At 69.2% G+C, this 57049-nt stretch carries 54 protein-coding genes, 1 tRNA gene and 1 pseudogene (1 of these 56 cut by a window edge); 28 read left to right on the plus strand and 28 right to left on the minus strand.

Annotated elements, in window-relative coordinates:
* Positions 1 to 132: 132 nt before the first annotated feature.
* Both G6048_RS12990 and G6048_RS12995 read left to right on the plus strand, forming a co-directional pair.
* A complete protein-coding gene (locus G6048_RS12990) occupies positions 133 to 2211 on the plus strand; it encodes a lysozyme (RefSeq protein WP_165339667.1) in 2079 nt (692 codons plus the stop codon).
* Between the two features lie 22 nt (positions 2212 to 2233).
* A complete protein-coding gene (locus G6048_RS12995) occupies positions 2234 to 2803 on the plus strand; it encodes a hypothetical protein (protein WP_165339668.1) in 570 nt (189 codons plus the stop codon).
* 448 nt (positions 2804 to 3251) lie between these two features.
* On the opposite strand, the gene G6048_RS13000 is transcribed toward G6048_RS12995, so the two are convergent.
* A complete protein-coding gene (locus G6048_RS13000; protein ID WP_328825806.1) occupies positions 3252 to 3767 on the minus strand; it encodes a helicase associated domain-containing protein in 516 nt (171 codons plus the stop codon).
* A gap of 431 nt (positions 3768 to 4198) precedes the next feature.
* Between G6048_RS13000 and G6048_RS13005 the strand changes: the two genes are divergently transcribed.
* The gene (locus G6048_RS13005; protein ID WP_165339669.1) at positions 4199 to 5668 is read left to right on the plus strand and encodes an SAVED domain-containing protein; all 1470 of its coding nucleotides are present in this window, start codon (positions 4199 to 4201) and stop codon (positions 5666 to 5668) included.
* A gap of 15 nt (positions 5669 to 5683) precedes the next feature.
* Here G6048_RS13005 and G6048_RS13010 read toward each other — a convergent pair whose 3' ends face one another.
* Complete coding sequence (locus G6048_RS13010; protein ID WP_165339670.1) at positions 5684 to 6823, minus strand: hypothetical protein; 1140 nt, start codon at positions 6821 to 6823, stop codon at positions 5684 to 5686.
* A gap of 411 nt (positions 6824 to 7234) precedes the next feature.
* Between G6048_RS13010 and G6048_RS13015 the strand changes: the two genes are divergently transcribed.
* From G6048_RS13015 to G6048_RS13030, 4 genes are read left to right on the plus strand one after another with little or no spacing between them, the layout of a single operon-like run.
* Positions 7235 to 8212 (plus strand): SMODS domain-containing nucleotidyltransferase, encoded by a 978-nt coding sequence (locus G6048_RS13015; RefSeq protein WP_165339671.1) that lies wholly within the window; start codon positions 7235 to 7237, stop codon positions 8210 to 8212.
* Positions 8209 to 8784: a ubiquitin-conjugating enzyme family protein gene (locus G6048_RS49435; protein WP_235989652.1), complete on the plus strand. Its 576-nt coding sequence runs from the start codon at positions 8209 to 8211 to the stop codon at positions 8782 to 8784. The genes G6048_RS13015 and G6048_RS49435 overlap by 4 nt, the downstream gene beginning before the upstream one ends.
* Positions 8778 to 10058 (plus strand): HesA/MoeB/ThiF family protein, encoded by a 1281-nt coding sequence (locus tag G6048_RS13025; protein WP_328825810.1) that lies wholly within the window; start codon positions 8778 to 8780, stop codon positions 10056 to 10058. Before G6048_RS49435 ends, G6048_RS13025 begins: the two co-directional genes overlap by 7 nt.
* The gene (locus G6048_RS13030; protein ID WP_165339709.1) at positions 10055 to 10531 is read left to right on the plus strand and encodes a Mov34/MPN/PAD-1 family protein; all 477 of its coding nucleotides are present in this window, start codon (positions 10055 to 10057) and stop codon (positions 10529 to 10531) included. The genes G6048_RS13025 and G6048_RS13030 overlap by 4 nt, the downstream gene beginning before the upstream one ends.
* Positions 10532 to 10743: 212 nt before the next feature.
* On the opposite strand, the gene G6048_RS48660 is transcribed toward G6048_RS13030, so the two are convergent.
* From G6048_RS48660 to G6048_RS13060, 6 genes are all read right to left on the minus strand, one after another.
* A complete protein-coding gene (locus tag G6048_RS48660; protein WP_206341539.1) occupies positions 10744 to 10959 on the minus strand; it encodes a hypothetical protein in 216 nt (71 codons plus the stop codon).
* A gap of 80 nt (positions 10960 to 11039) precedes the next feature.
* Positions 11040 to 11357, minus strand: a complete 318-nt coding sequence (locus G6048_RS13040) for a hypothetical protein (protein WP_165339672.1) — start codon at positions 11355 to 11357, stop codon at positions 11040 to 11042.
* A 126-nt stretch (positions 11358 to 11483) separates the two neighbouring features.
* Positions 11484 to 12551, minus strand: a complete 1068-nt coding sequence (locus G6048_RS13045) for an ATP/GTP-binding protein (protein ID WP_165339673.1) — start codon at positions 12549 to 12551, stop codon at positions 11484 to 11486.
* Positions 12551 to 14944, minus strand: a complete 2394-nt coding sequence (locus G6048_RS13050) for a Mu transposase C-terminal domain-containing protein (RefSeq protein WP_235989660.1) — start codon at positions 14942 to 14944, stop codon at positions 12551 to 12553. The genes G6048_RS13045 and G6048_RS13050 overlap by 1 nt, the downstream gene beginning before the upstream one ends.
* Before the next feature lie 45 nt (positions 14945 to 14989).
* Positions 14990 to 15649: a hypothetical protein gene (locus G6048_RS13055; protein WP_235989662.1), complete on the minus strand. Its 660-nt coding sequence runs from the start codon at positions 15647 to 15649 to the stop codon at positions 14990 to 14992.
* Positions 15650 to 15859: 210 nt separating this feature from the next.
* Positions 15860 to 16882 (minus strand): TniQ family protein, encoded by a 1023-nt coding sequence (locus G6048_RS13060; protein WP_328825815.1) that lies wholly within the window; start codon positions 16880 to 16882, stop codon positions 15860 to 15862.
* A 260-nt stretch (positions 16883 to 17142) separates the two neighbouring features.
* Here G6048_RS13060 and G6048_RS13065 point away from each other — a divergent pair, with 260 nt between their 5' ends.
* Entirely contained in the window at positions 17143 to 19491 is a 2349-nt protein-coding gene (locus tag G6048_RS13065) for a DEAD/DEAH box helicase (protein ID WP_165339674.1), read from the plus strand.
* A gap of 32 nt (positions 19492 to 19523) precedes the next feature.
* Here the strand turns inward: G6048_RS13065 and G6048_RS13070 are convergent, their stop codons facing one another.
* Positions 19524 to 20141 (minus strand): hypothetical protein, encoded by a 618-nt coding sequence (locus G6048_RS13070; RefSeq protein WP_165339675.1) that lies wholly within the window; start codon positions 20139 to 20141, stop codon positions 19524 to 19526.
* A 339-nt stretch (positions 20142 to 20480) separates the two neighbouring features.
* Here G6048_RS13070 and G6048_RS13075 point away from each other — a divergent pair, with 339 nt between their 5' ends.
* Positions 20481 to 21089: a TetR/AcrR family transcriptional regulator gene (locus tag G6048_RS13075; RefSeq protein ID WP_165339676.1), complete on the plus strand. Its 609-nt coding sequence runs from the start codon at positions 20481 to 20483 to the stop codon at positions 21087 to 21089.
* 72 nt (positions 21090 to 21161) lie between these two features.
* Here the strand turns inward: G6048_RS13075 and G6048_RS13080 are convergent, their stop codons facing one another.
* Positions 21162 to 22193, minus strand: a complete 1032-nt coding sequence (locus G6048_RS13080) for a hypothetical protein (protein WP_165339677.1) — start codon at positions 22191 to 22193, stop codon at positions 21162 to 21164.
* Between the two features lie 183 nt (positions 22194 to 22376).
* On the opposite strand from G6048_RS13080, the gene G6048_RS13085 reads away from it, so the two are divergent.
* The 10 genes and pseudogenes from G6048_RS13085 to G6048_RS13130 all read left to right on the plus strand — a co-directional run bounded on the left by G6048_RS13085 (position 22377) and on the right by G6048_RS13130 (position 30041).
* Positions 22377 to 22640 carry a helix-turn-helix transcriptional regulator gene (locus G6048_RS13085; protein WP_165339678.1) on the plus strand — a complete coding sequence of 88 codons (264 nt, stop codon included), beginning with the start codon at positions 22377 to 22379 and terminating at the stop codon, positions 22638 to 22640.
* A gap of 171 nt (positions 22641 to 22811) precedes the next feature.
* On the plus strand, positions 22812 to 23663 hold the full coding sequence (locus tag G6048_RS13090; protein WP_165339679.1) for a DUF6083 domain-containing protein: 852 nt from the start codon (positions 22812 to 22814) through the stop codon (positions 23661 to 23663).
* 2 nt (positions 23664 to 23665) lie between these two features.
* Complete coding sequence (locus G6048_RS13095) at positions 23666 to 24142, plus strand: hypothetical protein (protein ID WP_206341540.1); 477 nt, start codon at positions 23666 to 23668, stop codon at positions 24140 to 24142.
* Positions 24139 to 25617 (plus strand): annotated as a pseudogene (locus G6048_RS13100) (UvrD-helicase domain-containing protein). The gene G6048_RS13095 and the pseudogene G6048_RS13100 overlap by 4 nt, the downstream one beginning before the upstream one ends.
* Before the next feature lie 197 nt (positions 25618 to 25814).
* Complete coding sequence (locus G6048_RS13105) at positions 25815 to 26216, plus strand: hypothetical protein (RefSeq protein ID WP_165339681.1); 402 nt, start codon at positions 25815 to 25817, stop codon at positions 26214 to 26216.
* Between the two features lie 116 nt (positions 26217 to 26332).
* Positions 26333 to 26620, plus strand: coding sequence for a helix-turn-helix domain-containing protein (locus G6048_RS13110; RefSeq protein ID WP_165339682.1), 288 nt, complete (start codon positions 26333 to 26335; stop codon positions 26618 to 26620).
* Positions 26617 to 28194, plus strand: coding sequence for a helix-turn-helix domain-containing protein (locus tag G6048_RS13115; protein WP_165339683.1), 1578 nt, complete (start codon positions 26617 to 26619; stop codon positions 28192 to 28194). The genes G6048_RS13110 and G6048_RS13115 overlap by 4 nt, the downstream gene beginning before the upstream one ends.
* Positions 28194 to 28766, plus strand: a complete 573-nt coding sequence (locus tag G6048_RS13120) for a transcriptional regulator (protein WP_165339684.1) — start codon at positions 28194 to 28196, stop codon at positions 28764 to 28766. The genes G6048_RS13115 and G6048_RS13120 overlap by 1 nt, the downstream gene beginning before the upstream one ends.
* Before the next feature lie 62 nt (positions 28767 to 28828).
* Positions 28829 to 28902, plus strand: a tRNA-Met gene (locus tag G6048_RS13125).
* A 518-nt stretch (positions 28903 to 29420) separates the two neighbouring features.
* Positions 29421 to 30041 carry a hypothetical protein gene (locus G6048_RS13130; RefSeq protein WP_165339685.1) on the plus strand — a complete coding sequence of 207 codons (621 nt, stop codon included), beginning with the start codon at positions 29421 to 29423 and terminating at the stop codon, positions 30039 to 30041.
* Here the strand turns inward: G6048_RS13130 and G6048_RS13135 are convergent, their stop codons facing one another.
* Together G6048_RS13135 and G6048_RS13140 are read right to left on the minus strand one after the other, a co-directional pair.
* Entirely contained in the window at positions 30042 to 30872 is an 831-nt protein-coding gene (locus tag G6048_RS13135; RefSeq protein WP_165339686.1) for a hypothetical protein, read from the minus strand. It abuts the gene before it with no gap.
* A 726-nt stretch (positions 30873 to 31598) separates the two neighbouring features.
* A complete protein-coding gene (locus tag G6048_RS13140; protein ID WP_165339687.1) occupies positions 31599 to 32546 on the minus strand; it encodes an NADP-dependent oxidoreductase in 948 nt (315 codons plus the stop codon).
* A 126-nt stretch (positions 32547 to 32672) separates the two neighbouring features.
* On the opposite strand from G6048_RS13140, the gene G6048_RS13145 reads away from it, so the two are divergent.
* Both G6048_RS13145 and G6048_RS49440 read left to right on the plus strand, forming a co-directional pair.
* On the plus strand, positions 32673 to 33299 hold the full coding sequence (locus G6048_RS13145) for a TetR/AcrR family transcriptional regulator (protein WP_165339688.1): 627 nt from the start codon (positions 32673 to 32675) through the stop codon (positions 33297 to 33299).
* Positions 33300 to 33560: 261 nt separating this feature from the next.
* A complete protein-coding gene (locus G6048_RS49440; protein WP_165339689.1) occupies positions 33561 to 33707 on the plus strand; it encodes a hypothetical protein in 147 nt (48 codons plus the stop codon).
* Here G6048_RS49440 and G6048_RS13155 read toward each other — a convergent pair.
* The 4 genes from G6048_RS13155 to G6048_RS13165 all read right to left on the minus strand — a co-directional run bounded on the left by G6048_RS13155 (position 33700) and on the right by G6048_RS13165 (position 35809).
* Positions 33700 to 33903 carry a hypothetical protein gene (locus G6048_RS13155; protein WP_165339690.1) on the minus strand — a complete coding sequence of 68 codons (204 nt, stop codon included), beginning with the start codon at positions 33901 to 33903 and terminating at the stop codon, positions 33700 to 33702. The genes G6048_RS49440 and G6048_RS13155 overlap by 8 nt on opposite strands.
* A gap of 303 nt (positions 33904 to 34206) precedes the next feature.
* Positions 34207 to 34818, minus strand: coding sequence for an SDR family oxidoreductase (locus tag G6048_RS50895; protein ID WP_328825821.1), 612 nt, complete (start codon positions 34816 to 34818; stop codon positions 34207 to 34209).
* A complete protein-coding gene (locus G6048_RS50900) occupies positions 34743 to 35186 on the minus strand; it encodes an SDR family NAD(P)-dependent oxidoreductase (protein WP_268978731.1) in 444 nt (147 codons plus the stop codon). Before G6048_RS50900 ends, G6048_RS50895 begins: the two co-directional genes overlap by 76 nt.
* A gap of 77 nt (positions 35187 to 35263) precedes the next feature.
* Positions 35264 to 35809, minus strand: a complete 546-nt coding sequence (locus tag G6048_RS13165) for a cytochrome P450 (protein ID WP_328825823.1) — start codon at positions 35807 to 35809, stop codon at positions 35264 to 35266.
* Here G6048_RS13165 and G6048_RS51795 point away from each other — a divergent pair.
* On the plus strand, positions 35696 to 36001 hold the full coding sequence (locus G6048_RS51795; protein ID WP_206341542.1) for a helix-turn-helix domain-containing protein: 306 nt from the start codon (positions 35696 to 35698) through the stop codon (positions 35999 to 36001). The genes G6048_RS13165 and G6048_RS51795 overlap by 114 nt on opposite strands.
* A 42-nt stretch (positions 36002 to 36043) precedes the next feature.
* The gene (locus G6048_RS13175; protein WP_165339691.1) at positions 36044 to 36667 is read left to right on the plus strand and encodes a TetR/AcrR family transcriptional regulator; all 624 of its coding nucleotides are present in this window, start codon (positions 36044 to 36046) and stop codon (positions 36665 to 36667) included.
* Between the two features lie 293 nt (positions 36668 to 36960).
* On the opposite strand, the gene G6048_RS13180 is transcribed toward G6048_RS13175, so the two are convergent.
* Both G6048_RS13180 and G6048_RS13185 read right to left on the minus strand, forming a co-directional pair.
* On the minus strand, positions 36961 to 38175 hold the full coding sequence (locus G6048_RS13180; protein ID WP_328825825.1) for an MFS transporter: 1215 nt from the start codon (positions 38173 to 38175) through the stop codon (positions 36961 to 36963).
* A 216-nt stretch (positions 38176 to 38391) separates the two neighbouring features.
* On the minus strand, positions 38392 to 41628 hold the full coding sequence (locus G6048_RS13185; RefSeq protein ID WP_165339692.1) for a bifunctional cytochrome P450/NADPH--P450 reductase: 3237 nt from the start codon (positions 41626 to 41628) through the stop codon (positions 38392 to 38394).
* Between the two features lie 278 nt (positions 41629 to 41906).
* Here G6048_RS13185 and G6048_RS13190 point away from each other — a divergent pair, with 278 nt between their 5' ends.
* Positions 41907 to 42977 (plus strand): zinc-binding dehydrogenase, encoded by a 1071-nt coding sequence (locus G6048_RS13190; RefSeq protein WP_165339693.1) that lies wholly within the window; start codon positions 41907 to 41909, stop codon positions 42975 to 42977.
* Between the two features lie 505 nt (positions 42978 to 43482).
* Here the strand turns inward: G6048_RS13190 and G6048_RS13195 are convergent.
* The 9 genes from G6048_RS13195 to G6048_RS13235 form a co-directional block, all read right to left on the minus strand.
* Complete coding sequence (locus tag G6048_RS13195; protein WP_165339694.1) at positions 43483 to 43824, minus strand: aldehyde dehydrogenase family protein; 342 nt, start codon at positions 43822 to 43824, stop codon at positions 43483 to 43485.
* Positions 43825 to 43835: 11 nt separating this feature from the next.
* Positions 43836 to 44159: a 2Fe-2S iron-sulfur cluster-binding protein gene (locus G6048_RS13200; RefSeq protein WP_165339695.1), complete on the minus strand. Its 324-nt coding sequence runs from the start codon at positions 44157 to 44159 to the stop codon at positions 43836 to 43838.
* A 1-nt stretch (position 44160) separates the two neighbouring features.
* Positions 44161 to 45402 carry an NAD(P)/FAD-dependent oxidoreductase gene (locus G6048_RS13205; RefSeq protein WP_165339696.1) on the minus strand — a complete coding sequence of 414 codons (1242 nt, stop codon included), beginning with the start codon at positions 45400 to 45402 and terminating at the stop codon, positions 44161 to 44163.
* Positions 45399 to 46454: a cytochrome P450 gene (locus tag G6048_RS13210; protein ID WP_165339697.1), complete on the minus strand. Its 1056-nt coding sequence runs from the start codon at positions 46452 to 46454 to the stop codon at positions 45399 to 45401. Before G6048_RS13210 ends, G6048_RS13205 begins: the two co-directional genes overlap by 4 nt.
* Positions 46455 to 46723: 269 nt before the next feature.
* Positions 46724 to 48061, minus strand: coding sequence for a D-arabinono-1,4-lactone oxidase (locus tag G6048_RS13215; RefSeq protein ID WP_165339698.1), 1338 nt, complete (start codon positions 48059 to 48061; stop codon positions 46724 to 46726).
* Between the two features lie 43 nt (positions 48062 to 48104).
* Complete coding sequence (locus G6048_RS13220; protein ID WP_165339699.1) at positions 48105 to 49376, minus strand: MFS transporter; 1272 nt, start codon at positions 49374 to 49376, stop codon at positions 48105 to 48107.
* 43 nt (positions 49377 to 49419) lie between these two features.
* Positions 49420 to 50622 (minus strand): amino acid deaminase/aldolase, encoded by a 1203-nt coding sequence (locus tag G6048_RS13225; RefSeq protein ID WP_165339714.1) that lies wholly within the window; start codon positions 50620 to 50622, stop codon positions 49420 to 49422.
* Positions 50623 to 50734: 112 nt separating this feature from the next.
* Positions 50735 to 51601, minus strand: a complete 867-nt coding sequence (locus G6048_RS13230) for an SDR family NAD(P)-dependent oxidoreductase (protein ID WP_165339700.1) — start codon at positions 51599 to 51601, stop codon at positions 50735 to 50737.
* A gap of 75 nt (positions 51602 to 51676) precedes the next feature.
* A complete protein-coding gene (locus G6048_RS13235) occupies positions 51677 to 52648 on the minus strand; it encodes an SMP-30/gluconolactonase/LRE family protein (protein ID WP_165339701.1) in 972 nt (323 codons plus the stop codon).
* Positions 52649 to 52791: 143 nt separating this feature from the next.
* On the opposite strand from G6048_RS13235, the gene G6048_RS13240 reads away from it, so the two are divergent.
* From G6048_RS13240 to G6048_RS13250, 3 genes are all read left to right on the plus strand, one after another.
* Positions 52792 to 54333: an aldehyde dehydrogenase family protein gene (locus G6048_RS13240; RefSeq protein ID WP_165339702.1), complete on the plus strand. Its 1542-nt coding sequence runs from the start codon at positions 52792 to 52794 to the stop codon at positions 54331 to 54333.
* 39 nt (positions 54334 to 54372) lie between these two features.
* Positions 54373 to 55179, plus strand: a complete 807-nt coding sequence (locus G6048_RS13245) for a class II aldolase/adducin family protein (protein ID WP_165339703.1) — start codon at positions 54373 to 54375, stop codon at positions 55177 to 55179.
* Positions 55180 to 55358: 179 nt separating this feature from the next.
* Positions 55359 to 56153, plus strand: coding sequence for an SDR family NAD(P)-dependent oxidoreductase (locus G6048_RS13250; protein ID WP_165339704.1), 795 nt, complete (start codon positions 55359 to 55361; stop codon positions 56151 to 56153).
* On the opposite strand, the gene G6048_RS49445 is transcribed toward G6048_RS13250, so the two are convergent.
* Entirely contained in the window at positions 56150 to 56332 is a 183-nt protein-coding gene (locus G6048_RS49445) for a hypothetical protein (RefSeq protein WP_235989667.1), read from the minus strand. The genes G6048_RS13250 and G6048_RS49445 overlap by 4 nt on opposite strands.
* Before the next feature lie 136 nt (positions 56333 to 56468).
* On the opposite strand from G6048_RS49445, the gene G6048_RS13260 reads away from it, so the two are divergent.
* Positions 56469 to 57049 carry the 5' portion of a class II aldolase/adducin family protein gene (locus G6048_RS13260; protein WP_165339705.1) on the plus strand. Its footprint extends 226 nt past the window's final position, so the window shows 581 of its 807 coding nt (coding positions 1-581); the start codon lies at positions 56469 to 56471; its stop codon lies beyond the right edge, outside the window.

The raw sequence follows: 57049 nt of genomic DNA on the forward strand, positions 1-57049 counted from the left end.
TCGCGGGGTTCCGGGTGGCCAAGTCCTTTGAGCCTTGCCAACGGCGCCGCCATGACAGCCATACCCAGAACCCCTGGGCCCTCTGATCTTACGAATGACCAGAGCAACCACCCTTGAAAGGTAGGACCAGCCATGACGAAGAACCGGTTCGCGCTGACGGAAAGCCGGTCACCGCTCGACTGGTCACGTCCGATGGCCGCCGCCGACCGGGCGCTCGTCGTACTGATCGAAAACGGCGGGATAGATCTCGGCATCCCGGAGGTGGTCGACCTGCTGTTGTCGGCGGTCCCGGGCAGCGGCCTGATCCCGGACGCCGCACGGCGCGAACTGGCCGAGTACCTGCGCGCCAAGATCAAGCAGACCACGGACGTCCTGCTCGAGTCCGCCGAGCTCGCCGCGAACCGGTACAGCGATGCCCAGCCCGGCCTCTACGGCGAAGTGACGGTGCTGCGCGACGGCACCGCGTCGTACCAGGAGCTGAAGTCCACGCTGATCTCGCTCACCCAACGGTCGAGAATCATCGACGTCTACATCCTCACCCACGGCGACATCAACTACATCTCGGTGCCGGGCGGGATCGACAGCGACAAGATCCGCGCGATCCGGGCCGAGGCCGGCCGGCCACTGTCGATCCGCACGGTCTACATGATGAACTGCGAGGCGCAGACGCTGAACCAGGCCTGGCTCGACGCTGGCGCGAAGGCGGCCAGCGGCTCTCTGGGTCTGAACGTGCTGCCGGAGCCGACGATGTACTTCTTCTGGCGCAGCTGGCGCGACGGGCAGCCGTTCGAGACGGCCGCGACGTCGGCGTACCGCCGCACAGTCAACCTGATCAACCAGACCGTACGGGCCTTCGTCGCCGCGCTGCCGATTCCGGGATCTGCCTCGCTGGCCGACCAGATCGACACCGAGTCGCTGGACGCGGTCCGCAGCAGCGCACCGGTGATCCAGGGCCAGCGGACTGTCACCATCACCTCGGATGACCTCAGCTTCACCCGGTCGATCTCCAGCGGCCTGGCCACCACCGTGCTCCCCATCTCATCGTTGCCACCGGCCACCAGCGGCACGACGGTGGGCGACCAGGGTCTGCTACGACATGTGTCGGCCGAAGGGCTGGACTTCATCCGCGGCTGGGAGGCGCCGGCCTTGGTGTCCGAAGGGTTCGACCAGGCTCTGCGCGACCGGGTGGAGCTTGCCCTGCAGGCCGTCGGCCGGGTCTCCGTCCCGCTCGACCAGAATCAGGTGGACGCCCTCGTCAGTTTCGTCTGCGGGATCGGCGCCGGCCCGTTCGAACGCTCGACCCTGCTGGTCCGGCTGAACGACGGCGATCACCAGGCGGTGGTGACCGAGATGTCCAAGTGGACGAAGACCAGGCGCGACGGGCAGATCATCGAGATGGAGGATCTGGTACGCCGCCGCCAGGCCGAGGCGGAGTTCTATCTCCGAGCAGCGGGGTCTACGCCCGCACCGGCGACCGCGGCAACGCAGCAGACCTACAAGTTCGTCAGCCCGAGCCGGATGGTGCATGGACAGAGCGTGTTCTCGTACCAGCAGAACCCGCTCGTGATCGCCGGAATCGGTGTCGCCGACGCCGCGCAGATCGGGCTTGACGCGGTTGCCGTCGGACAGGCCCAGCTCTCAGCTTCGGCCGGATCGTTCACGCTCACCTACCCACAGGTCCAGCGAATGCTGACGAACGAGGCTCGGCAGCAGATGCCCGGTGCGCAGACGGCCAGGTCGGTGTACACCCGCACAGTGCTGCAGCTCGACGTCGGGCGGATCGGCACCGCGAACGCCGACGTCGAGATCGAGTGGGGAGGCAACCCGCACGGCGAGATCGACACCCCGGTCATTCGCCGCAACCTGCACACATCCAGCGACTGGTCCCGATCGTCGGCCGTCATCAACATCGTCAAGCGGGACAAGATCCCACTGCCGAACACGGACCCGCGCGCGTGGCCGATCGTCTTCACTTACGACGGCACCTACGACCCGATGGGCAACGGGCACTGGGAGTTCAACGGCGAGTTCGAGATCAACGCCTTCGGGGCAATCAAGTTCAACCTGCACGACGTCGTCTCCCGTTCGCTGGCCGACTGGGCCATCGCGGGGACGCCGGCCGACTACGTAGCCATCGGCCCCACCGTCGAGGTGCCGACGCCGGTCATCCCGGACGAACAGTCCGCCTACCTGCGCTCGCGCCTGCCCTGACGCTCACAACGAGGTGATTTTCATGTCTGCCGAGATGTCACGCGTCCTGGTTACCGGTGGGCTCGCGCTACTGACCGCGTTCATCCTCGCCCTCATCAACAACTGGATAAGTGCTCGTGCGGGCGTCGACGAGAATCTGCGCAGCCAACGACTCGCGGCCTATCCGGAGCTCTGGAAAGAAACGGGTGCGGTGTCACGATGGCCGCGCACCGAGCCGACCCGCCTCGCCCTCGAGGGACTACACCGGTCGTATCGCTCCTGGTACTACTCGAACGGTGGGCTCTTCATGTCGGAGCAGGCGCGGGCCCGGTACGGCGACGTTCAGGAGCTGCTCGCAGCCCTCCTCCACCACAGTCCCTCCGGCCCCACTGATCGCCTTGTCGAGAACGCATACACCGATCTGATGGAGACCACGAGCGCTCTGCGCACAGCACTGACCCAGGATCTGGACGCGCGTCAACGACGGACACCGCTGACTGTTTGGCAGCGATCCCGCTGGCACAGGGACGCCACCAAGAAGGCGGAGGCACGGATGAACCGAGCCCTCCGCCCCAAGTCCGCGTTCGTCATCTCCCCGGTCCAGCACGTTTGAACCGTCGGGGATGCGCAGCATCGTCCGAGCGGCGCGGGTGCTCCTGCCACCCGCACCGCTCTGGGCCACGTAGTCCGTCATACCGCCGCTCAAAGGCCAACCCCACCGCCTCACTTCGAGGCCCCTGCAGCTCTTCCTGAGCATGCCGTCGTCGAGTGCAGGGTCGTCCTGGTCGCGGATGTCAGCCGCCAGCGGCCCGAAGTGAATCGAGTCGCCGCAGTGATTGCATTCCATGTAGGCGCTGGCCTCGTCGTTGAGCCGGAGGTAGTCAGCGCCGCTCAGAGTCGAGGCTTGGCCACAGCTGTCGCAACGCATGCGGAAGTCGTAGCCGAAGGTGATCTGCCGCTCGACGAACCCAGCCTTTGGAACTCGCATAACGGCACGCTACGTGCATCCGGACGGTTCTTGGCGGCCACAGAGTCGATGCACCCTGGTGCTCACCCGTGATCTACCAGCGCATGTCGAGGGCGTCGAGTTCGGCCCATCGTTCGGGGGTGAGTTTGGTGGCGCGGCGGCGGTTGTTGTCCATGAACGAGCCCAGCCGGATCTGCTCGCCGTCGACGGTTTCCACGTGCTTGCGGGGCACTCGTAGGTGGCCTTCGCGGGTGTGGAACTGTCGGGCGGCGGCGAGGTGTGTGGCCCACCGGTCGGCCTGGGTCCGGCGTGTGGGCTGTTGCTCTGCTTCGTCTGTGGGTTCTAGTCCCAGTGCGCTGTCCAGGAGCCACTGTTGGGCGGGCAGCAGTTTGTCCCAGCCGAGGCGTTGAGCGGCTGCCCATGCTCCGAGGTCCTCGCCTTGGACGATCACCTCGCCCGCACGCAGCGGGAGCGCATCGCCGGCCTGCACGTGGGCGAGGGCGAGACGGAAGGCGCGCTGCCATCCGATCTCCCATACCGGGCACCATCCCGGATCGATCGCCTCCAGCGCCTCCATACGGCTCTGTGGCAGTTCCCCGGCGCTGGGCACGGTCTCGCCCGCCGCCCGTCGTTCGGCGTTCTGAAGAGCCCTACGGGCCGCTGCCTGTCACGACCAGCAGTAGGTGCGGCTTACGTCGGCTATTTGAGGGCCTCTGACCTGCGGCATCTCTACTAGAGCCGGACAGCTTTCTGGTGCTTCTGACCTGCTGCTTCTCTGATTTGGAGCCCTCTGAGCTGGTGCACCGCAACTTGGCCCGGACACACATCAAGTGCTCTCGAACGCGGTATGCGGCAGCGATTGGGGAGGGTTTAGGCGGCCCATTGTCGCGCCGGACAGCGGCTGCGGTGTGACCGGGAGCGGCGACCATGCCCGGCGACCGGGGTATGAGGGCTTTCGGCTCGGCCCTGCTTGCGGCGATGATCTGCTGATCATGCCGATGGCCGCACGTGTGGTGCCCCGACGCCTGGGAGATCGTTTCAGTGCCTGACCTACCTGCCCCGAGCTCGACGGGTGTCCGTATTGCCGGTGATCGCTACCAGTGGCTGGCTGCGTGGCAGGGGTGTGTCGCAGCGGTACGGGATGCGGCGCTGCGCGCGCCCAACCCAGTGGTAGCGGTCGGCGTCGAGGTCGACGACGCGGGGAACTTGGATGATGTCGTCTTGTACCGGCAGGTGCCGCCGCACACCTACATGCAGGTCAAGTACGCGGCGGACAGTTCCACCCCGGTCAACGAGGACTATCTGCTCAAGCCCAGCGATCGCGGCGGCCCGTCGATCCTGCGGAAGATGGCGCAGGCCTGGCAGCAGCTCACCAAGGACGGCGCACCGGTCGATCTCGCGTTGCTGAGCAATCGGTCCCCGGACGCCGAGGATGCGCTGGTCTCGCTGCGGGACTCCCGAACCCAGCTGCTGGTACCGAAGGCGGCGCAGCAGGGCCCGAAGTCGAAGAAGGGGCAGGCACGGACGCGGTGGGCCGACGGCGCCGGGCTGACCGAGGAGATGCTGCTGGACTTGCTGAAGGTGCTGCGCTTCGATCTGGCGCGGGACGTGATGCACCTTCATGAGCACCTGCGCATGCTGATGTTCGCAGCCGGCTTGCGGTTCGATGAGGAGGCCATGCATGCCGGCGCGGACTGGGTCGCCCGCCAAGTCGCCGATGGGCAGCGCCGGTTGTCCCTGGCGGACATCCGCGAGGCGATCCGGTCCTTGCGGCTTGCGGCGGGTTCGTCACGTGCGGTGGTGTCCATCGCTACCTTGAAGCCGGACCCGATGGCCGAGGACGCCGATTATGCGGTGGACTGGGCGGACCGCTTCGAGGGCGCATCGGCCTATCTGAAGCGGCGCCCGCTGGCCCCGGCAACCTGGGCCCAGCTGCAGGAGGACATCGAAGCCGCGCCGTATCGGATGCCGCCCGGTACCACCGCGGTTGCCGTCACCGGCAGCCTGCGTCTGGCGCCGGCGTTTGTGGTCGGTGCGGCCTTCCGCATGGTGAGCGGCGCCGACCTGGCCGTGGTCCAGCGCGGCCAGTTGTGGTCATCCGCCGAGCCTTACGAGATCCCGCTGCCGCCGGCCGTCGACGAGCACGCCCTCGGTCTCGGGCCCGACCTCGCTGTCGCCATTGCGGTCGCCACCGACCCTGCTCAGGATGTGCTGGACTTCCTGGCTGAGCAGCAGATCCCTGTCTCCCGGCTGCTGGTGCTGCGTCCGCCCGGCGGGGCCAAGGACAACTCCATCGCGGATGCCGCAACGGCCAACGCGCTCGCCGTCGGCATCCGGGAACACCTCCGCCGTGCCTGCCGCGCTCATCCTGCGATCCATCTCTTCCAGGCCGGCCCCATGGGCCTGTCCCTGCTGCTGGGCAACCGGTGGAACCGGCTGCGCCCGACCACCGTGTACGAGGACGTCAACGCGCACCAGGTGTACGAGAAGGCGTTCGTCATCGACGCATGAGGACCCGGCAGGCCACTACGATCCCGCTGCCGACGGCGGAGCCGCGCCCCGTGCCAGCCGCAAGTCGTGGTGGACCAGAGTGAGGCGGTCGCGGGCCGTCAGCCAGCCCAGCGCGACAGCGATCGGCAGCGGGCCGTGGAAGAACAGCAGCCCCTCCACCGCGGTGGCGCCGCCGAGCCGCTGCGCCCACTCCTGCCGCGCAGCCTGCCAGCACTCCCAGACATACGTGGTCACCGCGGCGTAGACACCGGAATCGTCGGGCAGGTACGCGTTGCCGGTGTCGATGACGAGATAGGCGCCGCACGGGCCGTCCGTGCCGCCGGGACCTACGGGTGGGAGGCGGTAGCCGGTGTGGTGCCCCGGCCCGTAGGAATCCTGCCCGGTCACCGCCACGTGGCGTGCGTCATCGATCATGGAGCCGGCCGACGCCAGACGCACGATCAGCGCGATCCGGTGACGTTGCTGTCCGGCTGCGGCGGGGATCTCCACGAGCTGCGGATGGCCGCGCGTGGGGGCCTCCACAAGCCCGGTCATCTGCGCGCGCTGCCGGTCAGTGAGCGCAGCACGCAGCGAGCTGCCGAGGTCGACTCCAGGGACCACAGAGCGCCTGGCCTGCTGCGACAGGTGCATCACGGCGAGCGACAGCTGTGCATCGTCGGCCAGGCGCCGGCCCAGAAGGAACCCGTCCTGCAGATGAGCGAGCACGTACAGCGCGACCTCGGGCTCCGCTCTGCCGGCCGCTCGCAACTCCTCAACCTGTGCATCGATGAGCCTGGCCACGAAGTCGGCGACGTCCGAACGGCCTTGCCCAGAGCGCTCGCCGGGCCACAGGACCGCGCGATCGATGACCAGCGTCGCACTGTGCGCGGTGCGGGAAGCGTTCTTCAGCGCCACCACCCGCGAGGCCTGCGTGCGGTCCACCGGGTACAGGCTGACCACCACGCCGAGCCCACGGGGGCGCTGCAGCACCCACCCCGCCAGCACCAGGACGAGAGCGCCGGCGAAGACCACGACAAACACCCACTGCCGCTTGGTCCACTGCTCCAGGATGCTCGGTACGACACCGAGTGCGACGGCCGTGGAGGTCGCCATCAACACGGTGCCGCCGCCTTCCCGGGAGAGCAGCAGCCGTCTCAGCTGCCCATGCCACCTCACACGTGCCTCCACCCTCCGGTCAAAGTCTCCTTCGCAGTGTCCCGCTGTGTGCCCGCAGACGCCGAAAGATGCGCGGAGTGCGTTTTCCCCGAGCCGTCCACCTCGTTCTCCTGCCGCCCGGCGAGGTGCACCGGGTCTTGGGGCCACTGACCAGACCCTGGCGGGCTCCTCAGTGTGAGGCGGCAGCCCCGAGAGCGCCTCCCACCTGCACAAAGTACGCGGATCCGATACGCGTGAACGCCGCCGCAAATGATCAGCTAGTCCTGGTGCAGGAAGGTTTGTCAGTGGCGGGTTTTACGGTGGTGAGCGAGCAGCCATAGATGCCTGTTTGTGGCCGCCGCGCCCCCACCCGGGAGCCGGCGGCCGCGGCGTGCACCCGGGCTGGACGACGCGCCCGAGGAGGCACACCGCATGGGGATCGACGAGGCATTCGACGCGTTCCAGAAGACCGTCAACGAAGACATAGACAAGACCAGACTGGCCCGCGAGCGCAGAGACCTGTTCAAAACCGCGCTGCTGAGCGAACCGGACATCCTGGAGACGTTCGGCTCGGGCTCCCTGAGCCGCAGCACGCAGCTCAGGCCCATCCACGACGTCGACGTCGTGATCGTCTACGACCCGGACGAGCACCCCGAGTGGGGAAACGACGGCCCGAGCGCGCAGGACGCCCTCGAGCACATCCGCACCCAGGTCAACCGGCTGCTGAGCCAGACCAACGGCACCCACGCCAACGAGGTCCGGCACACTCTCCTGCGCAATCACGCAGTCAAGTGCTTCCTGGACGACCCCGAGGACCCGGAGGCCTTCACCGTTGACGTCATGGCCGCCCTGCGCCAGGAGGACGGCTCGCTGCTCATTCCCGAGAAACTGAACACCCGGTGGGTACCGGCCAACCCGGAGTACCTCATCGAGCAGGTTGCCGATCACCAGCGTGACTGGTCGCACTTCCGGCCCCTGGTCAGGGTCCTCAAGCAGTGGCGGCTCACCGCCCCGGTCCAGGGGCGCATCAAGTCTCTCGTCATGGAGGTCCTCGCCCTCAACTGCATGCCCAGGTCCGGCAACCGGTCCCAGGCGCTGAAGACGTTCTTCACTGCAGCCGCGGTCCGCGTCAACGAGGGCGTGTGGGACCCGGCCGACCTGTGCGGCGAGATCCAGCCCGACCTGGACCGCACGGGTCTGTCCGCAGCGTTCACCAACGCCGCGGACCTCGCGGAGCAGGCCTGTGCGGCGGCAGCCGAAGGCGATACCGACGAGGCACGGCGACTGTGGCAGGACATCTTCGGCGACGACTTCCCGGCTCCCGCCGCTCCGGCCAAGTCCGCCTCGCTGATCACCGGCGCGCCCGCGCTCATCACGCCCCGCCCGATCAAGGACGCACCCCAGGGATGACGACCGCAGCCACCCGCCCTCCCATCACGTGGCGGGAACACGAACCACGCCGACTGCGCCGAGACCGCGAAGAAATCCCTGCCCGGTTCCCCCAGCTAGTCTGGAACGACGAAGGAGCGGGAGGGTGGGAGGGCACGCTGCCGCGTTGGCCCTTCGACCGGCCCGAACCGGCCCACCTCACCAGCTGGATCGGCGAGAGCGGCCTCCTGCTGCGCCTGGAATACAGCCAGGCCTACCCCATGGTGGCGCCCCGGCTCGTCCCCCTCGACCCGCTGCCCGAACCGTTTGAATGGACCCAGCACCGCTGGCACGTCAACGGCGACGCCAGCCTGTGCCTCCTGCGCGACGACGTATGGACGGGCCGCGAGTCCGTTGTCGATCTGCTGCTGAAGGCCGCCGGCTGGCGGATCGAGTACGCTCTGATGAAACACCAGATGATCGAGCAGATGACCGGCAGCGGCATCGTCACCGACCACAGCCTCGACCACTTCCTGGCCCAGCCCCCGCCACCCGAGGACACCACTGGCCACCCTGAACTGGACACCGGCGGGCAGGACGGTCCCGCGTGCTGATCCTCATCCCACAGGACGCCGCGACCACACTCCGCGCCTCGAGTGCGTGGGGCCGACTGTCGTTGCGTATCAGCCAGCCGGACGACCTAGCTGTGGTGGGCGGCATCTCCGAGGGCGGCGGCTCCATCATTTCGGTCGACCCGCCGCCGCCCGCCCCCCGCCTGCTCGCCAGCTGCGACTCCCGTCCTACCGGCTACTGGTACCAGGCCAAGAGCGAACTGCACGCGCTCTGGTACCTCCTGCAGGTACGGCGTGGCACGTCCATGAAGCTGGACGTGTTCAAGGACTCCGTGCCCAGCGGTTTCAAGACGCCGGGCGACGGCGGCTACGTGGCCATCACCCACGCCCCCGGCGTGAAGGACGCCTTTCCCGAAAGCGGTCTGCCCGACCTCGTCGCCTGGCACGTCACCCGTGCGGGCTTCCAGCCCCTCGAGGCGTCGGCCGAGCCCGAAACCACCGGGATCCAACAGCTCAACGACGACTGGCCCGTAGAGGAACTGCAGAACACGCGGATCATGCTGATCGGAGCGGGGAGCATCGGCTCGGCCACCGCGCACGCACTCGCCGGCTACGGCGTCGGCCATCTCACCCTCATCGACCCCGACCGGCTCGACTGGCACAACCTCGTCCGGCACACCAGCGCCCGCAAACACATCGGTCGACACAAAGTCACCGCCCTTGCCGAGGAACTCGCCTCCCTGCGCCCCGACACCGCGGTCACCCCCCTGCCCCTGGACGTCATCGAACACGCCGACCACATCCGGGCCCTCCTCGCGGACACCCACCTCGTTGTGTGCACGGCAGACGGGGTGGCCCCGCGCCGTGTCACCGGACACTTGGCCCGCCGCGCAGGCCTCACCGCAGTCCTCGCGTGCGTCCTGCAGGACGGTGCCCTCGGCGAGATCCTGCGACTGCGCCCCTGGCGCCGGCACGGCTGCCTCACCTGCCGACGCCAGAGCCTCACCGAGGCAGGCGGCCTCGACCCCGAGCCTGCCCTGGACGCCGGGTACGGCACCGGCACCCGCCACCGGCCGATGACCGCCGTCGGCTCCGACCTTCACTTGGTCGCCCAGCTCGCGGCCAAAACCGCCGTCGCCACCGTCCTCGAACGCGCCGGACATCCCGACCAGCGACTGCCGGGAGAGCATGCCCTGCTCGGCCTGCGCCGCCAGCCCGACTGGGCCCCGCCCTTCAACCTCGGCCACACCGCCGAGCTGCGCTGGCTTCCCGCCACACCACCGAGATCCGGCTGCCCCACCTGCGAAGCACCATGACCCAGCAGCCCGTCACCACCGTGCACCTCACCGTCCCGGCCGCCCGGATCATCACCACCGAACTGCGTACGGCTGACCACACCACGGAAACCGGAGGCATCCTGCTGGGACGCCACACCCACGACACCGTCACCGTCCACCACGCCGGAACCCCCGGCCCCGCCGCCGTACGTACACCCACCTACTTCCTCCGCGACCTGGCACACGCCCAGGCACTGGCCGACGAGGCGTTCGCGAGCGACGCCAGTGTCTGGGTCGGCGAGTGGCACACCCACCCCACCAGCCGCCCCGTCCCCAGCGCTCGCGACGCCGCCACTTACAGGCAACTTCTCGACGACCCGGAACTGGGCTTCCACAGCGTCATCGCGGTGATCCTCGCTCCCTGCGAACACCACTGGGCCTGCGAGGCCTGGGCAGCCCGGCACGGTCGGATCACGCCGGTGGAGCTGCGGTTGGACGGACCCGTCGGATGACGCCATGGAGGGGCCACGCCGCTAAACCGGGCGGCGCACTACGTCACCCCGCACGATCAGGATTTTGTGGGCGGACCAGTTGGCGTGGCAGGTGTCGCAGACCGTTTTGATCCATCCTCCGGGGGCGTCGTTGCGTGAGCGTGGTCGGCCGACTGCCCCACAGAATTCGCACGTAGCAGCCGCCTCCGTGACAGATGCCGCCACCAACGCCCTCACCTTCTCGGGCACAGCGCCTGCTCGCCGGTGGTGACATGGATGCGCAAGCCGCCGAGCTTCTCCGTCACTTCGGTGACCCGGTAACCGGGCACGTCCACGGTGAGCTGCGCGTGCAGGCGTTCCAAAAGGGGATGCCAGCCCGGTCCGACGGCACGCAGCCGTGCGGGGATCTGAGCTCCGGCCGCAGCGGACCGGTTCCCTTCGTTGTTCATGCGGGCATCGTCCCTCAGACGCCTGCCCTTTGACGGACCGTGACCTCAAGCGAGCGGTACGGCAGGCCGACTCGGCAGAGTCAGCCCGCCCCGGACCACTGACGCCCGGCGAGGTCCCCGTTCATGGTGGCGACGAGATCTGCCAGGTACTGCTCGGCATCCTGGCGGGTTCGCGGGGCGAGGTCGGCCAGCCCGCTGCGCAGCATGCTCCCGACCCGCTCCACGAGCGGCTTGTCCTGCGGCTGTGCGCACCGGACCGTGGACTGTCGCCGCGGCACGTCAGCGTAGGCGACAAGACGTGCCGCGGAGATGCGCAACGGATCGCTGTCCACGCTGGACAGCAGCGCCAGCTGGGGGCTGCCGCCGGTCGGTACGGTGATGACGTCCGATTCCTGCATGGTCGAAGTACCTTCCTGCGTGGCTGCTGCGGCTGCCTGGGCAGTCCCGCTGCTTCGGCGCCGGCGCTGTAGGGGTGCTCGGAGAGGGATTCGGGCCGCCGTTGGCGCGCCTGTACCGGCGCTGGGTCAGTCGTTGTCGGGGTCGTTGCGGCCGACGATCATGTTGTCGAGGGCTTCTTGGGTGATGGCTTCTGTTCCGTCTTCGATGACTTCCTGGGAGGTCTGGCAGATGAGCTGGTCGAGGGTGTCCATGTAGCCGTGGGTGCGCTCATGGAGTTCTTCGTCGAGTTCCAGCAGGGCGCCGGGCTGGTGGTTGTAGAGCCGGAGGTTGTCGTCGTAGCTCTGCAGCACGGTGCGCCATCCCCCTTCCTGCCCTTTTCGGAAGGGGATGGGGCTGATCCGCATGACGGGCTGACTGCTGCGGAACTGCTCGGAGGTGCGGGGGCGTTCGCTGCGGCGGCGGTTGTGGAGGCCTTCGTTGACGATGTCGGTGGCGCCGCGACCGCTGTAGATGACGGAGACGCGCAGGCGGGCCTGGAGACAGTCGAAGTAGTCGAAGGCGGCGGCCAGGTCGCTGTCGTGGATGCGGTCGACGCCGTCGATGAGGATCAGGGAGGTACGGCTTTCCCGCATGGCGTGCACGACCGGTTCGGTCATGTCGGTGCTGCGGTAGGTCCGCTTGTCGATGTTGATGGTGTGGTCCATGCCGAAGAAGTCCGCGAAGGGCAGGGACCAGTCCATGTTGCTCTCGTGGCGCGGCGGGACGTTGATGTAGACCACGGGGGTCCACTCATCGTCCGGCCGGCGTTCGGTCTCCAGCACTCCCTGGTAGGCGCGACCGATCTGGAGCAGCAGCGTGGTCTTGCCGGCACATCCGTCGACGATCATGCTCATGCGTTTGCCGGTGGGGCGGAACCGGTTGGTGCGCAGAGTGCGCCGCGCGTCCTTCAGTCCCTGGGTCACGTCGGGAGTGCTGACGGGGATCATCTCCCCGTGATAGATCATCCGCGGGTCGGTGTCGGTGACCTCTGTGCCCTGGGGGGCGCAGTCCTGCAGATCCGGAGGCTCGAGTTTGCGGTGCACGAAGTCCATGAACCCCTCCCGCACCGTGAGCAGTTCGGGATCCAGCGGCGCCCACCGCGCAGCGAGAGCTGCGGGGGCGGCTGATTTCGGGGCGGTGCGCGCAGCGTCCATCACGTCTCCTGCGGGTCTTGGCTGGGCGGTGGCGAGTCCTGGTCGGGCCACGGCGGCTTCTCGGGCGGATCCGATGCCAGCTCCCGGAAAATGTCGCTGGCTGATCCGCCCAGGCTCTGTCCTCCCGCAGAGGCGGGACGGCGCCGCGGCGGCCGCGCCTGGACCGGCGACGCAGGCGGGGCGGCACCTTCGGGCGCAGTGGGCGCCAGCGCGGCACGGCGGCCGGGGAAGAGGTCCTTGGCATCGACGTTGAGGGACGGTGCGGGCGTCACGCTGCCGGGTTCGGCCCGGGTGATCCCCGCATACGGGTTGACCGGTGTTTCGGCGATCTCCAGGGGCTGCGGAACGAACGCGGCCACCGGCTTGGCAGAGGTGGAGGTGGGGGAGGGGCCGCGCCGTGCGCGGGCCAGGAGATCGTCCACGGCCCGGGCGATTTCTTCCTCGCTGCCTTCCCGGCCGAGGAGACCGGCGACGAGGTCGGCGGCCTTTTCCCACAGGTACTGGGTCCAGGCGTCGTGGATCAGGTGCTGGTACTTGAAGTCGAAGGCCACCCACGGGCTGTGGGCGGGGTCGTTCTCGACCGTGTGGTCGTATAGCCATACCCGGCTGGGCTCGTAGGGGTTGTAGTAGACCGGCCAGCGCTGGCCCTGTCCCTTGATGCCGGTGTGGCGGTTCTTGAACTCCCGGATGCGGTGGCTGACATACGTACGGTTGCCGATCTTGATGCCGTCGCGGGTGACGGTCCGCTTCGTTTGGAGGAGCAGCTTGCGGCTCTCATCCGGTGTGACGGGCCGCGGTACGGCGCCTTCCATGGCCACCGCCGCCGCATACATCTGGTTCGGGGTGAGGATCAGAGAAGGCAGGAAGGGGGAGCGCAGTCCTTCGTGTTGCCGCTGCTGCCACTCGGTGACCACCCACTCGTGCCACATGTCCTGCAGCTTGTTCAGCGGCCAGAGCCGTTCTTCTTCGACGTCCTTGCCGCGCGTGGCCAGCTTGTTGCCGGTGTAGCCGGCGACGAACTGGGAGAACATGCTCTTGACCGAGGCGTTGGTGCGTTCGATGACCGCCTTGTCGGTGGGGGTGCGCTCGCGGGCGGACTCCACCTCGATGCCCAGCATGCTGCACGCGTCCCTGAAGTGCCGGGCTTTGAAGATCTTGGCGTTGTCGACGACCACCGTCTTCGGGCGGATGACCGGCCGGGCCGCTGCGCCGGCCATCCGCGGATCGCCGGCCAGCATGTGTGCGTAGGGCAGGTCGGAGTGGGCGGCCAGCGTCTGTGGCGACCAGCCGGGGCGCGCCGCGAGCGGCGCCATGGCCTGGCCCAGCAGCAGTGCGGCATCCAGCGACTTGGTGCTGCGGCCGCCGCGGCGCCGGCTGCCCGGCCCTTTCTTCCGGCCCGAAGACTTGGGCACGATCATTCCGGCGATGAAGCTGCGGCTCAGGATGTCGAGGGCGTAGGTCAGCTCAGCTGCCACGGGACGCCCGTCGTCGCCGAGCGCCAGGACGTCCAGCCCGGTGCCGTCGATCTCCACGCGTTCGCCCAGCAACGACACCGGCGCCGGATGGTAGGGAGGCTCGGGTGGGGTGGTGGCGTCACTGCCCTGCCCGGGCGCGGCCTCCAGCGACTCCTTCGAGATTCCCAGCCGCTTGAGCAGGTCGTAGAAGGTGGTGCGGGCCGGCATCAGGGCGCGGTACTCGTCCGGGTGCGCGCGGCGCAGCGCCGTGCGCACCCGTTTGTACAGCCGGGAGAAGGTGCCCGCCGACGTGCCGCGCTGGGCTTTGTCCTCCTGGCGGATCAGCGCCACCACCCGCTCGTCGACGTTCCCGTAGACGGTGCTCGTGCGCAGCCACCGCTTGTCGACCAGGCCGAGCAGCCCGTGTGCTTTGTAGGCCAGGCATTTGCGCTGCACGGTGGCGACCGACCCGGTCAGACCGGCCGCCTTCAGCTCGGTTGCTTTGAGGGCGTAGCGGGAGGTGCGGGTGGTGGTCGCGGGATCGTAGCCGTGCCGCGGGGTGAAGGCGCCGTTGCGGGCGCCGACAGGGCGGCCGGTCAGCACCTCCCGGACATGCTTCTCCCAGCAGCGCACGTGCTCCAGCTGTTCTTTGTCCAGCCGGTCCAGCACGGACAGGTCCGGCACCGCTTCCGGCTCCTGCGGCGTCCCGTCGGCCTTCAGCACGGCGAAGTCCGGGGCGGATACCAAGATGCGCACCAGCACCAGCGCGTCCTGGCCGCCGTCATCCATCGCCGCCAGGTGCACGTTGGCACCCTGCAAGGCGCCCACCAGATAGCGGCCGCGCTTCCAGCGGACCGTCATCCCCGGCCGCAGCGTCCCGGCCGGCTCGTCCGGGGCGTCGACCGGGGCGTCGACCGGCAGGGAGAGGACGGCGCTCATACTGCTGCTCCGGCCGCCCACACCGTGCTGTCGGGGGTCAGCGGCTCATCCCAGTGCGTCGTTAGATCCTGTGCCCACAGCAAGTTCCAGCTGCTGGCACGGCCCCGCCCGGGGGGAAGATCCACAGCATCGGCACCCCTGCTCAACGGCAGGGGCCGGGCGAATGCCTGCAGCAGGACGGCCCTGGCGTTCTCGTCGGCGAACTCGTCGTGACGGAACTGCGAGACGATGTACACATTTGCGGCGCAGCTGGCCGCCCGGGGCGCGGGCGACATCCACCTGCCATCCCGCCTGCGCGGCGGCCGCGCGGGCCACCGACCATTCCTGATCGTCCGGCTCCCTCCCGGCGGGGGAGTGCAGATAGAGGATCTGCTGCCCCTCGACGGTGCGCGCCAAGAACGCCGGGTTCACCACCCCCGCGCGCTCACCCTCGCGCCATTCGACCTGTAGCGACGGCGCAGCCAGGTAGCCGATGCGCGGATCGCGGTCGAGGAACATGGCCGCGTATGCGTGCTCCCGGGACCGGCAGCTGACCTCCTTCTTGGTGGTCGACGACCACCACTGGCGCACCTTCGACTTCCGCCCCCGGTAGGCGCGCTGCTCGTGCAGCACCGGCCATTCCTCCACCGGAAGTCCGCGCAACGCCCGTGGAGTGCTGAGGCGTTCGTGGCCCATGTCGTCGCGGTAGCGCACCTGTAAGTCCACGAGCTGCTCCCCTCGTGCCGCGCCGTGCCCTGCTGTGCGGCAGACGTCCACCAGGCTCCGGGCCTCCTCCCAGCTCATGTGACGCAGCCGCAGGAGTTCACCCGAAAGGATGCAGATGCCCTTGTTCCCTTGACGGTGATTCCCTGCTGCCGGAGATCCACCGGGCCTCTGCTCAGCCGAGGCGAAAGCAGCCGTACGAGGCGCGGATGACTACAGAAACAGCCGGTCCATCGAGTTGGGCATGCGCACCCACGGCAGGCATGTCAGCTCCTCCACCGGCGCCAACGGGGAGGGCAGGGCATGACCTGTCACCCTTCGCACTACGGTGCTTGAGGGCACGTCTCCGCTGCAAAGCTGCGGAATGCCCTGCTTGAGCGGCCGGTGCTGGCGGTGCCAGACGGTCAGCGGCTCGATAAACCGGTAGCCGTGCCGACTCGTTGTCCGCGGCAGCCAGTCCTGGTACTCGGTGCTGCCCAGTACGCCGTTCAGGCGGCGCACCTCGAGCCAGGCCAGGTCCCGGGTCAGCAGGGAAAGCCGGCTGAACTGCGCCAGCGGCCGCACCCGCTGCTCGCCCAGCTCCGCCGCGAGGACACCCCACTGCCTGGTCTGTGCCGGATCCTCGAGATATCCGGAGCGTACGAGGATGGAACAGGCGTCCGCGAACACCCACCGTCCGGCCGGGCCCAGGCGTTTGCGAATCCGGTTCAGGCGCTGCTGCGCGCGCACGACCTCCGCGAGCTCGCTGAGATCGATGTAAGGGTGATTGGTGCTGCGGGAGTTGTCCGTCCAGCGCTGGTGGCGCAGGCACACCTGCCAGGGGTCGGGAAGGATCAGCCAGGCGGGCGAGCGGGTGCCGCGGCGCGCCGCACACAGGGAGCAGGCCTGCACGATGTAGCCGGCCCGCGCGTCCCAGGGCCATTCCCAGTCGTCTTTGGCGGTCTTGGGCATGAGGAATTCGTCGCGCAGCCCGATCAGCCGCTCCTGCATCTCGGCGACGGTGTGACCGGCCAGGGTGGCCAGCCGCTCGCGCGCGTAGCGGCTGACGTACATCTCGGTGTACTGGGGATCGACCGGCACCGGGCCGGTGCCCATGCTCCGCAGTACCTCTTGCGCAGGGCGGTTGTTGCGGGCAGCCAGCCGCGTCACGTACGAGCCGGTGGACTCACCCTGCAGAAACCGCAGCCGCAGGTGTATCCGGCGCCGCCCGAGCCATTCGTCTCGCTGCTCCGCCACGACGGCGCTCCTTCCGGGATGTCCGGCTGCGGCTTCATCTAACTCCCGCCGCCCCCAGGCAGGCAGCCCAGGCTGACGAAACGGTCCCACCTGGCGCACATTCGGTCCCCGAGGCGACCTCTTGCGCACGCGCGAAGAAAAGAAAGAGCAGCTTCGGTCACTGTCGGCCGGACCCTGCGGCGAAGCTGCCAGGCTTTCCACTGCGAACAGACTGGTGAAGGTGCCTTGCGCAGTTCACGACGAGGGAGTCAGCGCGTCACATGTCCGGCCGTGTTGAGCTGCGCCCCCACCAACGAGAAGCCGTCGCTGCGGGAGTTGACGCCCTGAGCGGGACGCGGCACGCGGCCGCGACCATCATCGCCGCCTGCGGCACCGGCAAGACCCTCATCGGCAAGCGCGTCGCGGAGCACTTCGCTGAGCGCGGCCCCGTCCTCGTCCTCGTCCCGACCCTCGAACTCCTGACCCAGACCGCGGGCCGCTGGCTGGCCGACGGCGGCTTCGACCAGCTCATCGGCGTGTGCTCACTGCCTGGCGTTCACGACCGCAGCCTGCGCGGCCATCTGCTGCTCACCGGAAATGCCCGGGTGCTGGCCCGCCGTGTCGCCGAGGGAGGACGCATCGCCGTCTTCGCCACCTACACCTCCCTGCCCACCATCGCCGAGGCCCACCGCGGCGAACGGCTGCCGCCCTGGGCCTTCGCCCTGGCTGACGAAGCCCACCGCACCAGCGGCGCCTGGGACAAACGCTGGGCGCTCATCCACGACGACCACGCCATCCCGGCCGCGCACCGCCTTTACATGACCGCCACGCCCCGCAACTGGCGCACCACGCACAACCCGAAGGCGCGCACCCGGATCGAACGACTCGCCTCGATGGACGACCCCACCATCTACGGCCCCGTCGTCTACAACCTGGACCTGGCCCAGGCGATCGAACGCGGCATCCTCGCCGACTACCAGCTCATCGTGCCGGAAGTCCACGACAGCATGCTGCGCGGCATTCTCCACGACCCCCTGCCCACCCCGCATCAGGACGGGCTGCGCCTGGCCGCGATGCAGGCAGCCCTGCTGATGTCCATGGCCGAACACGACGCGCGCCGGGTGCTGTCCTTCCACGGCCGGATCGCCGCCGCCCGCGGCTTCGTCACCTCTCTGCCCGAGACCGCTGACGTGCTCGCCGACCGCACCGGCATCCGCAACCCCTGGGCGCAGGCCCTGCACTGCCACCAGGCGCCCTGGCGACGCCAGCAGATCTTCCACGAGTTCGAGCACTTCTCCGCCCACACCCCAGGGAGCACCGCCGACAGCCACGACTGCGCCGTGCTCGCCAGCGTCCGCGTGCTGAGCGAAGGCGTCGACGCCCCCGACACCGACGGCATCCTGATCGCCGATCCGCGCCGCAGCCCCAACCACATCGCCCAGAGCATCGGCCGGGCCCTGCGCAAACCCCCGGGCCAGGCCAAGTGCGCCTCCATCTTCATCCCCGTCTACATCGCACCCGGCCAGTCCACCCGACAAACCATGGAATCCTCCTCGTTCTCAGACTTCTGGCGCTTCTTCAACGGCCTCGCCGTCTACGACACCGAGGCGTACCAGCGCTTCGGCCCCTGCTTGAAAGCGCGACCACAACCCCTTGCACCTCGCCCGCACCGTGCCGGCGAGGTCACCCGCACCCTGAAGCTGCGCACCCACAAGGCCCCCAACAACGCCTTCTGGAAGGACGGCCTGCAGGCCGCCCAGGCCTTCCGCACCCGCCACCATCACCTGAACGTCCCCAGCGAACACGTCACCAGCGACGGCCTGGCCCTGGGCCAGTGGATCGGCCAGCAACGCTCCCTGTACGCCGCAGACGGCCTGCCGGCCGACCGCATCGCCGCCCTCACCAGCATGGGGCTGTCCTGGCCGCATCCCCCCGAAAGCTTCGAATACCACCTGGCCCAGATCACCGCCTGCGCCGCCCGCCACGGCACCCTCGCCCTGGGCAAAAACGCCCACGGCGGCGACCGCCGCCTGGCCGCCTGGCTGGAGACCATGCGCTGCCGTGCCGACACCGGCCAGCTCGCCCCCGCCCGCATCGCCTCCCTCAACGCCATCGACCCCTTCTGGAACCCGCCCTGGAGTTTGCGCTGGCAGTACACCTACGCGCAGATCAGACGCCGTCTGACCACCAGCACCTGGCGGTGCACCTACCACCGCCACGACAGCCGTGACTCCGCCTGGGACAGCTGGCTGGACCGGCAGATCACTCACTTCCACCTGCTCGATCCTCAGCAGAAGCACCTCCTGGCCGCCCTGGCCCGCGCCTGCCCCGACGCCCACCCCCACAGCATGCTGCTGACCCGCCCCACCAGCCTGCGCGAGCGGGCCTTCAACCGCGGCCTGCGCGCGGCCCGCCAGTACCACCAGCGCCACGGGCACCTCGACATGCCCAAGGACCACACCGAAGAGATCTTCGGCGACCAGGTCCACCTCGGTGCCTGGCTGATCCGGCGGCGCAGGGACAGCGCCCAGATGACACCTCGCCAGCACGCCGGCCTGGAGGCTCTCGGTTTCCAGACGATGCCGGTCTTCCTGCCGCCCGCACCGCCGCTTCGCGACGCGGCTGCCTGAACCAACGAGCACGCTCCGCCGCGCGGCCGAGTTCAGCCCGTACCCGTGCCGTTGTCCCCCGCCGGTCCGGCCGCCGCAGGTGTGCCGGCCGGGAGGTAGAAGACGCGCGAGCCGCGCTTGGCCCGCCGCGCCCGCCCCTGCGCGACCAGCGCCTCCAGCGCGTGACGCATTGCGGGTTCCTTGATCCTCCTGCCGGGGTGTGCCCGGGCCAGTGCGGTGGCGACATCGTTCGACGAGCAGGGCTCGCCACGCCGTTTCAGCTCACCGGCCACCAGGTCCCGCAGCGTCGGCGCCTTCTTCGCGGCCGCCGGTGTTTCCTCCGGTGCCACGGCCGCCTGGCCAGGACCGGCAGCGGCACTGCCGTCCGTGAGCGGCACACCGTCGGACACGGGCGGAGCGGCAGAACTGCTGCCGGTCGTGGCTGCGCCGTCTGTCCCCGGCTCCGGGCAAGCGGCAGGGGAGTGATCCGAAAGGGCCTCCCGCATGCTCAGCAGCAGGGCGTGATTGTCCTCCAGGGTGTGCAGCTGATCCTGCAGCACGGTAATCTCCGCACGGACGCGCTCGCGGTCCTTCTCGACGAGCTCCAGGTCGGCATCGATCTTGGCCGTGTAGTCCGTTCTGAGAGTGAGAAGATCCGAGACCGCTTCCACTATGACGTCCAGCCTCCCGCAGCAGTGCACACTCTGGGGGACGCTAGCGTCCGCGCCGCACTGCCCAGCCGCTAAGTACGAAGCATGACCTCTCTCTGCCCGAATGTGCGCACACGTGAGCAGTTGCGGTCATCGTCCGACCGGTTCCGCCCCCTGGGGCATGCGAGCCATGAGGTGGTGGACCGGCGCCGCGCGTGCGGACAACAGTCGGGACCAGCCTGTCGCCCATCTGGCGGGCGGCCCCGCGCTCCTTCAACCTCCGCCGTCGAGGGGGTAGTTGGACCCGCCGGGGAAATACTGAAACGAAGAAAGCGCGGAAACACTGCGAAAGGGACAAGCATGCGGGCCTGCGAGTCGGACGCAGACGCTAAGGGCCGACGCTGCAGAGGGCCCCGGACCGACGCGGCGCGCAACCGGACCAGGATCCTGGACGCAGCGCAGGAGATGTTCGTGGAACAGGGGCCGCAAGCACCCCTGGACGAGATCGCACGCCGTGCAGGAGTCGGCAACGCCACCCGCTACCGCCACTTCTCCGGGCGGCACGCCCTTCTGGCAGAAGTAATCGAGCGGGTCACCATGGCCTGCGCTGATGCGGCCGGGGAAGCCGCCGCTCAAGAAGACGACCCGTTCGCCGCGCTCAGCCGTTTCGTGCAGGCTGCGGCCCGCCAGCGGCTTGCCTGCCTGTGCTGCCTGTCCGACGAACTCGCCGGTGTGCGCCCGGAACTGACGCGCCAGAAGGATCGCCTGGTGCACGCCACGCAGCTGCTGCTGACCCGTGCACAGCAGGCGGGACAGGTGCGCACGGATGTGTCCCTGGAGGAACTCATGACGGCCGTCACCCAGCGCAGCCGCCCGCTGCCGGGCACCAACTGGTCGGCCACCGACCAGTTCCGCCCGCGCATCCTGCAGCTGTACCTCGACGGCCTTCTCGTCCCGAACCCGGCCTGAACCGGCAGCCCTGCCGGCTCTTCCTCCCGGCGCACCACCCAGAGCCGTGCGGGCAACGGGCCGGCCGCTAGGTCACCTTCCTGGTGCGGCGCCGCTCGGTGCGCCGCGTTCGGGCAGGCGCCAGCAGATCTCGTCGTGCTCCCTGAGGTGCTGCCAGGCGGCCAGGAGGCGGCAGCGGACCAGTTGGTCGAGGAGGTCCTCCACCTGTTGCGGTGACTGACCGCCCAGCCGGGCAAGGACGTCGAGTTCCGCGCTTCCGACGCCGTCGGACGTGTGGGCTGCCAGGACCAGAGCGGTGAGCTGCACCGTGGGGGACATCCCGCGCGGCGCGACCAGCGGAACAGGACGCAGGGCCCAGTGCGCCGCGCGGGCACGGGCGCCGCGACCGGATGTCTGGGTCTGCATGTCCGCATCCAGCAGACACGCTTCCGCGTGGGGACGTCGCGGGAAAGAACAGCGGAGCCACCCGGCATGTTCCAGTTCGCTCCAGAGTTCGGAACGGCTGTGCAGCCGCATGCTGCGCAGAAGACCGCTGGGGAGCCGGACGCGGCCTCGGACGTCGGCGCGCAGGGCGCATTGCAGGGCCAGCAGCCGGGCGGCGGGGGAGGAGAAGCGGGGCAGCGCCACCCCGAGGTAGGTGAGCATTTCCCGCACCCGCAGCCGCTCGCCCGGTCCGTGCGGGGGACGGGCGTGCCTGGCTGCCGCACCGGCCGGCCGTGCGCGTGCGGAGGCGAGCAAGGTGTCGGGTACGACGGCGGTGTTGGTGGTGGCGGCCGCGCAGGCGGCGCATGCATCCGCGAGGCGCCACACGCGGCCGCTGCGGTCGCAGGTCAGCGCCAGGAGTACGGGGCCGGCGCAGCCGCGGTGGCGCGGGTGCCAGGAGCAGTTTCGGGCCCGGCACTGGCAGGTCCGCAAATGCCTGGGCAGCACGTCCCGTCGGGCGTGGCGGGCCAGGTGCGTCAGGGCGGCGGAGCGGGCCGAGGCGGCCGGCAGCCGGTAGCCGGTAGCAGTGCATTGAGGGCAGCTCAGCAGCGGCCCGCCCGGCTGCGGGTGCAGCCGCACCGTCCAGATGCGCTGCACCGTCTCGTGCGTGGAGAGCCTCATCGGGCTCGCTGTCCTCCGATCTGATCCGTGCCGTCGAACGGGCGTGCCCCAGGCGCCGTCCGGGGCGGTGGGCGGGGCACGCCGCAGCGCCTACTCCAGCACCGCCGAGTGCCACCCCTTCCCTAGCAAATAGTGCAGAGGTCTGCACTGACATGGCAGGGTCCTGCACCGTCGGATGGTGGGGTGACGATCTTGCCGCCCGATCCCGACCTCCTCGCGTTGCGTGTGACGCTGGCGAGGCTGAGGGGCGAGCGCAACTGGACCTTCGACGAACTCGCCCGCCGCAGCGGCCTGGCCCGGCGCACCCTCATCGACCTGGAACACGGCCACACCACCGGCAGCGTCACCACCTGGCACGCCCTCGCCCACGCCCTCGGCGTCTCCATCGACGAGCTCCTCGGCTCCCTCTGCGCAGACCACACCCCACCCGGCACGCCGCAACTCTGAACCGCCCGCCAGGCCCCTCCACCCTCCCGGCGCGACATCACCTGAACAGGCGACCCGGCATCGAGCGCACGTTCGTTCAGTCGTGCGGGCGTTCCCCGGGATTGCGCCATCCGTAGGACACTCCGAGACCTGCCCCGGCACAGCGGCGCGTCGTCTGGAAGCTTCACCGCCATGTGCCCCAACTCCGCCTCCGCCCCCTGCCACTGGGACGGCAGCTCCCGCGCTACGCGGCCCCGACGGCCGCTGCGGGTGGCCGCCACCAGCCCCAGCCGCCTACTGCGCACCGGCCAGAGCAGCCGCTGCCGCGCGTGCGGCAACCACATCGACTTCTACCAGCGCGCCGATCAGCGCCCCATCGCCCTGCACCCCGCCGAACTGGCTGCCGCTCACGTCCCCGCGTCCTGCCGCTGGCATCTGAGCAGCGGGATCGCCCACCCGCACGGCGACGGCAGCGCCTGGTGCCGCATCCCGCACGCCGTGCTCTGCCCGAGCCGCACCCCCACGGCCCGCCTGACCGCCCACGTCCAGGAGATGCGCCGCCAACTCGGCGTCCGCTCCCGGCGCCTGATCGACTCAGGTGCCTTCACCCCGTCCACGCCAGCCGCTCCCGAGCCGGCCGCCGGCAGCGCCCGGCCCGCCCGTCCCGTCATGCAGCTGCTGCTGGGCCGCTATCTCGCCGACCGGCCGGTCGAGGACATCCGGTGTGTGGCCCAGACCCGGCACCGCCGCCGTTGCCCGCTGCCCGTCCTCGCCCCCGACGCCCCCAAAGGGGTCTGGGCACTCCTGCCTGCCAGCCCGCAGCGCGGCCAACTCACCCTGCCCGCCGGGCTGATGGCCCTCTACGACCTCAGCAGACTGCCGTACGCCGAGCAGCTGCGCTGGCGCACCCAGCGCTGCCCCGCTCATGCCGCCGCGCCGAACGCCGCCGACCTTGCCCTGGCCGGATGGCAGGTCTTCGACCCCCTCCTGCACGCAGCGCACATCCGCACCCGCCTCCCGCGCGACCCCGGCGGCGAGGCGTGACGATGGCGCACCACGCCCTGGAAATCACCCTGACCCGATCCCTCACCGCGGCCGAACTCCATCACGCAGGCCGCACGATGCCGCTCGCCGCCAACTCCGACGCCACCCGGCTCATGACCGTCGTACGCGCCAACACCCCGGGAAAGGCCCTCACCCGACTGCGCCGCCGGATCGGCACACGGCTGCCCGTCGACGTCATCACCACGCACTACCCCGACCGATGCGGCAAGATCCTGCTCAACGTCGCCTTGCCGCCCGCCGCACACACCGCCCTCCGGGCAGCGGCCGGCCGCGCAGCACAGACACCCCAACGCTTTATGGAACTGGCCGTTCACCGGGCCCTGGCCCAGCACGCCAGCGCCGAGGCCGACCGCCTCGACCGGGCCCTGCAGGATCTGCTCGCCCACACCACGCCCGCCCATCTCATCGCGGCCGTCGGGCACGCCCTGACCCGCACTTCCGGAGCCGCGCCGTGCTGAAACCGACCGACGAACAGGCCGCCGCGGCCGACGCCTTCCACGCCGGCGAACACCTGGCCCTGCAGGCCGGTGCGGGCACCGGCAAGACCACCACACTGGCCCAGCTCGCCCATGCCACCCAGCGTCGCGGCCGCTACCTCGCCTACAACCGGGCCATCGCCCAGGACGCCACCGCGCGCTTTCCCAAAAGCGTCCTGTGCAAGACCGCCCACGCCCTGGCCTACGCCGCCGTCGGCTACCGCTACACCCGCCGACTGAACGCCCCCCGCCGCCCCGCCTGGCAGACCGGGCAGGCCCTCGGCATCACCAAAGCCCTCCGGGTCGGCGAACGCGACCTCTCTTAAAAAACCCTCTCCTACGTCACCTTGCGCACCGTGGCCCGCTTCTGCCACACCGCCGATACGACGATCACCCGCCATCACATCCCGCACCTGCGCGGCCTGGAAGAGCCCTGTCTGCACGCGCAACTCGCCGCTCACATCGTTCCGTTCGCCCGCAAGGCCTGGATGGACCTGCAGCACCCCGACGACGGCGCCGTCCGCTTCGACCACGACCACTACCTGAAAATCTGGGCCCTCACCCAGCCGAAGATCGACGCCGACTTCCTGCTCCTCGACGAGGCCCAGGACACCAACCCCGTTGTCGAGCAGATCTTCCTCGCCCAACGCGACCACGCCCAGCTGGTCATGGTCGGCGACTCCGCCCAGGCCATCTATCACTGGCGCGGTGCCAAAGACGTCATGACCGGCTTCGACGGCACCCAGCTCGCCCTGTCCCGGTCCTTCCGCTTCGGCCCCCGCCTTGCCGAGGAAGCCAACCGCTGGCTGCACCTGGCCGACGCCCCTATCCGTCTCACCGGTGCCGACACCGTGCCCACCGAGCTCGGCCCCGTCAGCCGGCCCGACGCCGTGCTGTGCCGTACCAACGTCGGTGCCATGGCCCAAGTCATGGAGCTGCTGTCCGGCGGACACCGGGTCGCGCTGGCCGGGGGAGGAGACAGCCTGCGTGCTCTGGCCCTGGCCGCCCGCGACCTCAAAGAAGGACGCCGCACCACGCATCCCGAACTGGTGCTGTTCACGACCTGGGGCGATCTGCAGGATTACGCCGCCTACGACCCCGCCGGCCGTGACCTGCAACCCCTGGTCGACCTGGTCGATACCCACGGCGCGGACGCCATCCTGGCCGCCGTCGCCCATCTCGCCCCCGAAGGCCAGGCCGAGGTAACCGTCTCCACTGCGCACAAGGCCAAAGGCCGGGAATGGGCACAGGTGAAGATCGCCGACGACTTCGCCCCACCCTCCGACGGCCCGCCGCACGACACAGGGCAGGGGACGGCCCGCCGGATCGACGACAAGGAGGCCTGCCTGGCCTATGTGGCCGTCACCCGCACCCGGCGCCGCCTCGACATCGGCGGCCTGTCCTGGATCAACGAGCATCCGGAAGGAGCATCGGCCAGTCCCCAGCCACCACAGTGATACTCCGGGCGGGTTCTGGGCGTTCGGTGCCTCCGCCTGGAAGGAGTCGCACGGGGGAGCGGCGGTACGGATCGCAATGATCCGGGACGGTGCAGCATCGAGTGTGACGGGCGCCGACCCTGCCGGTGACGGCACATCCGAGAAGCCCTCAGTGGCCGCCCGCTGTCCACAGGCGGCCCCGGGCAGGCTCTTGGCTCATGAACATCAGCTCGCCGGGCATCGCCCGGAACAACAAGACGACGCCGCGCTGCGAACGCCACGACGCGCTCCTCCAGCCGGAAGAGCGGACCGAGTTCGCGGCCCGGTTCCCGGCCGGCCACCGGGCGCAGATGGTCTTCCTCCTGGCCGGTTACGCCGACAATGCCTCCGTGGTCGGGGCGCTCTTGGGCATCGGAGTGCGTACGGTGCGCCGCCACTGTCGTGGGTGGCAGCCGCCGCCCGGGCTCCGGCTGCGCCGGGCCCTGCGCCGCCGTGTCGTCGACCTCGTGTGCCCGCGGTGCCTGTCCGATCGTGCGGTGGAAGCGGCGCGCCAGGCGAAACGGGAAGCCCGGCGCGCGGCCCGACGGATCCCGCGGGATCAGGGAGGCCCGGATCACTGACACCCACTTGCCCAGGATCTTCAGCTCCTGCGTGACGATGAAAGCTTTCCTACATCGCTGATAGTAAAAGGCTGATTCACATGCGAGAGTTGCATAGATGTAGGTAAGATGGCGGCATGGGATTGAGCTTGGAGGAGTCGCTGCGGCTGACAGTGGCCGCGTTGATGCAGGTGACGGGTGACTCGCAGCGGTCGGTTGCGGGGGTGCTGGGACTGACGCAGACGCAGGTGTCGCGCCGGCAGTCGGGCGCCATCTCCTGGAGCCTGCGCGACGTCGACGTCCTGGCCGAGCACTACGGCATCGGCGTGCTGGACCTGCTGGGGGGTCCGACCAGGGCGTGCGAGGCGCTGCCCACCGGCAGGCGCCGTTCCGTCCGGACCGAAGCGAAGGGGACGAGCCGGTGAGCGACTTCGACGCGATCGACTCGCTGCTTGACGCCGTCGGCCCGGAGGCCGAACTCCCGCCCTGTCAGGTGCGCCGCGAGCTGCGGGAGCGGGCTCGGCTGTCCAAGGCGCAGGTGGCACGCGCGCTCGGCGTGAGCCCGTCCACCCTGAGCGGATGGGAAAGCGGCCGGGACCCGGCCGGCGAGATCCGCACCAAATACGCGTACCTGCTGGACGGGCTGAACACCAAGCTCGCCACCGAGACCGCCACCGAGACTGAGGCGGCGCCGGCTGCGGAGCGGCCCCTCACGTCAGACACGGCCGCGACCGTCACTCCCTCGTCTTCGCCGGATCCCGGGCAGGACGAGGACGGGGACGACGTAGAGCTGCTCGTCGTGCCCGAGCCGTGTGTGCTGTGCGGCCGTCCGGCCGGACAGCGCGTGGCGGGGTTCGCTCAGCACCTGGCACCGGCCGACTGCCAGCCCACCGCCACTGGAGCCCCCGCTGCCGCGCCTGCCCCACCTGCTGAACAGCCCACTGCGCAAACTCCGAAAGCGCCGCTGTGCACGGCACGTCCGGTGCGTGCGACGGAGCGTTCCAAGGGCCCGGCCCGCCACGCGTTCCAGGAGCCGTCCGGCCCGGTCGGCCTGATCCGCGAGGCCGTGCAGGGCGTGCTCGCCGAGCACCGGGGCGACGTCGACGCAGCCACGGCGGCGCTGTTGAAGCGGGCGATCCCGGACGCAATGCGACTGCTGGACGAGACCCGCAAGGGCGCCCGCTACGACGTGATCGCGCACCCCTGGATCCCCGACATCCTCAAGAAGCAGACCGCGCGCGGCGCCGACCAGATCTGGGAGGCCCGCCCCAAGTGGACCCGTCACGAACTCCCGCCCGGCCGGCATGAGGTGACCGCGCTCGACATCAACGGCGCCTACCTCTCCGCCCTCAAGACGCACCTTCCCCTGGGCCAGCTCGAGCACTCCACCGGCCTGGCCCACGACCGGCGCCGCTCCGGAGTCCACCTGATCACCCCGCCCGAGTGGGAGCACGAGGCGGTGCTGCCCAACCCGATCGGCCAGAGGGACGAGCCCGGCCCGCTGTGGGTCACCGAGCCGACGCTGCGCCTCCTGCTGCGCCTGTCCGGCCCGAAGCACCAGCTGTGCGCGCCTCCTCAGATCCACGAGTCGTACACCTCCGGGGCCACGGAGAACCTGCTGGAAAAGTTCCGCATCGCGTTGAAGGACGCCCGCGACACGGCGATCGAGCAGGGCGATACGGTGACGCTGGAGTACGTGAAGGCGATGTACTCGAAGTTCGTCTCCACGATGGGGGAGTCGAACTACAACCGGGAGCTCTACCGTCCGGACTGGATGCACCTCATCCGCAGCCAGGCCTTCGCCAATCTGTGGCTCAAGGCGCTCAAGGCCCATGACGAAGGCCTGGCCGTCGTCCGGGCGATGGGCACCGACGAACTCCACGTCATCGGTGACTGGCGCCGTGTCTTCGCCGAAGGCCGAGGTGTTACCGAGGTCAAGGTCAAGGACACGTACGCCGCCGGAACCGACGCCGGTGAGCACGCAGGAGAGGGGGAGTAGTGCCGGAGAAGAACATCGACTTCGGGAGGTTCGGCGCCCAGGGCATCAAGGGCAGCGACGCCGTTGCCCGCAAGCTCGACGAACTCGCGGGCGGCATCGCCACTCCCGTGACCGCCAAGCGCGGATGGACGGCGCGCCTGCACTATCTGACGAAGTCGACCCAGACCCTGAAGGCAGCGCAGGACGCCGGACTCACAGTGACCCACCGGACGCTGAAGGCCTGGCTGGAGGGTGAACGCCGCCCCTCCAAGGCCAACCTGAAACGCATCGACCAGGTGTACCGGGCGGTGCGCCGTCACAACGTCGCCCGCCATCTCCTCAGGCGCCTCAACCGCGACGGACGTGGTACGCGAGTGGAGATCCACCCGCTCAACCAGTCCCAGGTGCCGCAGCCGCTGCAGCGCGTGGTGGAGTACCGGACGATGAACGTGCGCCGCTGGGACCGAATCGTCGGCTCCTGGGCGGCCGGCGACCCCCAGAGCCTCGACGCCGCGTGGCAGGACACGATCGTCGACCTCGGCTCGCAGTGGGGCCAGTACGAGTACGTCACCAACGTCGGCTTCGCCGCGTAGAGCCCTGCGCCGGAAGGTGGTCTTCGGTGCCTGCTGGGATGGCGTACGGTGGGGATCACCGACGCGGGGTGGAGCAGCTCGGTAGCTCGCTGGGCTCATAACCCAGAGGTCGCAGGTTCAAATCCTGTCCCCGCTACTGCCGAAGAGGCCCGGATCTACACGATCCGGGCTCTTTTGCGTTCCCGGCGCAAGCCCACGTCTGCCTCCTGCCCAGCAGGAGGCCCGGCCGCCCTTGCTGCCTGCCCGAGGTGATCGATCTCAGGCCGTTCTCGCTGGACTCTCTGCGGCGAACAGGGGAGTCGTCGGTGACGGTGCGCGGATCGCAGCGGTTGGCGTCTGCGCACAGTGCAGGGTTGCCATGTGCGCGGGTCCGCGCTGGGATCTCGCAGCAGGTCCTGGTCTGCCCATACCCGTCACCGAGCCGCCGTGCTGTGCGGGACCTGCGCCGTGGTCCACCTGGCCGCGCGGCATACGGCCCCGCAGGCCTGGTGTCCTGGGGAACAACGGTAGTTCTACCGTGCGGTCGGCGGCATAGCACTGTGGCAGGGATTGGGTGCGTTTTTGGAACGTTTGGACGAGGCGGCCGTGCCCCATCGGGTGGGATAGTCGGGGCCGCCGGGTGCGGCTGAAGTCGGATGAGGCAGGGTGAACGGCATGGTGACCTTGGCCAGCCCGTCGGTGGGCACGTCGGTACGCGCAGCCTCCGCGGCCCTGCTCAATCCTGCCGTACTGTCTGTCTCGCTCCAGCTGATGGGCAGCCAGGCGCTGCTGTTCTACCGGCTTGACGAGGAAGAATGCGCACGCCGCGCCCGCGTGTCAGCCGCGCGCCTGGACAGTCTTGATGCGCTGCAGACCCTTCTGGAGCTGCCCGTAGATGAGCCCGTCGCACTGGCGTCGCTGCCCGCACGGCTGCGTTCGGCGGTACGGCGGCTTCCGGCCGGTGCGGCCGAGGCCGACCGCCGTGAGGTCACCCGTCGCGCGGTGCGACCGCTCACCGTTGATCTCGCCGTAGTCCGGGCGAGCGCCGCGGGCTGGCGCGGAGGGCTGGAGCAAGCCGGCCGTTTCGCCCCCTTCTGCCGGCGCGCCCTGCTGCTGGATAGCGCTCCACCGGCCGCTGAGGAGATGCTGATGGAAGCCGCCTTCTACGGCATCGGCATCCTGGTGGCCGACGGCGAGAGCGTGGACTTGCTGCTGGAGCCCCGGCCTTACACCCCGCGCCGCCACACGCCCGCGGCGTGGTGCTTCACCGAGGAGTTCCACCGCCGCATCGGCTAGTCACGGCTCACCGCGCTCCACGCCCGCCACCGGGCGGGCTGTCGACGAAGCCTGCGGGGCGACAGAGGCCTGCGCCCACTGCAGCAACTGCTGGGGCACCTTGAAGGCGCTGAACCCGGGATGGTCGAGTTCGGCGTTGAGCACCGGGTAGCGGTCGACCGCCCGCTGGCAGCGCTGCTGCCACCATGCGGGCCGTCCGGCCGGCTCGACGGCGTCCATGGTGCGCAGCCACTCCATCAGCACCGCCGCGTTGTGGGCGGCCGCCGGCACCTGCCAGTGATTGCTGACGAAGGTGTCCAGCACGAGTCCGTCGCAGGCCGCGCACCGGCACACCGGCGCCAGGCCGGCGGCGAACCTCTTCGCCAGCGTCTCGCCGAGGAAGAAGTCCATCAGCTCCGGCAGCAGCACGGAGGGCGAGTTCGGTCCGCCCGGAGACCGCTTGGCCGCCTGGAAGACGTGGGAGTCCTCCAGCTTCAGGATCTGGTGGACGGCGGCCTTGAGGGCGTCGGAGTCTTCCGCGTGCAGATATCCGGTGGGCGTCATGGCCGCCGTCGCGCCCGCACGGTGGCCCACCTGCTCCTCGATCGACAGCCTCAGCGGGTCGCCGAAGGACAGCTGGCCTTCCGAGACATCGGGGAAAGGACCATCCTCACTGGCCGCCGCCACGGTGTAGACGGCGGGATCCGCCAGCAGCGGTCCCGTGAACCCCTCCTCGCGCAGCTTGCGGACTTTCGCCGCCGCCCCGGGACCGCTGACGACGAGCCCGCTGCGCACCGGATCGAGCTGTGCGCGGATGTAACCGACCCGGCTGACCCCGGCCTGCAGCAGCATCCGGCCAGCAGCCCGCCCTCACCCATCAGCCGCAACCCGCCCTCGCCGCGGACCTTCTCGGCCTCCAGCGCGGCCAGCTCCTCCAGCAGCTCGCTGGACAGACCGTTCGGCGACACCGGCATCGATTTCACGTCGGCACCCTGAATGCTGCCGTCGGCCACGGCAAGCGACACGCTGCCGAAGCTCTCGATCCGGTGATCCGTCGTCGTACTCATCAGGTGACTCCTTCGGGGAAGATCACACCTGATTCATGACACTCCCGAAGACGCGCACCGGCCACTGCGCAGTTACCAGTGGAAGTTCGGCGGACGGTTCAGCTCGCCTTCGTGACGAGCGCCGATAGTCGGGGATCTTGGCACCGCTTGCTGTGCTTCGTCCAGCATGGGGCAGTGGACAGCGTCACTCGGGCCGCTCAGACCCTCGTCGACACCGGCGTCGGGATGTCAGAGCGGTCAGCAACGGTAGTCCCGCTGGCGGAATGTTGGTGGTGTCGCCTCGGCTGGTGGATGAGGTCTGGCTCGGCGTGGCTTCGTGAGGGGATACGCCCTCCGGTCGAAGTGCGCTCCCGCTGCGGGACGATGCCTGATGTCCCGATGGGTGCGAAGTCCCGGTGCCGGTGGAGGAGGGCAGCCCTCGTAGCTTGGGATGTTGTCGTGGAACTGCCCTCTTCCGATCTCAGGGTGGGGCCCGATCAAGCGGGGCGGGGCGGTCAGTCCTTGTCCTTGTTCAGAACAGCAGGACGGGGCGGCCGCGGACGCCGCCGGCTTCGAAGAGCCGGTGCGTCGCTTCCGCCTGGTCGACGGGGAAGGTCGCCGCGACGCGGAGTGTGAGGATGCCGGTCTCGGCCTGGTCGCGCAGTTCCGTCAGGGCCGCCGTGTCCCGGATCCGGTCGTGCACGAACACGGGGCACCAGCGCACACCACGGTCCGCGGTCCCGGTGAACCCCTGCACGGTCGCGATGTTTCCGCCGTCGCGTACCGCTGCGGTCACCGTGTCGTTCATCACCGCGCCGTCGATGATCCCGTCCGCGCCGCCGGGGCACAGGTCACGTACTCGTTCGGCGAATTGGTCCCCGCGCGGGAGCACGTGATCGGCGCCCAGGCCGATGACGAGGTCCCGGTCCGTCTCGGCCGCGTCGGCGATCACCGTCAGCCCGGCGGCCTTGGCCAGTTGCACCGCATAACCGCCGACCGCACCGGCCGCGCCGGTCACCGCGACGGTTGCTCCCGACGGCAGCTCAAGGGCATCCAATGCCATCCGTGCGGTCAGCGCGTTCATCAGCAGGGTCGACGCCGCCGCCAGGCCGGCCCCCTTGGGCGCGCGGACCACCGATTCCGCCGGTGCCACCACGTACTCCGCCTGCGCACCCAGCGCCAGTTTCGGCACCAGCAGAGCGATCACCTCGGCACCCACCGCCAATTCGGCACGCACTCCCTCGCCGACCTCATCGATCACCCCGGCCGCGTCCCACCCCACCACGTAACTCTCGGCGGGCGGAAACCATTCGGGGCTGTACTCGGCGACAACCCCGAGCCGCGCGTTGACATCGGACGGGTGTACAGCGGCGGCGGCCACCTTGATCCGCACCTGCCCGGGCCCGGCATGCGGCTCCGGCAGATCCAGAACCCGCATGACCTCCGGGCCGCCGAACTCGGTGAAACCCACAGCCTTCACTACGCCACCTCACGATCAAGTTGATCATTCCAGAACCCGAGACAAGTATGTTCCGGGTTCGAGGGGGACGCTAACAGAGCCGATAAGCTCGATACAAAGTGGTCCCAGTGTGAGAAGAGAGCAGGCATGCCCGACCCCAGTGCGCGACTGCGCCGTCCCCCCGGCGCCTCGGGCCCTCCACGTGACCCCGACCGGGATGCCCAGATCCTGCGCGCGGCCAGCGAACTGCTCGCCGAGGGCGGATATCCGGCGCTGACCATGGACAAGGCCGCGGCACGAGCGGGGGTGGGCAAGGCGACCGTGTACCGGCGCTGGAGGTCCCGCGCAGAGCTTGCCGCCGAGGCGCTGGACCACGCCGGTCTCACCGACGACCTCGTCCCGGTCACGATCGGCCGCGGCCAACTCCGCGCGGAACTCATCGCGACCCTGACCCGCGCCACCCGGAGCCCGGACCACTCTCGCGTCGACCTGCTCTCAGCCCTGTTCGACACAGCTCGCCAGGAGCCGGAACTGTGCAGCCTCGTCCGCCAGCGCTATATCGACTCCCTGCACCAAGCCGTCGAGGGCGTGCTGGCGCACGCGGTGGAGCGCGGCGATCGGCCCCCGGGCCGGACCGATCCGTCAGGAGAGCACCCGATCGCGGTCTCCGCCGCCCTCGCTCTCCTGATCCACTGGCAGCTCGTCCGCGGCCGGCAGATCAGCGACAGCGACATCGCAGCGATCGTCGACGTCATTCTCATGCCTTCGCTCTGACGAACTCGTACAGCAGCCACCGGCAAGCGATTGATCAGAAATGCCTGTTGCTTCGTGCCGCCCGCGTGTCAACTCACTTTCGAGGAACGGGTGAACCGGTCTCCCCGATGAGCTGAACCGCCAGGCCGCCAGGGCCGGCATCACCGACGCCGCGATCGTCTCCCTGATCGGGGCCGCCGACTCCTACACCGTCTCGACCATGTCCCGAAGGCGACGCGCTCAAGGACACCATCACCAAGTACCGCCTGCCCGGCGAAAAAGATGACCGGCTCCGGCGAGATCCGCAACGGCCACTCCCACGTCCACGTCGTCTTGGGCGTCGAAGGCGACCGCGCCATCGCCGGACACCTCCACGAAGCCGTGATCGGCACCCACTTCGCCCGCGTCTACGTCATCCCCGTCACCTGACCGGCCCCGCGTCAGGTGCCCGTGCCGGCCCCTCGGTCCCGTTGACCAGCCAGACCGCGAGAGCTTGGCGCTCGGCGACGTGGACGCCGCCGTCGACGTCGCCGAGCGCGTCTTCCCCGTCGCCCAGTGCCGCCCACACCTCACATGTACCGGGCGGATCCGGCCGGGGTCCCGTCGCCGACTTCCTCGACCTCACCGCACAGGCCCCGTTCAGGCGCCCAGCCGCAGCCGCCCGACCGCCTGCCCGTCCGGGCGGCCCTCTTGTAGGACCGCGAAGAAGATAACGGGGGGGTGCGACAGATCGGTGGCCAGGTGGGTCTGTCGCACGAGAAGGTCGGCTGAGGAGACCTCCTGGATCGTGGTGGAGGCGGTTTCGGGCTTGGCGGTGGAGCGGAGCGGTGGCCCTGGACCTCGCCTGGCAGGGCGAAGCCGTAGCGGCCGTGTGCTGTGCCCAGTTGCAAGGCTGTGATCAGCCGCGACAGCGACCTGCTATAGGAGATCAGGCCCCGGCGGACGCGGAGCCCGTCTGCTGAAGCCTGCGCGCCAGCACGGGGCGGCCCTCGTCGATCACGTTCTCGGGAAGGTCATAGCCGTGCTGGTCGGACTCGATGTCGGCGAAGTGCTCGGCGATCTCCTCCGCGGTGGCCGGACGCTCCAGCGGGCCGAACCAGCCGTGTGTCACCGCGGGGACGACCTTGGCGAATCGCCCGCCGGTGGCCGAGTAGAACCCGCGCGTGGCCGTGTTCTGCTCGCTTGCGAGGTAGACCACGACGGGCGTGACGTAGGAGGGATCATGGGTGGGTGCAAGGACGGCCGCGTCCGGGTGGACCTCTGCGACCATCTCGTCGTACCACTGCTGGCTCATCTCCTGCGCCAGCCGGGTGCCGGCGGTGTGGAGCACGGCGTTGACGAGAATGCCGTGCTTGCGCCCTTCCCAGGCGAGGCAGTTGGTGAGGCCGAGCAGACCGGCTTTGGCCGCGCCGTAGTTGGTCTGCTCCGGGCTGCCGAAGGCGCCGGAGGCCGATGACGTGAACACTATGCGCCCGTACCCCTGACGCTGCATGACACGGTAGGCGGGCTGAGTGACGTAGAACGCCGCCTTGAGGTGCACGTCGATGATGTCGTCGAGCTCGGCGTCCCCAGGTCCTCGAATACCTTGTTGCGCAGGAACCCGGCGTTGTTGACGACCGCGTCGATGCGGCCGAAGTTGTCCATCGCGCACTCGATGATCGCCTGGCCGCCCGATCGGGTGCTGACGGAGTCGTAGTTCGCCACGGCCCGCCCGCCGGCGGCCCGGATCTCGGCGACGACCTCGTCGGCGGCGCTGTTCGAGGCGCCCGCCTCGAACCCGGTGCCCCCGAGGTCGTTGACGAGGACTGCCGCTCCCCGGCGGGCGAAGTCCAGGGCGTGTTCCCGGCCGAGTCCTCGGCCGGCGCCCGTGATCGCGACAACACGATCGGTGAAGGTGATCTGGGACATGGATGCTCCTGAGTCTTGGCGCCGGAGGACCGGTGTGATGGTGCTGACCTGCCGGCCGGGTTCGCCGAGCGGGTGGATCAGCGGGGATCGGTGTCCCACGCGAGGTGGAGTTCATGGACGGTGTTGACGGAACCGGATGCCGTGCGGGGCGTCGTGCCGGGCTTGATGACGAAGTCCGGGATCCGGGGGAGCCATTCCTGGAGGAACACCGTGAGTTCGAGCTTGGCGAGGAAGGAGCCAGGACGCCGGTGGGGGCCGTTGCCGAAGGCCGCGTGGTGCTGTTCGGGATGGGGCCGGGTGAAGTCGACGACGAGCGGGTTGTCGACCTGCCGCTCATCTAGGCCGTAGAGGTGGTTGGGGACGAGGATCTGCTCCTCCTCCTTGAGCCGCATCCCCTGGAACTCGGTGTCCTGCGTGATCAGCCGCGCGGTGTTGACGAGCCCGTGGCGGCGGATGAGCTCCTCGACGGCGTTGGGCACGAGGGCGGGGTCATCGATCAGCTGCTGGCGGTGTCCCGGGTTCAGCGCGAGGAACCGTGCGCCCGTGATTGGCTGACCCGGTTCGCGGCAGCCGCCCGCTACCCCACCCTCCGGGACGCCGCAGCCGGCCTCGGCATCAACCACGCAACCCTCTATTCTCAGGTCCGGCGGCTGACAAGAGACCTGGGAGGCCCGCTGCTGACACACGCCTACCGAGACCACCCCATGCGCCTGACCGCGCTCGGTGCCGCAGTGGTCGACGCCATCGCCGATCTCAATGTCGGCCACAGAGAGGACCGCAGCGGGTGGCCGACACAGTCAGCACAATTGACTTGATCGATCGACTGGTTCAATTGACAGAGTCGATATGATGTACTCATGGCACATGTTTCCGCGGCTGAACGCCGCCCTCAGCTGATCAAGGCGGCGATCGATCTGATGACCCGGGAGGGCATCGCCGCCGGAAGCACCCGGGCCATCGCCGCCGAGCTCGGCGTGGCCCAGGCGACGGTGCACTACACCTTCGGCACCAAGGAAGACCTGTACAGGGCCGTCATGAAACAGCTCACCGAGGAGCTGGTCGCCCAGGTCGAGCGGGTGGCGCCTGCGGACGCGGGCTTCGAGGAGACGGTCGCCGCGCTGGCCGCCGCGCTGTGGCGCACGGTGCGCGAGACGCCGGCGAGCCACCAGTTGCTCACTGAGCTGACCATGTTCGCGCTGCGGACACCGCACCTGCGCGAGGCTCTGGAGAGCCACTACCGCGAGATCACGAAGGTGACGACGAAGCTGGTGGCGGAGGCCGCCGACCGCACCGGCCACGCCCTCGCCCATCCGGCGGAGGCCATCGCCCGGTACTTCCTCGCCGGCTTCGACGGGCTCACGATGCAGCACCTCTCCCTGCCCGACCAGGCAGCCGAGGTGACCGGCCTGCAGGTGCTGGTCTCCACCATCGTGGCCCTGGCCGACGGCCGACTGCAGCTGGTCGCCGTACCCACCTCCTGACCCGACCACCGCCCTCGACCGAGGCCGCCGCCGTCACCGACGCCGGCGGCCTCGGCGCGTCCCCGGCACGAATACCCGCACAAGGACGAGGCCCCGGCCCAGGCGGTGTCAACCGCTCGGGCCGGGGCCTCGTCCTCTCGGTGTGGGGGACCTGCTGGTCCTCCCTCCGCTCCTCCGGCGTGGTCCCGTGTCCAGGCCGGGCAGGACGCGGTCCGGCCGGCCCGGCAACCGCCATTGCTCTCTGCCGCGGCGAGCGGCAGCCCTGTCGCCGGCCCGAAGAACCTCGACCTGCCTCACCGGTACGGGCCGATGCTCCGCCCGTCAGGCTGTGGGCGCCTTCTGCGGTTGGGTTCATCGGTCGCCGTCCCGCTCGCGACCGTCATCCTCAGCAGGGGCAGCGAGGCGACGAAGGTGCCGATCGCCAGGACGATGCCGAGCACGCCGGCCCCGGCACCCTCGAGAACGGCTCCGACGGCCAGGGGCCCGATGCCGGTGCCAAGCGCGCCCGCCCCGCTGAGGGAGGCGACCAGGCGTCCGGTCGGGTCGATGAGCGCCGCGGCGGCGAGCATCTGCACCAGGACGGCCAGCTGGCAGGCCTGCCAGAGGACGGCCGCGACGGTGAAGAGCACGGGGTCGTGGGTGAAGACCAGGGCCGCCATCGCGAGGGCCTGCGCTGTGACGAAGACGGCCATCGACCGCATGCGCCCGAAGCGGCGCGCCGCCACCGGACCCACCACCGCTCCGACGAGCGCCACGACGCTGGAGATCGCGAGGACGGCCGATACGGCCGAGTGGGACATCCCGGTGTGCTGACGGCCGAGGACTGAGGCGTATGACCACGCGCCCTGGGTGACAGTCCACAGGAGCCCGGTCCCGAGGAGCAGAACCACGGACGGCTTGGCCGCTGTCGTCTCTCCCGTACCGGCGGACCCGGCGTCCGGTGTCGCGGGGCCGTCCGGGAGCCGGCGTGTCAAGGGCCAGGCAGCGAGACAGCACAGCGCCATGAGCAGGAAGCCAGTGCCCTCCCCCAGGTCGTGGTTGGCGGCGGGGACACCCATGATCAGCAGTGCCGTCACGCCGACCACGCCGGAGATGGTGACGGCGGACGCCTTGTCGGCGTCGTCGGTGGCGGCGAGCGCCGCCGTGGCCGCCGCGTAGACCGCGCCGAGCCCCGCGCCGATGACCAGGTTGGCCAGGACCAGGGTCACCGGGTCGGTGGCCGCCGCCGCTGCCAGGAAGCCGGCTCCGGAGAGGGCCAGACCGAGGCGGGTCATCCGCACCCGCCCCGGCCGTGCCGCCCGCTTGGCCAGCAGCAGGGTGACGACAGCGGTCGCCATCAGCTGGGTCGCGGCCACGAGCCCGGCGGCGGAGTCCGACAGCGCGAAGCGCGACGCGAAGTCGTCGACGAAGACGGGCATCACGTTCGCTCCGCCGTTGCCCAGGGTCACTCCGGCGATGAGTGCGACCGCCACGCCGAAGGTCAGGGCGGAGCCGCTGCGCGCGTTCACCGACCGCTCCTCTGCGAGGAGTTGGGGACGACCGCCGGTCCTCGGCGGGGCGCCGAGCGTGCGACAAGCATGAGAACCTCACGAGTTCAGGAGGGGGCGGGACACGTTTCGAAGGAGACAGGGCCACGGACGTTGGGGGGAGTGGGTGTCCGTGGCCCTGTCGGTCTGTGGGGTCGGCGGGGCGGCGGTGGGTGTCGGCCGCGCATGGTGGGCGGGTCAGCCGGCCCAGACGTCCTCGACGTAGGTGCCGGACTCGATGAGCGCGGCCAGCCACCTGGTGGCCTCGTCGTCACCGGCGCCGGTGTACGTGCGGTAGATCGCCATGAAGGCTTCCCGCACGGCGGGGGCCATACGGCGGCCGTCGCCGCAGATGTAGACGTGTCCGCCGGCCTCCAGTGCCGCCCAGACCTCGTCGCTCTCCTTGGCGATGCGGTCCTGGACGAAGCGGGCGCCGTCCTCGGGGGCGCGGGCGAAGGTGGGCCGCATGCTGACGGCTCCGGCTGCCTCGGCCGCCTCGAATTCCGCACGGTGCAGGTAGTCGACGTCGGGGTGGTCGCAGCCGAAGTAGCACAGCAGCGTTCCGGTGGACCGGGTGTGGTGGCGGTCGAGGACGGCGCCGCGGAAGGGCGCCAGACCGGTGCCCGCGCTGACCAGGATCACCGGTACGGAGGGGTCTTCGGGCAGGCGGAAGGTCTCGCTGCAGGGCAGCACCCTGGCCTGGACGGTGTCGCCGGCTGTCACGGTCTGCATGTAGTGCGAGGCGATGCCCTGGAAGGTGCCCTCGCCCGCGCGGTGGGGCGCGGCGAGCAGCGACACCATCAGGTCCACCTCACCGGGGGCCGCCTCGGCGGACGACGAGATCGAGTAGTGGCGCGGGCGCAGCACCGGCAGCAGTTCCAGGAAGCGTTCGAAGGGCAGCTCGCAGGCGTGGTAGCGCTCCAACAGATCCAGGACGCTGCGTCCGGAAGCGGTCACCTGCTCACGGAAAGCGTCCGGGTCCGCTGCCGCGAGTTCGGCCAGGGGGCGGCGCTCGGGCGGGCAGGCGGTGTGCTCGGCGAGCACGGCGACCTGCTCCCGGGTGGCGGGGTCCTGCAGTTCCACGAAGTCGGTCAGCAGGCGGCGCACGGTCAGCGGGCGGTCGACGGGCAGGATGCTCCGGCTGCGGCGGCGGGCGCGCAGTCGCACGGTGCGGTCCAGATCGAGGCCGAAGCGGTCGGCCACCCGCTGCACGAGGCCTTCCGGGTTGCTCGGGAGCACGGCCAGGTGATCGCTGGTGCGGTAGGTGACGCCCTCGGGCAGCCGCAGCCGCAGGAAGCGCTTGGAGCGGCCCAACTCGTGGTCCATGTCGACCAGTTCGTACGCGTCGAGCACCTCCATCGGCTGGACGCCGTGCCGTGCCGCGAGTTGGCCTATGACCGAGTCGGTCGCGTCCTGGAGCTCGTAAAGGCCCTCGTCCTCCTCGGGCTCAGCAGCCGCCGCGGTGCCGACCGCGGAGTCGCCGTACCGCTCCAGCAGGGCGGTCCACAGGTCACCCGTCCATCGGTCCACCGTGCCCGCGAAGTCCCCGGAAGCGTCGGCAGCGCCGCGCTCCAGCAGCGACGTGGCACCGGCCGCCGCCAGGCGCTCGTCGATGAGCGTGGGAACGCGCTGATAAGTGGCGGCCCAGTTGCGGTCGCCGACACCGAGTACGGCGTACTGGACACCGCCGAGCGAACCGGGCTCAAGTCCCTCCAGCCACGTGACGAACTCCGCGGCGTCGTCGGTGGGCCGGCCGTTGTAGGACGCGGCCACGACCACCACCGGGCCGTCACCGGCGGTCAGTTTGCCCACGGAGCCGTTGAGGGGAGCGACGGACGGGGCGAACCCGTGCTCGTCTCCGTCCGCCGCCAGATCGCGGGCGATGCCCGCGCAGGTGCCGAGGTTGGAGCCGTGCAGGAGGGTCAGCGTGGCCCCCGTGGCACGCCGGGCCGCGGGCCCGTCCTGGCTGGCGGTGGCGGTGGCGGTGGCGGTGACGGTGGCGCTGCTCGCGGCGACGGCGGGCAGTCGGCGCTCGCCGCTGGTGCGCCGGGCCAGCTTGAGGGTGAACTCGTCGGGCTTGATGGTGAGCGACTGCTTGATCTTCAGTTGGTAGTCGGTGTGGTCGATCAGCCGGTAGCGGTGGACCAGCAGGCCGAGCAGCAGGGTGGCCTCGTGCAGGGCGAACTGGCGGCCGATGCATGCGCGTTCCCCGTTGCCGAACGGCTTGAAGAGATGGACCGGGCGCGCTTCCTCCTGCTCGGCAGTGAAGCGGTCGGGGTCGAACAGTTCGACGTTCTCTCCCCAAGCGGGGTCACGGTGCAGGGCTGGGATGAGCACCATCAGCGTGTCGCCCTTGCGCACGGCGTACCTGCCACCGATGACCGTGTCCTCCACCGGCTCGACCGCGAACGAAGGCGCCGTCGGCCACAGCCTCAGGCTCTCGTTGAGGACCTGGCGGACATAGGCCAGCTTGCCGATGTCGCCGTACTGCGGGTCCGGGGTGTCCGTGTCTCCCCACAGGGCGTCCACCTCCGCCTGGACCCGCGCCAGCACCTCGGGGTGTTTGGTCAGGTAATACAGGGCGAACGACAGCGCCCCGCTCGTTGTCTCGTGGCCGGCGATCAGGAACGTGATCACCTGATGGCGGATGGCGACATCGTCCAGAAGCTCACCCGTCACCTCGTCGCGGGTGTGCAGCATCCGCCCCATCAGATCGTCCGTGCTCGTGTCCCCTGACGCCTTCCGCTCCCGGATGACCTCGTCGACCAGGTCCGTCATCAGGGCTGTGTCTTTGCGGAACTGATCAGCCTCCTTCCAGCGGAACAGCTCCGTGCCCGGGAAGGACTCTCCCTTGGCCTGGGTAACGGTCAGCGCCCGCACCATGGCCTCAATCCAGGGATGCGCCTCGTCGCGGAGGAAGGACTCGAAGTCGTAGTCGAACCCGCAGAGCCCGATCGTGTCGAAGGTGAGCCGGGTCATGTCCGCCGGTACGTCCACCGGTTGCTCGCCGACGGTCTGGTCCCACTTGGCGATCAGGGACCGGGCAACCCGAAGCATCGTCGCGTGATAGCCGCGCATCGCACCGAGCGAGAAGGCCGGCATGAGGATGTCGTGCGCCTTGCGCCAGTTCGGTTCGTGGTTGAAGGCGGTGAACAGGCCGTCCCCGGTGAGCTTTCGGATCTCGGCGAGATCGGAGTGCACGTTCTTGCGGAACCTGGACTCGTCGGACAGCTCGGCCGTCAGGTCCAGGCCACCGATGATGACGATGTCGTTCCCGAAGATACGGAGCTTGAACACCGGGCCCAGCTCCTTCGTCTCCTTCATCAGGTGAACGAGACCGTCGACACCCTTCGGGATGCCCAGAGCGTGACCGACCAGGGGCAGAGCGGGGCGCATGGGGATCGGCTCGGTTCCCCGCAGGGTCACATCGGTCATGAGCATGCCTTTCGTTCGCACACCGGCTGTCGTGGCTGTCGCTTGCCGCAACCATACATACGACCTTGTCGAATGACAATGTCGATTGATTGTGTTGACCGACATGATCGACCGACGGAACCAGGACGGGGGTTGAGGCGTCAGGGGTGATGGCGATAGCGAACGGCGGCCGACCGGCACTTGACGGCACGGCTCGACATGTTTAAATGACGTTGTCGAACGACAAGGTCGATCGATCAAAACGATCGAACCAGCCCAGCGGAATCGAGGTTCCCCACATGAGCGTTCCGACCACCATGCTCGCCGGACGGCTTCACCTGGACAGCAATACGTTCGCCGTCGAAGAGGTCCCGGTACCGGTCCCCGGACCGGGCGAGGTCCTCGTCGAGGTCCGGGCCGCCGGAGTATGCCTGTCCGACGTCCATCTGATCGACGGCAGCCTCAGCCCGTCTTTCCCCGTCGGCGCGGTAGCGAATTCCCGTGCCGTCACCCTCGGCCACGAGGTCGCGGGCGTCGTCCACACCCTCGGCCCGGATCTGAACGGCCACTGGACACCGGGCAGGCGGGTCGTGCTCCAAGCCGGACAGGCGTGCGGCGGCTGCGTCGGCTGCCTGCGTCGCGCATCGTGCCTGCGGCCGCTGACACGCGGCGTGGACTACGACGGCGGATGGGCCCAGTACGCGCTGGCCCGTGAGGACACCCTGGCCCCGATCCCGGACGACCTGCCCTTCGACCAGGCTTCGATCATCCCCGACGCGGTCTCCACCCCGTACGCGGCCATCGTCGAGACGGGCGCGGTTCGCCCCGCGCAGTCGGTCGGCATCTGGGGTGCCGGCGGTCTGGGAGCACACGGCATCCGGCTCGCTCGCATGGTCGGCGCGGCCCCGATCATCGCCGTCGATCCGATCCTCGCCGCCCGCGAGCGCGCCTTGGTCTTCGGCGCCGACTTCGCGCTCGACCCGACCGCGGACGACTTCGCGGCGGCGCTGGCCGAGGCCACGGGCGGGCGGGGCATCGAGGTCGCGTTCGACTTCGCCGGCGTGGGTGCGGCCCGCGCGCAGGCCACCGCCGCACTGGCGCCCGGCGGGGTCCTGGTGCTGGCCGGGCTCACCCCGGAACCGATCGTCGTCAGGGACAGCACGGAGTTCAGTTACCTGGGTCACCAGATCCGCGGCCACTACGGTTCCGGCCCCGAGCACGTGGAACAGCTCATCAGCCTGACGTCCGCCGGGCGCATCGACCTGGCGCCTTCCATCACCGCCCATGTCCCGCTGGCGGAGGCGGCGGACGCGGTCGCTCGGCTGGAGAAGAAGATCGGCGATCCGATCAGGTTCGTACTCACCCCCTGAGGGACCGAGCGCCCGCACCCCCCGAGCCCCACAGAACGCCCGGAGCCCCTCCGACGGCAGCCCACTGCCACGGAGGGGCTCCGGGCGTTGCGGTGTTCCGCCCGGTCCACCTTCCCCGCGACGTCGCGGGGGCCCACGCTCCCTCAGACGGTTCCGGCGGACGGCCCGCCCTCCGCGGGTGGACCGGTGTGGCCAGGAGTCGGGCGGTGAGCACCAGGCGCTGCTCGAGGCCCGCTCCGGCGGCCCGACAGGGCTGGATGAGAGCAGGCCGTACGGGCTCAGGCTTGCGTCGCGACGGAGCTCATCCGGCGCCGGATGGCCGTATGGCCGGTGCTGTGCGGACCGCAGGGCTTGGCGGTACCAGGCCCGTACGGGAGCCGGAGGTGGGGGACGCGCCATGTGCCGTACGACCTACCACCGAGACCGGGCCCGGTCGGCGTGCTGTCGATCCGGCGGGCTCGGGAGCAGGGCGAGGTCGTCGTTGATGGACCTGGGTGCTTTTGCGCTACCTCCTCGGCCCGCGCCCGTGGAGTAGGCCGATCACCCAGGTGAACAGCCTGTCGGTCTTCTTGGTGCGGTCGAAGGTGGTCAGTGCGAGCAACGGCCTGAACCTCTGCCGGGCGATCGCCTTGGCGAAGGTGAACTCCTTCAGGCCGTCGGGTCCGTGGATGCGGCCGAAGCCGGATTCGCCGACGCCGCCGAAGGGCAGGCCCGGTATGCCGGCGAAGCTGATCACGCCGTTGACCGACGACATGCCCGAGCGGATCCGCTCGGCGATCGCCATGCCGTGGCGCTTGCTGAAGAACACGGCGGCAGCGGCGCCGGTACGCGAGCGGGCGGAGCGCAAGGAACTTCCTCTTAGAGCTGAGTGTCAGGAATGTGTACTTCCATCCCGGCCATGTCGGCTGTCACAGGGATTTGGCAGGTGAGGCGGCTGTTGGAGGTGCGTGACGCCGGTACGCCCTCGAGGATCATCTCCTCGTTTTCGTCAGCCGGAGGGAGGAGCGGCAGGTACTTTTCGTCGATGTAGGCGTGACAGGTTCCGCAGGAAGCGCAGCCGCCGCAGTCGCCGATGATGCCGGGCACGAGATGGTCGAGTGCCGCTTGTTTGAGGCTCTGGCCGGCGATGGCCTGGACGGGGTGCGGTGTTCCGTCGGCCTCGATGAACTTGATCACTGGCACGTCAGGCACGCCTTTCTGCGGTGGATTGGTGTCGCTTCATCAGTTCGGACAGCGGGAGGTCTTCGGAGGCGGCTTCATCCCCGGTCATGGCGGCCCGTGCCGTGACGAGTTGCCGGGCGGCCGTGAAATCCCGCGGCCGGTTGACCGCGTGCAGGCCGGTGATGATGCCGTTGCGCAGATACACCACGCTGAAGGAGTTCGATGACGGGTCGCCGCGGACGACATCTGTGTCGCCGGTCTGCGGCAGGCCGGCCATCTGGATCTTGTGGTCGTACTGATCGGACCAGAACCAGGGCGCCGTAAAACGCTCGGTCGGCTTTCCGCACAAGGTCCGGGCCGCGGTTCTGGCCTGGTCAGTGGCGTTCTGAACGGATTCGAGGCGTACGCTGCGGCCGAGGAAACCGTGCCACTGTCGCGTGCAGTCGCCCGCGGCGACGATGTCGGGGTCCGCGGTCCGGGCCACGGCGTCGACCAGGACACCGTCGTCGACGGCCAGTCCCGCGGTGGCGGCGAGGGTGTCGTTCGGAGCGATCCCCACGCCAGTCAGGATCAGGTCGGCTCTGACCACGGTGTCATCGCTGAGTTCCGCAAGGAGGGCTCCGTCGCGCTGGGCGACGCTGCGCACGGACACGCTTGTGCGCAGATCGACACCGTGATTGCGGTGCTCGCGTTCGACGAAGGCGGAGACGGCCGGTGGGCACGTCCGGGCCAGGACTCGCGGCTGGGCCTCTACGAGCGTCACTGCGATCCCCATGTCGGTCGCGGCGGCCGCCGTCTCCAGGCCGATGAATCCGCCACCGACGATCAGTAGGGTGCCACCGGACTGCAGTTCCTGCCGCAGCGCGATCGCGTCGTCGAGGTGATGCAGAGTCCTGCCTGGGACGTGGCCGGAGCCGAATCGGAGAGGACGCGGACTGCCACCGGTGGTGAGAGCCAGCTTGTCGTAGCGCAGCGTGCGCCCGTCGGCCAAGGCGACGGATCGTGTCCGGCGGTCAATCCCGACCGCGGCAGTGTCGAGTTCGACCTCGATGCCGGCGTTGGTGTAGGCGTCCAGGGCGCGAATCCGCAGTGCCACCTGATCGACTTTGCCGTGCAGGAACGCCTTGGACAGCGGCGGGCGCTGGTAGGGCAGGTGGGGTTCGGCCCCGACCAGCAGGATCCGGTCGCTGAAACCGTTCTGCCGCAGCGCCACGGCCAGTTCCGAGCCGGCCTGTCCCGCACCGACGATGACGACGGTCTTCACCGGTGCACCCGTCGGATGGTGACCGGCAACGCCGTCAGCTGCCGCATCAGGGAGTGGGCCGCCCATTCGTGATCGTCCCCGACCAGTGCGATATCGACATCGGGCGCGGTCAGCGCGGTCACGGCGATCTCAGTGAGCATCCGGGCCACGTTCCTGCCTGGGCACAGATGGACACCGCCGCCGAAGGTCGCGCCGTGCTGGATCTGCCGGGTCAGCCGGTAGCTGTCGGGGTCGTCGAAGACCTCGGGATCGCGATTGGCCGCGGCCCACATCATGAGGACCGGTGTGCCGGCGGGGACGGAGACGCCGTTGTACTCGACGTCCTGCAGCGTCAGTCGCTGACTGAGCATCAGCGGGGACTCCAGACGTGTGCCCTCGTAGAAGGCACTGGTGACCAACGCCGGGTCGGCACGGACCTGTTCCAGGGCCGTCCCGTCGCTCAGTATCCGGAAGACCACGTTCTCGATCGCCACACCGATCGTGTGGAAGCCGTCGAAGAAGTTCGAGGCCACCAACGAGCCGATGTCCTCCGGCTTGCCCTCCATGTCGATCGTGGTGAGTTCGGCCGCCATGTCGTCGAGAAGCGCGTTGCCTCCGTCCGACCAGGCCTTCCGAACGGCTTCTCCGACCACGTCCATGTACGTCGCCGCAGCAGAGAACAGGCGCTGCGACTGCTCGGGCGTGCGGGTGAGCAGGAACGTCAGGCTCATCTGCTCCATGAGGTGCTGGACGTGCGCCGCCTGGTCGCTGCTCAGCCCGAGTTGCTCGGCCCAGAAGCGGGTGACGAACCGCCCGGCGAACTCCCGGGAGAAGTCAGTCCGGTCGCGCCCGGCGCACTCCTCGACAAGTTCCTGTGCGAGGCGTGCGGCGGCGGGAGCGAAACGGAGGATGTTCCGGGGCAGCAGTTGCCGGACCAGGAGATTACGGTACGGCTGGTGCAGCGGAGGGTTGGAGGTGAACACCTGGTTCCGCAGGAACCTGCCGTACCCTTCGGTCTGTTCGGGATCCGGTTTGGTCACGGGCCCGGAGCCGAGATCCGCTTCGGTGGCCATCCACAAGACGATGTCCGCGGGCACGTTGCCCAACGCCGGATTCGCCGCAAGCGTTCTGGCGTCTTTGTTACGGAGCACGACGAGACTGTTCATCGGGCCCCGGAGAAAGTCGGTTCCTTCTCGGCCCCGCAACTCCCTTGCCGCTTCCACGAAGTTGCGTGAGAAATTGTCGAATGTGATGAAGTCCTCAATGGCGGGAAGATCTGCCACCGAAGTCAGCTGTGTGGAGGACATGGGTTTAACTACCACCTTTCTGCAATGAGGCCGGGTCAGTCGCCCAGGACTCGTCGAAGGTATGCGTTGCCGAAGCGCCGATCCGGATCGAGGCGGTCACGCAGTGCGGCGAATTCACCGAAGCGCGGATACGCCACCGCGAAGTAGTCGGCGTCACGTGTGTGCAGCTTGCCCCAGTGCGGGCGTCCGCCGTGCGCGGTGAAAATGCGCTCCGCCGCGGCGAAGTACTCACGGAAAGGCATGCCCCGGTAGGTGTGGACGGCGATGTACCCGCTCTCACGGCCCCACGCCGTGGAGAGGGTGATGTCGTCCGCGGGTGCCGTACGCACTTCGACGGGAAAGCTGATCCGCAGATCCGAACGGTCAACCATGGCCTTCAACTCGCGCAGGGCGCCGATCAGTGCCTCGCACGGGAGGGCGTACTCCATCTCGATCATCTTCACCCGGCGGGGGGATGTGAAAACCTTGTACGGAATGTCCGTATAGCTGCGGGCGGAAAGAGCCCGGCTCGACACCCTCGCCATGGCCGGGACGGCGGCGGGCACGGCCCGCCCCAGCGAGTTGGCTGCCTGGAAAACACCATTGGAGAGAAACTCGTCCTCGAACCAGCCTCTGAACCGGCCCATCGGGGCGAGCGGACCTGTGCTGCGGTTGTTTCGCAGGGTGTTGCAGTTTCCGGTGTGCGGGAACCAGTAGAACTCGAAGTGATCATTGGCCGCGTGGAGTTCGTCGAAGGTCGCGGTGACCCTGTCGAACGTCATCGGTTCGTCGCGCGCGGTGAGAAGGAACAGTGGTTCCACCGCGAACGTGATGGCACTGACAACCCCGAGCGCGCCCAGCCCGATGCGTGCAGCGGCGAACACGTCCGGGTTCTCCTTCTCGGAGCACGTGAGCAACGAGCCGTCCGCCGTCACCAGTTCAAGGCCGCGTATCTGGGCCGCGATCGCTGCCGAGCTGCGGCCCGTGCCATGGGTGCCCGTACTGGTCGCGCCGGCGACGGTCTGCTCCATGATGTCGCCCATGTTGGTGAGTGACAGGCCTTCCCGGGCCAGGGCGACGTTCAGGTCCCTGAGCCGTGTGCCCGCTTCCACGGTCACGGTTCCGGCCTCCCGGTCGATGGCGCGAATGCCGGTCAGGCGGTCAGGCCGTATCAGCACGCCCTCGGTCGCGGCAGCGGCGGTGAACGAGTGGCCGCTGCCGACGGGCTTCACCGCGAGTCCGTCCTCGGCTGCCCGACGTATGACGGCGCGGAGTTCCTCGACCGAAGCGGGCGTGGCTTCTCGAACGGGGCGGGCGGTGACGTTGCCCGCCCAGTTGTGCCAGGCCCTCGTGGCCGCTGTGTCCCGCGGGGCGCCGTAGGGGATCGTTTCCATGGCCTTTCACCTTTCCTCGGGGTGAAGTGGGGTCTCGGCACCTCTAGCGGACGGACCGTACGCGGTACACGAGCAGGACTCCGAGGGCCGCGGTGGCGCCCACGAGGGCGAAGAGGACGGGGTAGCCGCGGCCGGAGGTGATGATGAGGCTGGCGATCAGTGGGGCCAGCGCGGGCGGCACCACCGAGCCGATGTTCATGATGCCGAGGTCCTGGGCCCGGCTGTCCGCGTCGGGCAGGACCTGGGTGATCAGGGCCTGGTCGACGGACATGTAGGCGCCGAAGCCGGCGCCCATGATCGCGGATGCCACCAGGGTGACGGTGAGGTTCGGGAAGGCCGCCAGGAGGAAGCCCGCGATCGCTTGGAGCAGCGCCGTCAGTGCGACGAAGATGCGCCGTCTGCCCAGGCGGTCGGAGAGCACGCCGACGACGGAGGTGGCCAGGATGCCGGCCACGAGGTACAGGGCGGTGCAGGCCAGGAGGCTGCCCGCCGGGTCGGGGACCTTCAGGTCGTCGGTCAGGAAGTACAGGGTGTAGCAGACCCCGAGCGAGTTCGCCAGATTGACCAGCAGCCGGCCGCCGAAGGCCCAGGCGAACTCCCGGTTGCGCAGCGAGTTGCCCATGGAGGCCAAGAGCGCAAGCAGACGCAGCGGGGGCTCGAAGCTGTGGGCGGGGTCGCGGTAGCGCGCCAGGAACGGCACTGCGCAGAGGATCAGCAGGGCCGCGATGACGAGGTATCCGCTTGCGGGGGAGAGTCCGAAAGCCGACACGAGGGCGATGCCGGCCACCACGCCGAGGGCCTGAGGGCCGTAGATCGCGCTGGAGACCATGCCGCGCTGGTTGACGGGCACGCGGTCGGCGATCATGGCGGTCAGTCCGGCAGTGGCCGCGCTGAGGCCGAGCATGCTGGCTGCCCAGGCAGCGGTCACTCCCGCGACGGTTGTCTGCTGTGCGGTCACGGCCAGCCCCGCGGCGAGCCACAGGGAACCGGCCGCGACCCAGAGTCTTCTGCGGCCGAAGCGGGAGCGGGAGCGGTCACACAGCGCGCCGCAGAGCGGAAGGGCGAGGAGGGCGACGAGCCCGGAGACGGCGTTGACGACGGCGAAGTCGTGCACCTTCGATGACGGGTCGATCGCCTCCAGTTGCTGGGGCAGCAGCAGCTGGAGGGGGACGAGATTCGCCATCCAGTAGCCGAACCAGACCAGGCTGAACAGCGTGGTCCATGAGTGCGAAACGGGGTCGGTCGGCGCGTGGCCGGCGTCCGCCCCTGCGGTGCCTGCCGGCGCAAGGGCCGGATTGTGGAACTCCGTGGGCATCGGGCCTCCGAAGGGACGGACAGGAGCCTGAGCGGGGATGGGATCAGAGGAAGGCGTGACCTTCGCCGCGGTAGGTCGTGACCTGCTCGACGATGTCGGCGCCCGACACCAGGTGAAGTGTGTTGACGCGTTCGCACAGTTCGCCCGCCTTGGCGTGGCGGAACCACACGTGCTCGCCCAGCCGCAGTCCGTGTGCCGCGTTGCCCAGGACCGGCGTCTGGACCTCTCCGGCCCCTTCCGTGGGGTTCATCCGCAGCCCTTGGGGCCAGCTCAGAGTGGGCTGCCGGTCCCGGCCCGGCGGGCCGGAAGCGATCCAGCCGCCGCCCAACACGGTGGCGATCTTCTCACTCGGGCGGCGTACGACGGACATGACGAAGTAGGCGGCGGGCCGGGGGCGGAAGCGTCGGTAGTAGTCGAACAGGCCCGGCCCGTACAGGCCCGACCCGGCGCCTATCTCCGTGATGACGTGTTCGGCGGCGGTCTGCTCGATGGAGCCCGTGCCACCGCCGTTGACGAACTCCAGCGGCGTGACGGCCTCGACGGCGGCGATGACTGCGGCACGCCGGTCGGCCAACTCGTGGGCGGACAGGCGCTGCATGGCGCGGATCGCGGCTCGTTTGAGGGGGGATCCGGGCTGGTTGTCGCCGAGCCCGGCGATCTGGCCCTCGTAGGACATGACCCCGGCCAGGTGGAATCCGGCGCGGTCCTGGAGGGCGCGGGCGAGTGCCACCGCTTGTCGCGGGGTGTGCACCGGGGAGCGGTACGGGCCCAGGTGGAGGCGGCCTCCGGCCAGTTCCAGCGAGGCGTCCAGATCGATGCAGACGCGGATGGGAGGCCGGGAGGCGCCGACCACCTCGTCGATGAAGTCCAGCTGACTGGTGGAGTCGATCATGAGGGTGATGCGGGAGGCCGCTCGCTCGTCCGCTGCGAGTTGCTTCAGGGCGGTGCGGTCCGTCGTGGGGTATCCGATGACGATGTCCGGGTGCTCCTCGGCCAGCCACAGCGCCTCGGGCAGGGTGAAGGCGAGAATGCCCTGGTATCCCTGCTGCTGGACGGCCCGGCGGATCAGCGTACGGCTGCGGAGCGATTTGCTGGCCAGGCGGATGGTTGCCTGCCCCGCCGTCCGGCGGGCCAGATCCGCAGCGTTGGCGTCGAAGGCATCGAGGTCCACCACGGCGAACGGCGGATCCAAGTGCTGGGTGGCCCGCTCCAGTTGGGCCATCCGGACCTCGCTGAAACCGGCCATGGCGGAGGCGGCCGATTTCACGTCCGGCCAGGACGCCACATGTGCGCTCACATCCGCACCCTTTCTCGGTAGTTCAGTGGACCGGCCCGGTAAGCGGCGGCCGGGAACCGCGTCAGACGGTCGAGCCGTCCGAAGGCCGCGCCGCGTCGGACCGGCGGCGGCCCGTGGGGGCGATGATCCGCTCTCGTTGCTTTCTTCCCTTGGCCTCGGCGAGCGGGATCACCCACCGCATCAGGCGGGGGAAGACGCCGGCGATCCGCTGGACACGTCCGCCCAGGGGAGGGAACACCACCTCGACCGGCTTGGAGACGATCGCGTCGACGACGGTCTTGGCGATCTCCTCCGGTGCGTAGGACTTCTCGGCGAAGGAGATGGCGCAAGCGGGGTCGGCCAGTTCCTGCTCAAGCATGTCCGTGCGCGTGGACGGAGGATGAATGATCGTGAAGTCCAGTGGCCCGTCGCGTTCCTCCAGGGCCACGCTGTGATGGAAGGCCCGCAGCCCGTGCTTCGAGCCGCAGTACGTCGCGTATCCGGGTAGCGGGAGGAACGACGTCATGCTGCAGACGGTGATGATGTGGCCGCGGCCCTGCACGGTCATCCGCTCGATCGCCGTGCAGGTGCCGGTGATGGCGCCGAGCAGGTTGACCTCCAGGATGTCGCGGTGCTGTTGGGGGCCGAGGTCACTTGCGTGACCGGTGTGGGTGATGCCGGCGTTGTTGACCAGCACGTCGACGGCTCCGAACGCGACCTCCGTTGCTTCGAAGGCCTTGACCCAAGCCGCCGGATTCCGGATGTCCAGGACACAGCCGGCGGCCCGGCTGCCCAGACTGAGCGCCCTGGCCTGTACGGCCTGTTCGTTGACATCGGACAGCATCACGCGGTGGCCGCGTGCGACCGCGGACTGCGCGATCGCGGCCCCGATGCCGGAGGCTGCGCCGGTGACGAGTAGCACCCGGCTGTTTTCAGACACTTCACTCATGGCCACAGAGTCTCCTGGTCGCCTGTCCAAGTCAATCGTCCGACATGAGATTGTCCTTCCTCGTTACCTGGGGATTCACAACCGGAGCATCTCGATGCGACCGCCGTTCAGCTCTGCGGCTCGGACGGGATCGTCGGTCGGCACGGTCGCGGCAAACAGGGTGCGCCCGTCTTGACCTGCGACCAGGCAGCTCAGGGTGTTCTGGCTCGTCGTCACGCGGTCGAGGACGCGGCCCCCCTCGGCCACGCGGACACATTCGCCGCGCAGTGCGTTCGCGATCCACATCGTCTCGCCGTCGCTGTGCCAGGCGATGCCGTCGGGGGCGATCGGTGAAGCGGAGCGCTTGGCGATGGCTGGGCGGTCCAGCAGCGCCGAGATCCTGCGGGTGATCCGGCCGAGAAGACCCGGATGGTTCACCGCATGCCACAGGAACGGTGAGATCAGCGGGGCCCAGGGGCGTGGCTCCCCGAGCGTGCCGTCGGGGAGCACGGGGAATGCGGTGAGCCGCATGGCCAGGGTTTCGGCCGCCACCATGGTGGTGCCGTCGGCCGTCAGGACGCATCCGTTGGGGAAGAGCACCGGCGCGGTCACCCCGAGCAGGGTCCCGTCCGCAGCCAGGCACGCGATCGGCGCCTTCGTCGGGCCGGGCGGCGCGTAGAGCATGGCGTTGGCGTGCTCGCGGGCGAACGCGTGGTAGTCAAAGCCGAAGTTGCCCACGTATGCACGCCCGTGCGGGTCGACGAGCATGTCGTTGACCGGGCCGCCGACAAGGTGCCGCAGATCCGCGTGCTCGACGAGCTCGCCGTCTGCTTCCAGTCGGTACACGACGCCTCCGTCCATGGAGGCGACGAGCATGCGCCCGTCCGGAAGCCAGCCGAGTCCGCCGGCCCGGCCGGGAACCTTGAGGACCGTCTCGGCCTCTCCCGTGCCGTCCCAGCGGTGCACCGTGCCGTGTGCCAGGTCGGAGAACCACAGGGCTCCCTGATGCCAGCGCAGTGACTCGGGAACGCCGAAGCCGCTCAACGCGACTGATGTCGTCCGTTTCATTCCAGCCGCTCCTTGGTGACGGGCCTTGGGCGTGGTATCTCTGCCGCAAAGCAAGTTGGTCATCCGTACAAGACACTTGACTTGTACGGGTGACCGTCTCATTCTGGGCAAACCGAAGTCAACGTTCCGGCAGGAGTTTTTCCGTGGCTCAGACTCGATCGCTCACGCCCGACGGCGCCCGGGCGGACGCACCCATCGCAGTGGACAACCCGGCCACCGGAGCAGTGGTCGGCCACGTCGCAGACGCGTCGGCGCAGGAGGTGGCGCAAGCGGTCGCACGAGCCCGGCGGGCGCAGCCGGGCTGGGCTGAACTGAGCGCCCGAAGCCGTGCGGAATTCTTCACGCGTGGTCGCCAGTGGCTGCTGACTCACCGGCAGGAGATCATCAACTCCATCGTCGCGGAGAACGGCAAGACCGAAGAGGACGCGATCGTCGAGATCGTCTACTGCGTCAGCGCCTTCGCCTACTGGGCCAAGCGAGCACGGCACTTCCTCGCCGAGACGAAGATCCGCTCGCTCTCGCCGTTCGTGCTCGGGCGCAGCATGTACACCCGGCGGGTCCCCCTCGGTGTCGTCGGAGTCATCGGCCCCTGGAACAACCCGTTGATCAACTCCTTCGGTGACGCCATCCCGGCCCTGGCCGCCGGCAACGCGGTCGTCCTCAAACCCTCGGAGTACACGCCGCTGACCGCGCTGCTCATGGAGAAGATGACCCGTGAGTGCGGCTGGCCCAAGGATGTCTTCCAGGTTGTGACCGGCGCCGGCGCCACCGGCCAGGCCCTGGTCGACACCGCCGACTTCGTGATGTTCACCGGATCCACGAAGACCGGCCGGGCCGTCGCCGCGCGGGCGGGCGAGCGGCTCGTCCCGTGCTCACTTGAACTCGGCGGCAAGGACGCTCTGATCGTGCTGGCCGATGCCTCGCTGGAGCGGGCGGTGAACGTCACCCTGCACGGTGCTCTGTGCAACGGGGGGCAGATGTGCACCTCGGTGGAGCGCGTCTATGTCGAGGAGCCGGTGTACGACGCGTTCGTCGCCAGGCTGCGCCAGCGGTTTGAGGAGGTCACCTCCGGCAGGCCGGCAGGGCTGGGCAGCACCGATGTGGGCGCCATGACCTTCCCGCCTCAGATGTCGATCGTCGAGGACCACGTCAAGGACGCCGTGAGCCGAGGAGCGCGCGTCCTTGTGGGGGGCCATGCCGCCCCCGGCCCGGGCCGGTTCTTCGAACCAACGCTGCTCGTCGATGTCGACCACACCATGAAATGCATGCGTGAGGAGACCTTCGGACCCACGCTGCCCGTGATGAAGGTCGCAAGTGCCGAGGAGGCCGTCCGGCTCGTCAACGACAGCACCTACGGCCTGCAAGCCTCCATTATCAGCTCGAACATGAAGCGTGCCCGACACCTCGCGGAGCGTCTCGAGGCAGGCTGCGTCACTATCAACGACGCCCAGACCAACTACATGGCCTTCGGCCTGCCCATGGGCGGCTGGAAGGAGTCGGGCCTCGGCGTACGGCACGGCGCCGAAGGAATCCGCAAGTACACCAGGCTCCAGGCCGTCAGCGTGAACCGCTTCCCGATGCGCCGCGACCTTCACATGATCCCGTTCGACCCCTCGGCCTATCGGTCCATCCTGCGCCTGGTGGACGTCATGTACGGCAACCGCCTGCGCCGCCGGAGCAAGTAACCGCGCCACCGCCCACCAGATCACGAAAGGCCAGATCCGATGACCACGACACCCGCCGCCCCGCACATGTCCGTCGGCGCCATGCCCGAGGGCGTCACCCTGCCGCTGCCCCAGCAGAACCTGAGCGTTGAGCAGGAGCGCGAGGTCCGCAAGCAGGAACTCGCCGCCGCCTTCCGCCTGTTCGCCCGCTTCGGGTTCTCCGAGGGGGTGGCCGGGCACATCACTGCCCGTGACCCCGAGAACCCGTCGGCCTTCTGGGTCAATCCCTTCGGCATGTCGTTCAGCCAGATCCGGGTCTCCGACCTGATCCTCGTCGACCACGACGGCACGCTCCTGGAAGGCAAGCGCCCGGTCAACAACGCCGCGTTCTGCATCCATTCAGAGGTACACCGAGCCCGGCCGGACGTGGTCGCTGCAGCACACACCCATTCCCTGCACGGCAAGGCATTCTCCAGCCTCGGCGTCCCCCTGGAGCCGATCACCCAGGATTCCTGTGCCTTCTTCGAGGACCACGGCATCTACTCCGACTACCGGGGCGTGGTGAACGACACCGAGGAAGGCCGGCGCATCGGCGTGGCACTGGGCGAGGGCAAGGCCGTCGTTCTGCAGAACCACGGGCTGCTGACGGTCGGGGCGTCCGTCGCCGAGGCGGCCTGGTACTTCATCACCATGGAGCGCTCCTGCCAGGCGCAGCTGCTGGCCATGGCCGCCGGGAAGCCGAAGCTCATCGACGCCGAGACAGCGAAGACGGTCCGTGCGCAGATCTCCGGCGCCCTGCCGGGCTGGTTCCAGTTCCGTCCCCTGTGGGACCAGATCACCGCGGAACAGCCCGACCTGTTCGACTGAGACAACGCCATAAGAGATGCGGCCGTCGCCCGCCTGAGTTCACGGAGGCGGGCGACGGCCGCATCGGTTTCGTCGGGCGACGACTACGACGTCGGGGTCCGAGTGGTAACGGAACAGGAAACCGGTGTTGCTGTCAGATATTCAAGACACCAACCCCAACCGGGTCGTCTGGAGAGCACATGTCGAAGAAGGTCGTCTGGATCGTCGGTGCCTCGTCGGGCATCGGCGAAGGTCTCGCCAAGGAGTACTCGCGCCGTGGGGCTCTGGTCGTCCTGAGCGCCCGGCGCGTACCGGAGCTCGAAAGGGTCCGCAGTGAGCTCGCTTCCCCGGACGCAGCCCTGTGCGTCCCGTACGACGTCACCGACTTCGCCGGCGCCGAGGAGGTCGTGAGCGGTGTGCTCGCCGAGGTCGGCCACGTCGACGTGCTCATCAACAACGCGGGCATCGACTACAAGGACTGGGTGCGCAACACGCCGCTCTCGATCTACCAGCGGGTCACTGACATCAACTACTACGGCAACATCTCGCTGACACTGGCGCTGCTGCCGTCCCTCCGCCCGGGCGCCCAGGTGGCGGTGGTCAGCAGCATCAACGGCCTGCTCAGCGACAAGTGCAGCTCGGCGTACGCAGCGGCCAAGCACGCCCTGCTCGGCTTCTACGACGCACTGCGCGCCGAGCAGCCGGAGCTCATCATTTCGGTGATCGTACCCGGCTTCGTCGCGACATCGATCACCGTGAACAGCATCAACGGCGGCGGCCAGACCTACGGCGAGCGCTCCGAGGCGAGCCTGACGGGGATGTCGGTGGACCGGTTCTCCACCCGAGCCGTCGACGCCCTCGAACGACATCGGCCCTTGATCGTGATCGCCGGACCCACCGAACGTCTGGCGGTCCGGCTCCACCGCTGGTTCCCGAGCCTGTTCTACCGGATCGTTGCCCGGGCCCACCCCGAGTACGAGAACAACAACCGCTAGCACCCGCCTGGATTCGAGGTGTGCATACCACGGTCGTCGGGTTCCTGCTGCTGCTCTCGCTCTGCGGGTGCGGCGCCGTCGTCTTCGGAGAGGGGGTTGGCCAGCAGTCGGGCGTTCTCCTGGAAGATCTCCTCCGCGCGGCGGTAGGAGAGCCAGGCCCGGCCCGTCTCGGGGCACACGTCCAGGCCAACCTGTCGTGGGAAGTGAGCGGCTACCGCGCGATCAGCGGCTGGTTCCTGCCCGACGAGGACCACCCGGCAGACGCGGAGCGTCCCGCCTTCATCCGCCCACCAGATCACGAAAGGCCAGATCCCGATGACCACGACACCCGCCGCCCCGCACATGTCCGTCGGCGCCATGCCCGCAGGCGTCACCCTGCCGCTGCCCCAGCAGAACCTGAGCACCGAGGAGGAGCGTCAGGTCCGCAAGCAGGAACTCGCCGCCGCCTTCCGCCTGTTCGCCCGCTTCGGCTTCTCCGAGGGCGTGGCCGGACACATCACGGCCCGCGATCCGGAGAACCCCTCGGCCTTCTGGGTCAACCCCTTCGGGATGTCGTTCAGCCAGATCCGGGTCTCCGACCTGATCCTCGTCGACCATGACGGCAAGCTCCTGGAGGGCAAGCGCCCGGTCAACAACGCCGCGTTCTGCATCCACTCCGAGGTGCACCGGGTCAGGCCGGATGTGGTCGCGGCCGCACACACCCACTCCCTGCACGGCAAGGCCTTCTCCAGCCTCGGCGTCCCGCTCGAGCCGATCACCCAGGATTCCTGTGCCTTCTTCGAGGACCACGGCATCTACTCCGACTACCGGGGCGTGGTGAACGACACCGAGGAAGGCCGACGGATCGGTGTGGCGCTGGGCAAGGGAAAGGCCGTCGTTCTGCAGAACCACGGGCT

Origin of the sequence: Streptomyces ureilyticus (assembly GCF_011045025.1) — a bacterium.
Lineage (GTDB): Bacteria > Actinomycetota > Actinomycetes > Streptomycetales > Streptomycetaceae > Streptomyces > Streptomyces ureilyticus.

Coding starts and splice junctions, on each gene's coding strand:
- G6048_RS13015 (WP_165339671.1), top strand. CDS start 7,235: ATGGGGATCGACGAGGCATTCGACGCGTTCCAGAAGACCGTCAACGAA.
- G6048_RS13245 (WP_165339703.1), top strand. CDS start 54,373: ATGACCACGACACCCGCCGCCCCGCACATGTCCGTCGGCGCCATGCCC.
- G6048_RS13075 (WP_165339676.1), top strand. CDS start 20,481: ATGCGGGCCTGCGAGTCGGACGCAGACGCTAAGGGCCGACGCTGCAGA.
- G6048_RS13190 (WP_165339693.1), top strand. CDS start 41,907: ATGAGCGTTCCGACCACCATGCTCGCCGGACGGCTTCACCTGGACAGC.
- G6048_RS48660 (WP_206341539.1), bottom strand. CDS start 10,959: ATGAACAACGAAGGGAACCGGTCCGCTGCGGCCGGAGCTCAGATCCCC.
- G6048_RS49435 (WP_235989652.1), top strand. CDS start 8,209: ATGACGACCGCAGCCACCCGCCCTCCCATCACGTGGCGGGAACACGAA.
- G6048_RS12995 (WP_165339668.1), top strand. CDS start 2,234: ATGTCTGCCGAGATGTCACGCGTCCTGGTTACCGGTGGGCTCGCGCTA.
- G6048_RS13135 (WP_165339686.1), bottom strand. CDS start 30,872: ATGCTGCTGCAGGCCGGGGTCAGCCGGGTCGGTTACATCCGCGCACAG.
- G6048_RS13065 (WP_165339674.1), top strand. CDS start 17,143: ATGTCCGGCCGTGTTGAGCTGCGCCCCCACCAACGAGAAGCCGTCGCT.
- G6048_RS13045 (WP_165339673.1), bottom strand. CDS start 12,551: ATGGACGCTGCGCGCACCGCCCCGAAATCAGCCGCCCCCGCAGCTCTC.
- G6048_RS13050 (WP_235989660.1), bottom strand. CDS start 14,944: ATGAGCGCCGTCCTCTCCCTGCCGGTCGACGCCCCGGTCGACGCCCCG.
- G6048_RS13215 (WP_165339698.1), bottom strand. CDS start 48,061: ATGGAAACGATCCCCTACGGCGCCCCGCGGGACACAGCGGCCACGAGG.
- G6048_RS13110 (WP_165339682.1), top strand. CDS start 26,333: ATGGGATTGAGCTTGGAGGAGTCGCTGCGGCTGACAGTGGCCGCGTTG.
- G6048_RS13095 (WP_206341540.1), top strand. CDS start 23,666: ATGGCGCACCACGCCCTGGAAATCACCCTGACCCGATCCCTCACCGCG.
- G6048_RS13230 (WP_165339700.1), bottom strand. CDS start 51,601: ATGAGTGAAGTGTCTGAAAACAGCCGGGTGCTACTCGTCACCGGCGCA.
- G6048_RS13145 (WP_165339688.1), top strand. CDS start 32,673: ATGCCCGACCCCAGTGCGCGACTGCGCCGTCCCCCCGGCGCCTCGGGC.
- G6048_RS13030 (WP_165339709.1), top strand. CDS start 10,055: ATGACCCAGCAGCCCGTCACCACCGTGCACCTCACCGTCCCGGCCGCC.
- G6048_RS13185 (WP_165339692.1), bottom strand. CDS start 41,628: ATGACCGATGTGACCCTGCGGGGAACCGAGCCGATCCCCATGCGCCCC.
- G6048_RS13235 (WP_165339701.1), bottom strand. CDS start 52,648: ATGAAACGGACGACATCAGTCGCGTTGAGCGGCTTCGGCGTTCCCGAG.
- G6048_RS13175 (WP_165339691.1), top strand. CDS start 36,044: ATGGCACATGTTTCCGCGGCTGAACGCCGCCCTCAGCTGATCAAGGCG.
- G6048_RS13080 (WP_165339677.1), bottom strand. CDS start 22,193: ATGAGGCTCTCCACGCACGAGACGGTGCAGCGCATCTGGACGGTGCGG.
- G6048_RS12990 (WP_165339667.1), top strand. CDS start 133: ATGACGAAGAACCGGTTCGCGCTGACGGAAAGCCGGTCACCGCTCGAC.
- G6048_RS13040 (WP_165339672.1), bottom strand. CDS start 11,357: ATGCAGGAATCGGACGTCATCACCGTACCGACCGGCGGCAGCCCCCAG.
- G6048_RS50900 (WP_268978731.1), bottom strand. CDS start 35,186: ATGTCCCAGATCACCTTCACCGATCGTGTTGTCGCGATCACGGGCGCC.
- G6048_RS13210 (WP_165339697.1), bottom strand. CDS start 46,454: ATGGCCACCGAAGCGGATCTCGGCTCCGGGCCCGTGACCAAACCGGAT.
- G6048_RS13090 (WP_165339679.1), top strand. CDS start 22,812: ATGTGCCCCAACTCCGCCTCCGCCCCCTGCCACTGGGACGGCAGCTCC.
- G6048_RS13250 (WP_165339704.1), top strand. CDS start 55,359: ATGTCGAAGAAGGTCGTCTGGATCGTCGGTGCCTCGTCGGGCATCGGC.
- G6048_RS49440 (WP_165339689.1), top strand. CDS start 33,561: ATGACCGGCTCCGGCGAGATCCGCAACGGCCACTCCCACGTCCACGTC.
- G6048_RS13105 (WP_165339681.1), top strand. CDS start 25,815: ATGAACATCAGCTCGCCGGGCATCGCCCGGAACAACAAGACGACGCCG.
- G6048_RS13220 (WP_165339699.1), bottom strand. CDS start 49,376: ATGCCCACGGAGTTCCACAATCCGGCCCTTGCGCCGGCAGGCACCGCA.
- G6048_RS13130 (WP_165339685.1), top strand. CDS start 29,421: ATGGTGACCTTGGCCAGCCCGTCGGTGGGCACGTCGGTACGCGCAGCC.
- G6048_RS13225 (WP_165339714.1), bottom strand. CDS start 50,622: ATGGCCGGTTTCAGCGAGGTCCGGATGGCCCAACTGGAGCGGGCCACC.